General features: G+C 53.5%; 73 protein-coding genes (1 of these 73 only partly in view). 13 read left to right on the top strand and 60 right to left on the bottom strand.

The window, feature by feature from the left end; genetic code table 11:
- The first annotated feature begins 376 nt into the window (after nt 1–376).
- A complete protein-coding gene (locus tag FHC49_RS15840; RefSeq protein ID WP_185668938.1) occupies nt 377–931 on the top strand; it encodes a gamma carbonic anhydrase family protein in 555 nt (184 codons plus the stop codon).
- On the opposite strand, the gene FHC49_RS15835 is transcribed toward FHC49_RS15840, so the two are convergent.
- From FHC49_RS15835 to dprA, 6 genes are read right to left on the bottom strand one after another with little or no spacing between them, the layout of a single operon-like run.
- Nucleotides 907–1,164, bottom strand: a complete 258-nt coding sequence (locus FHC49_RS15835; protein WP_220440268.1) for a DUF1488 domain-containing protein — start codon at nt 1,162–1,164, stop codon at nt 907–909. The genes FHC49_RS15840 and FHC49_RS15835 overlap by 25 nt on opposite strands.
- The gene (gene aroE, locus FHC49_RS15830) at nt 1,161–1,979 is read right to left on the bottom strand and encodes a shikimate dehydrogenase (RefSeq protein WP_185668940.1); all 819 of its coding nucleotides are present in this window, start codon (nt 1,977–1,979) and stop codon (nt 1,161–1,163) included. Before aroE ends, FHC49_RS15835 begins: the two co-directional genes overlap by 4 nt.
- 3 nt (nt 1,980–1,982) lie before the next feature.
- Nucleotides 1,983–2,555 (bottom strand): L-threonylcarbamoyladenylate synthase type 1 TsaC, encoded by a 573-nt coding sequence (tsaC, locus tag FHC49_RS15825; RefSeq protein WP_185668941.1) that lies wholly within the window; start codon nt 2,553–2,555, stop codon nt 1,983–1,985.
- Nucleotides 2,548–3,102, bottom strand: coding sequence for a type I DNA topoisomerase (locus tag FHC49_RS15820; protein ID WP_220440267.1), 555 nt, complete (start codon nt 3,100–3,102; stop codon nt 2,548–2,550). The genes tsaC and FHC49_RS15820 overlap by 8 nt, the downstream gene beginning before the upstream one ends.
- 26 nt (nt 3,103–3,128) lie before the next feature.
- A complete protein-coding gene (gene smg / locus FHC49_RS15815) occupies nt 3,129–3,602 on the bottom strand; it encodes a DUF494 family protein Smg (RefSeq protein ID WP_123650834.1) in 474 nt (157 codons plus the stop codon).
- Nucleotides 3,574–4,698, bottom strand: coding sequence for a DNA-protecting protein DprA (gene dprA, locus FHC49_RS15810; protein ID WP_220440266.1), 1,125 nt, complete (start codon nt 4,696–4,698; stop codon nt 3,574–3,576). The genes smg and dprA overlap by 29 nt, the downstream gene beginning before the upstream one ends.
- 129 nt (nt 4,699–4,827) lie before the next feature.
- Here dprA and def point away from each other — a divergent pair, with 129 nt between their 5' ends.
- From def to mscL, 5 genes are all read left to right on the top strand, one after another.
- The gene (gene def / locus FHC49_RS15805) at nt 4,828–5,337 is read left to right on the top strand and encodes a peptide deformylase (protein WP_185668944.1); all 510 of its coding nucleotides are present in this window, start codon (nt 4,828–4,830) and stop codon (nt 5,335–5,337) included.
- A gap of 14 nt (nt 5,338–5,351) precedes the next feature.
- On the top strand, nt 5,352–6,299 hold the full coding sequence (fmt, locus tag FHC49_RS15800; protein WP_220440265.1) for a methionyl-tRNA formyltransferase: 948 nt from the start codon (nt 5,352–5,354) through the stop codon (nt 6,297–6,299).
- A gap of 53 nt (nt 6,300–6,352) precedes the next feature.
- Nucleotides 6,353–7,642, top strand: a complete 1,290-nt coding sequence (gene rsmB, locus FHC49_RS15795; RefSeq protein ID WP_220440264.1) for a 16S rRNA (cytosine(967)-C(5))-methyltransferase RsmB — start codon at nt 6,353–6,355, stop codon at nt 7,640–7,642.
- Between the two features lie 21 nt (nt 7,643–7,663).
- A complete protein-coding gene (gene trkA / locus FHC49_RS15790) occupies nt 7,664–9,040 on the top strand; it encodes a Trk system potassium transporter TrkA (RefSeq protein WP_035895001.1) in 1,377 nt (458 codons plus the stop codon).
- 148 nt (nt 9,041–9,188) lie between these two features.
- Nucleotides 9,189–9,599, top strand: a complete 411-nt coding sequence (mscL, locus tag FHC49_RS15785; protein ID WP_185668947.1) for a large-conductance mechanosensitive channel protein MscL — start codon at nt 9,189–9,191, stop codon at nt 9,597–9,599.
- Here mscL and FHC49_RS15780 read toward each other — a convergent pair whose 3' ends face one another.
- From FHC49_RS15780 to rpsJ, 31 genes are all read right to left on the bottom strand, one after another.
- The gene (locus FHC49_RS15780; RefSeq protein ID WP_185668948.1) at nt 9,600–9,815 is read right to left on the bottom strand and encodes an alternative ribosome-rescue factor A; all 216 of its coding nucleotides are present in this window, start codon (nt 9,813–9,815) and stop codon (nt 9,600–9,602) included. It lies immediately after the preceding gene.
- Between the two features lie 70 nt (nt 9,816–9,885).
- Nucleotides 9,886–10,299: a Zn(2+)-responsive transcriptional regulator gene (gene zntR / locus FHC49_RS15775; protein WP_035894995.1), complete on the bottom strand. Its 414-nt coding sequence runs from the start codon at nt 10,297–10,299 to the stop codon at nt 9,886–9,888.
- Between the two features lie 2 nt (nt 10,300–10,301).
- Complete coding sequence (locus FHC49_RS15770; protein ID WP_185668949.1) at nt 10,302–10,670, bottom strand: DUF1992 domain-containing protein; 369 nt, start codon at nt 10,668–10,670, stop codon at nt 10,302–10,304.
- A gap of 109 nt (nt 10,671–10,779) precedes the next feature.
- On the bottom strand, nt 10,780–11,166 hold the full coding sequence (rplQ, locus tag FHC49_RS15765) for a 50S ribosomal protein L17 (protein WP_035894993.1): 387 nt from the start codon (nt 11,164–11,166) through the stop codon (nt 10,780–10,782).
- Nucleotides 11,167–11,206: 40 nt separating this feature from the next.
- Nucleotides 11,207–12,196 carry a DNA-directed RNA polymerase subunit alpha gene (gene rpoA, locus FHC49_RS15760; protein ID WP_002919219.1) on the bottom strand — a complete coding sequence of 330 codons (990 nt, stop codon included), beginning with the start codon at nt 12,194–12,196 and terminating at the stop codon, nt 11,207–11,209.
- A 25-nt stretch (nt 12,197–12,221) separates the two neighbouring features.
- Entirely contained in the window at nt 12,222–12,842 is a 621-nt protein-coding gene (gene rpsD, locus FHC49_RS15755) for a 30S ribosomal protein S4 (protein WP_185668950.1), read from the bottom strand.
- Between the two features lie 33 nt (nt 12,843–12,875).
- Nucleotides 12,876–13,265 carry a 30S ribosomal protein S11 gene (gene rpsK, locus FHC49_RS15750; protein WP_001029758.1) on the bottom strand — a complete coding sequence of 130 codons (390 nt, stop codon included), beginning with the start codon at nt 13,263–13,265 and terminating at the stop codon, nt 12,876–12,878.
- Nucleotides 13,266–13,281: 16 nt separating this feature from the next.
- Nucleotides 13,282–13,638, bottom strand: a complete 357-nt coding sequence (rpsM, locus tag FHC49_RS15745; protein WP_013364454.1) for a 30S ribosomal protein S13 — start codon at nt 13,636–13,638, stop codon at nt 13,282–13,284.
- 146 nt (nt 13,639–13,784) lie between these two features.
- Nucleotides 13,785–13,901 carry a 50S ribosomal protein L36 gene (gene rpmJ, locus FHC49_RS15740; protein WP_000868187.1) on the bottom strand — a complete coding sequence of 39 codons (117 nt, stop codon included), beginning with the start codon at nt 13,899–13,901 and terminating at the stop codon, nt 13,785–13,787.
- A 31-nt stretch (nt 13,902–13,932) separates the two neighbouring features.
- Entirely contained in the window at nt 13,933–15,264 is a 1,332-nt protein-coding gene (gene secY / locus FHC49_RS15735) for a preprotein translocase subunit SecY (protein WP_035894987.1), read from the bottom strand.
- Nucleotides 15,265–15,271: 7 nt separating this feature from the next.
- Nucleotides 15,272–15,706: a 50S ribosomal protein L15 gene (gene rplO, locus FHC49_RS15730; protein WP_035894986.1), complete on the bottom strand. Its 435-nt coding sequence runs from the start codon at nt 15,704–15,706 to the stop codon at nt 15,272–15,274.
- 3 nt (nt 15,707–15,709) lie between these two features.
- Nucleotides 15,710–15,889 (bottom strand): 50S ribosomal protein L30, encoded by a 180-nt coding sequence (rpmD, locus tag FHC49_RS15725; protein ID WP_003863301.1) that lies wholly within the window; start codon nt 15,887–15,889, stop codon nt 15,710–15,712.
- A gap of 3 nt (nt 15,890–15,892) precedes the next feature.
- Nucleotides 15,893–16,396 (bottom strand): 30S ribosomal protein S5, encoded by a 504-nt coding sequence (gene rpsE / locus FHC49_RS15720; RefSeq protein ID WP_015962744.1) that lies wholly within the window; start codon nt 16,394–16,396, stop codon nt 15,893–15,895.
- Between the two features lie 14 nt (nt 16,397–16,410).
- Nucleotides 16,411–16,764 carry a 50S ribosomal protein L18 gene (gene rplR, locus FHC49_RS15715; protein ID WP_000358960.1) on the bottom strand — a complete coding sequence of 118 codons (354 nt, stop codon included), beginning with the start codon at nt 16,762–16,764 and terminating at the stop codon, nt 16,411–16,413.
- Nucleotides 16,765–16,773: 9 nt separating this feature from the next.
- On the bottom strand, nt 16,774–17,307 hold the full coding sequence (rplF, locus tag FHC49_RS15710; RefSeq protein WP_220440263.1) for a 50S ribosomal protein L6: 534 nt from the start codon (nt 17,305–17,307) through the stop codon (nt 16,774–16,776).
- Between the two features lie 12 nt (nt 17,308–17,319).
- Nucleotides 17,320–17,712: a 30S ribosomal protein S8 gene (gene rpsH / locus FHC49_RS15705; protein WP_003031127.1), complete on the bottom strand. Its 393-nt coding sequence runs from the start codon at nt 17,710–17,712 to the stop codon at nt 17,320–17,322.
- Nucleotides 17,713–17,742: 30 nt separating this feature from the next.
- On the bottom strand, nt 17,743–18,048 hold the full coding sequence (gene rpsN / locus FHC49_RS15700) for a 30S ribosomal protein S14 (RefSeq protein WP_035894983.1): 306 nt from the start codon (nt 18,046–18,048) through the stop codon (nt 17,743–17,745).
- A gap of 14 nt (nt 18,049–18,062) precedes the next feature.
- Nucleotides 18,063–18,602 carry a 50S ribosomal protein L5 gene (gene rplE / locus FHC49_RS15695; protein ID WP_064541635.1) on the bottom strand — a complete coding sequence of 180 codons (540 nt, stop codon included), beginning with the start codon at nt 18,600–18,602 and terminating at the stop codon, nt 18,063–18,065.
- A gap of 14 nt (nt 18,603–18,616) precedes the next feature.
- On the bottom strand, nt 18,617–18,931 hold the full coding sequence (rplX, locus tag FHC49_RS15690; RefSeq protein ID WP_035894981.1) for a 50S ribosomal protein L24: 315 nt from the start codon (nt 18,929–18,931) through the stop codon (nt 18,617–18,619).
- Between the two features lie 10 nt (nt 18,932–18,941).
- Complete coding sequence (gene rplN / locus FHC49_RS15685; RefSeq protein ID WP_000613954.1) at nt 18,942–19,313, bottom strand: 50S ribosomal protein L14; 372 nt, start codon at nt 19,311–19,313, stop codon at nt 18,942–18,944.
- A 163-nt stretch (nt 19,314–19,476) separates the two neighbouring features.
- Nucleotides 19,477–19,731: a 30S ribosomal protein S17 gene (rpsQ, locus tag FHC49_RS15680; RefSeq protein WP_185668952.1), complete on the bottom strand. Its 255-nt coding sequence runs from the start codon at nt 19,729–19,731 to the stop codon at nt 19,477–19,479.
- A complete protein-coding gene (gene rpmC / locus FHC49_RS15675) occupies nt 19,731–19,922 on the bottom strand; it encodes a 50S ribosomal protein L29 (RefSeq protein ID WP_002919754.1) in 192 nt (63 codons plus the stop codon). The genes rpsQ and rpmC overlap by 1 nt, the downstream gene beginning before the upstream one ends.
- Nucleotides 19,922–20,332, bottom strand: coding sequence for a 50S ribosomal protein L16 (gene rplP, locus FHC49_RS15670; RefSeq protein WP_035894979.1), 411 nt, complete (start codon nt 20,330–20,332; stop codon nt 19,922–19,924). The genes rpmC and rplP overlap by 1 nt, the downstream gene beginning before the upstream one ends.
- Nucleotides 20,333–20,344: 12 nt before the next feature.
- On the bottom strand, nt 20,345–21,043 hold the full coding sequence (rpsC, locus tag FHC49_RS15665) for a 30S ribosomal protein S3 (protein WP_006817277.1): 699 nt from the start codon (nt 21,041–21,043) through the stop codon (nt 20,345–20,347).
- A 17-nt stretch (nt 21,044–21,060) separates the two neighbouring features.
- On the bottom strand, nt 21,061–21,393 hold the full coding sequence (gene rplV, locus FHC49_RS15660) for a 50S ribosomal protein L22 (RefSeq protein WP_035894978.1): 333 nt from the start codon (nt 21,391–21,393) through the stop codon (nt 21,061–21,063).
- Between the two features lie 14 nt (nt 21,394–21,407).
- Nucleotides 21,408–21,686: a 30S ribosomal protein S19 gene (gene rpsS / locus FHC49_RS15655; RefSeq protein WP_001138117.1), complete on the bottom strand. Its 279-nt coding sequence runs from the start codon at nt 21,684–21,686 to the stop codon at nt 21,408–21,410.
- A 16-nt stretch (nt 21,687–21,702) separates the two neighbouring features.
- Nucleotides 21,703–22,524, bottom strand: coding sequence for a 50S ribosomal protein L2 (gene rplB, locus FHC49_RS15650; RefSeq protein ID WP_035894977.1), 822 nt, complete (start codon nt 22,522–22,524; stop codon nt 21,703–21,705).
- Nucleotides 22,525–22,541: 17 nt separating this feature from the next.
- Complete coding sequence (rplW, locus tag FHC49_RS15645) at nt 22,542–22,844, bottom strand: 50S ribosomal protein L23 (protein ID WP_000617546.1); 303 nt, start codon at nt 22,842–22,844, stop codon at nt 22,542–22,544.
- On the bottom strand, nt 22,841–23,446 hold the full coding sequence (gene rplD / locus FHC49_RS15640) for a 50S ribosomal protein L4 (RefSeq protein WP_003031119.1): 606 nt from the start codon (nt 23,444–23,446) through the stop codon (nt 22,841–22,843). The genes rplW and rplD overlap by 4 nt, the downstream gene beginning before the upstream one ends.
- Nucleotides 23,447–23,456: 10 nt before the next feature.
- Nucleotides 23,457–24,086, bottom strand: coding sequence for a 50S ribosomal protein L3 (gene rplC, locus FHC49_RS15635; protein WP_035894971.1), 630 nt, complete (start codon nt 24,084–24,086; stop codon nt 23,457–23,459).
- Between the two features lie 32 nt (nt 24,087–24,118).
- Entirely contained in the window at nt 24,119–24,430 is a 312-nt protein-coding gene (gene rpsJ / locus FHC49_RS15630) for a 30S ribosomal protein S10 (protein WP_001181005.1), read from the bottom strand.
- Nucleotides 24,431–24,809: 379 nt separating this feature from the next.
- On the opposite strand from rpsJ, the gene FHC49_RS15625 reads away from it, so the two are divergent.
- A complete protein-coding gene (locus FHC49_RS15625; RefSeq protein ID WP_220440273.1) occupies nt 24,810–25,283 on the top strand; it encodes an A24 family peptidase in 474 nt (157 codons plus the stop codon).
- Here FHC49_RS15625 and bfr read toward each other — a convergent pair.
- From bfr to fkpA, 11 genes are all read right to left on the bottom strand, one after another.
- Nucleotides 25,267–25,743 carry a bacterioferritin gene (gene bfr / locus FHC49_RS15620; RefSeq protein ID WP_185668953.1) on the bottom strand — a complete coding sequence of 159 codons (477 nt, stop codon included), beginning with the start codon at nt 25,741–25,743 and terminating at the stop codon, nt 25,267–25,269. The genes FHC49_RS15625 and bfr overlap by 17 nt on opposite strands.
- Nucleotides 25,744–25,815: 72 nt before the next feature.
- Complete coding sequence (gene bfd, locus FHC49_RS15615) at nt 25,816–26,010, bottom strand: bacterioferritin-associated ferredoxin (RefSeq protein WP_035894970.1); 195 nt, start codon at nt 26,008–26,010, stop codon at nt 25,816–25,818.
- Between the two features lie 184 nt (nt 26,011–26,194).
- The gene (gene tuf, locus FHC49_RS15610; protein ID WP_046491013.1) at nt 26,195–27,379 is read right to left on the bottom strand and encodes an elongation factor Tu; all 1,185 of its coding nucleotides are present in this window, start codon (nt 27,377–27,379) and stop codon (nt 26,195–26,197) included.
- A gap of 69 nt (nt 27,380–27,448) precedes the next feature.
- Nucleotides 27,449–29,563 carry an elongation factor G gene (fusA, locus tag FHC49_RS15605; protein WP_123650843.1) on the bottom strand — a complete coding sequence of 705 codons (2,115 nt, stop codon included), beginning with the start codon at nt 29,561–29,563 and terminating at the stop codon, nt 27,449–27,451.
- A gap of 96 nt (nt 29,564–29,659) precedes the next feature.
- Entirely contained in the window at nt 29,660–30,130 is a 471-nt protein-coding gene (gene rpsG, locus FHC49_RS15600) for a 30S ribosomal protein S7 (protein WP_035894363.1), read from the bottom strand.
- 90 nt (nt 30,131–30,220) lie between these two features.
- Nucleotides 30,221–30,595 (bottom strand): 30S ribosomal protein S12, encoded by a 375-nt coding sequence (gene rpsL / locus FHC49_RS15595; protein WP_000246815.1) that lies wholly within the window; start codon nt 30,593–30,595, stop codon nt 30,221–30,223.
- A gap of 124 nt (nt 30,596–30,719) precedes the next feature.
- Nucleotides 30,720–31,007, bottom strand: coding sequence for a sulfurtransferase complex subunit TusB (gene tusB / locus FHC49_RS15590; protein ID WP_185668954.1), 288 nt, complete (start codon nt 31,005–31,007; stop codon nt 30,720–30,722).
- A 7-nt stretch (nt 31,008–31,014) separates the two neighbouring features.
- Complete coding sequence (tusC, locus tag FHC49_RS15585) at nt 31,015–31,374, bottom strand: sulfurtransferase complex subunit TusC (protein ID WP_220440262.1); 360 nt, start codon at nt 31,372–31,374, stop codon at nt 31,015–31,017.
- Nucleotides 31,374–31,760, bottom strand: a complete 387-nt coding sequence (tusD, locus tag FHC49_RS15580) for a sulfurtransferase complex subunit TusD (protein ID WP_220440261.1) — start codon at nt 31,758–31,760, stop codon at nt 31,374–31,376. The genes tusC and tusD overlap by 1 nt, the downstream gene beginning before the upstream one ends.
- Nucleotides 31,760–32,482: a transcriptional regulator gene (locus FHC49_RS15575; RefSeq protein ID WP_035894367.1), complete on the bottom strand. Its 723-nt coding sequence runs from the start codon at nt 32,480–32,482 to the stop codon at nt 31,760–31,762. Before FHC49_RS15575 ends, tusD begins: the two co-directional genes overlap by 1 nt.
- A gap of 165 nt (nt 32,483–32,647) precedes the next feature.
- Nucleotides 32,648–33,493: an FKBP-type peptidyl-prolyl cis-trans isomerase gene (gene fkpA, locus FHC49_RS15570; RefSeq protein WP_220440260.1), complete on the bottom strand. Its 846-nt coding sequence runs from the start codon at nt 33,491–33,493 to the stop codon at nt 32,648–32,650.
- Nucleotides 33,494–33,715: 222 nt separating this feature from the next.
- On the opposite strand from fkpA, the gene FHC49_RS15565 reads away from it, so the two are divergent.
- On the top strand, nt 33,716–33,934 hold the full coding sequence (locus tag FHC49_RS15565; RefSeq protein ID WP_185668957.1) for a protein SlyX: 219 nt from the start codon (nt 33,716–33,718) through the stop codon (nt 33,932–33,934).
- 63 nt (nt 33,935–33,997) lie between these two features.
- On the opposite strand, the gene slyD is transcribed toward FHC49_RS15565, so the two are convergent.
- From slyD to kefG, 4 genes are all read right to left on the bottom strand, one after another.
- Nucleotides 33,998–34,600: a peptidylprolyl isomerase gene (gene slyD / locus FHC49_RS15560; RefSeq protein ID WP_035894370.1), complete on the bottom strand. Its 603-nt coding sequence runs from the start codon at nt 34,598–34,600 to the stop codon at nt 33,998–34,000.
- A 96-nt stretch (nt 34,601–34,696) separates the two neighbouring features.
- Nucleotides 34,697–34,897, bottom strand: a complete 201-nt coding sequence (locus tag FHC49_RS15555) for a YheV family putative zinc ribbon protein (protein ID WP_035894371.1) — start codon at nt 34,895–34,897, stop codon at nt 34,697–34,699.
- A gap of 9 nt (nt 34,898–34,906) precedes the next feature.
- Nucleotides 34,907–36,712 (bottom strand): glutathione-regulated potassium-efflux system protein KefB, encoded by a 1,806-nt coding sequence (gene kefB, locus FHC49_RS15550; protein ID WP_185669006.1) that lies wholly within the window; start codon nt 36,710–36,712, stop codon nt 34,907–34,909.
- Nucleotides 36,712–37,263: a glutathione-regulated potassium-efflux system ancillary protein KefG gene (gene kefG / locus FHC49_RS15545; protein WP_220440272.1), complete on the bottom strand. Its 552-nt coding sequence runs from the start codon at nt 37,261–37,263 to the stop codon at nt 36,712–36,714. Before kefG ends, kefB begins: the two co-directional genes overlap by 1 nt.
- 172 nt (nt 37,264–37,435) lie before the next feature.
- On the opposite strand from kefG, the gene FHC49_RS15540 reads away from it, so the two are divergent.
- Complete coding sequence (locus FHC49_RS15540) at nt 37,436–39,343, top strand: ABC transporter ATP-binding protein (protein ID WP_220440259.1); 1,908 nt, start codon at nt 37,436–37,438, stop codon at nt 39,341–39,343.
- Nucleotides 39,344–39,359: 16 nt separating this feature from the next.
- Nucleotides 39,360–40,292 (top strand): LysR family transcriptional regulator, encoded by a 933-nt coding sequence (locus FHC49_RS15535; RefSeq protein WP_220440258.1) that lies wholly within the window; start codon nt 39,360–39,362, stop codon nt 40,290–40,292.
- Between the two features lie 108 nt (nt 40,293–40,400).
- Here FHC49_RS15535 and mdcH read toward each other — a convergent pair whose 3' ends face one another.
- The 8 genes from mdcH to mdcA all read right to left on the bottom strand — a co-directional run bounded on the left by mdcH (nt 40,401) and on the right by mdcA (nt 47,460).
- The gene (gene mdcH, locus FHC49_RS15530) at nt 40,401–41,297 is read right to left on the bottom strand and encodes a malonate decarboxylase subunit epsilon (RefSeq protein ID WP_220440257.1); all 897 of its coding nucleotides are present in this window, start codon (nt 41,295–41,297) and stop codon (nt 40,401–40,403) included.
- Nucleotides 41,294–41,914, bottom strand: coding sequence for a malonate decarboxylase holo-ACP synthase (locus tag FHC49_RS15525; protein WP_185668961.1), 621 nt, complete (start codon nt 41,912–41,914; stop codon nt 41,294–41,296). Before FHC49_RS15525 ends, mdcH begins: the two co-directional genes overlap by 4 nt.
- A gap of 3 nt (nt 41,915–41,917) precedes the next feature.
- Nucleotides 41,918–42,877, bottom strand: a complete 960-nt coding sequence (locus FHC49_RS15520; RefSeq protein ID WP_185668962.1) for an AEC family transporter — start codon at nt 42,875–42,877, stop codon at nt 41,918–41,920.
- Between the two features lie 124 nt (nt 42,878–43,001).
- Nucleotides 43,002–43,802: a biotin-independent malonate decarboxylase subunit gamma gene (mdcE, locus tag FHC49_RS15515; RefSeq protein ID WP_220440271.1), complete on the bottom strand. Its 801-nt coding sequence runs from the start codon at nt 43,800–43,802 to the stop codon at nt 43,002–43,004.
- The gene (locus tag FHC49_RS15510) at nt 43,802–44,635 is read right to left on the bottom strand and encodes a biotin-independent malonate decarboxylase subunit beta (RefSeq protein ID WP_220440256.1); all 834 of its coding nucleotides are present in this window, start codon (nt 44,633–44,635) and stop codon (nt 43,802–43,804) included. Before FHC49_RS15510 ends, mdcE begins: the two co-directional genes overlap by 1 nt.
- Complete coding sequence (gene mdcC, locus FHC49_RS15505; RefSeq protein ID WP_185668964.1) at nt 44,628–44,927, bottom strand: malonate decarboxylase acyl carrier protein; 300 nt, start codon at nt 44,925–44,927, stop codon at nt 44,628–44,630. Before mdcC ends, FHC49_RS15510 begins: the two co-directional genes overlap by 8 nt.
- A gap of 17 nt (nt 44,928–44,944) precedes the next feature.
- Nucleotides 44,945–45,805 (bottom strand): triphosphoribosyl-dephospho-CoA synthase, encoded by an 861-nt coding sequence (locus FHC49_RS15500; RefSeq protein WP_220440255.1) that lies wholly within the window; start codon nt 45,803–45,805, stop codon nt 44,945–44,947.
- Nucleotides 45,805–47,460: a malonate decarboxylase subunit alpha gene (mdcA, locus tag FHC49_RS15495; protein WP_185668966.1), complete on the bottom strand. Its 1,656-nt coding sequence runs from the start codon at nt 47,458–47,460 to the stop codon at nt 45,805–45,807. Before mdcA ends, FHC49_RS15500 begins: the two co-directional genes overlap by 1 nt.
- Nucleotides 47,461–47,708: 248 nt before the next feature.
- Between mdcA and FHC49_RS15490 the strand changes: the two genes are divergently transcribed.
- The 3 genes from FHC49_RS15490 to FHC49_RS15480 form a co-directional block, all read left to right on the top strand.
- On the top strand, nt 47,709–48,731 hold the full coding sequence (locus FHC49_RS15490) for a hydrolase (protein ID WP_185668967.1): 1,023 nt from the start codon (nt 47,709–47,711) through the stop codon (nt 48,729–48,731).
- Nucleotides 48,728–48,946, top strand: a complete 219-nt coding sequence (locus FHC49_RS15485) for a YheU family protein (RefSeq protein WP_185668968.1) — start codon at nt 48,728–48,730, stop codon at nt 48,944–48,946. The genes FHC49_RS15490 and FHC49_RS15485 overlap by 4 nt, the downstream gene beginning before the upstream one ends.
- Before the next feature lie 65 nt (nt 48,947–49,011).
- On the top strand, nt 49,012–49,862 hold the 5' portion of the coding sequence (locus tag FHC49_RS15480) for a phosphoribulokinase (protein ID WP_185668969.1). Its footprint extends 13 nt past the window's final position; only the first 851 of its 864 coding nucleotides appear in the window; the start codon lies at nt 49,012–49,014; its stop codon lies off the right edge, out of view.

Below are 49,862 nucleotides of genomic sequence, written 5' to 3'. Positions count from 1 at the left end.
CGTATCTTCGAGTGCCCACACAGATTGTCTGATAAATTGTTAAAGAGCAGTGCAACACGGCTTTCGCTCACTGTTGCGAGGTGGCGTATATTACGCTTTCCTCTTTCAGAGTCAACCCTCATTTTCAGGTTTTTCTCTTCAACCGAACCGGCTAGTTAGTGTGAAGTGATTCACGTTTGCCGTCTCAGTGGGTGCGCATTATAGGGAACTTTGTTTTTCACACAACCCCTTTTCTCACTTTTTTTTCTAAGTGTCGTTTTTTCACGCTTTTTGCGTCGTAAGTGTGCAATTTGCTTAATTTTTGAGATGAGAAACAACCAAACTGGGCCGATAATGGGAAGAAATCTCACCATGACACCGTTTCAAAGAGGTAAACATGTCTGCCGTTTTACGTCGCTATAAAGATTTATTCCCCGTCATCGGCGATCGCGTGATGATCGACGACTCTAGCGTGATCGTTGGCGACGTTCGTCTAGCTGATGATGTCAGCATCTGGCCACTGGTAGCTGCACGCGGTGACGTTAACTACATTCAGGTTGGCGCCCGCAGTAATATCCAGGATGGCAGCGTTCTTCACGTCACGCATAAATCAGCGAAAAACCCAGAAGGCAATCCGCTGATCGTTGGTGAGGATGTGACGGTCGGACATAAGGTCATGTTGCACGGCTGCACGATAGGCAATCGCGTATTGGTTGGTATGGGTTCTATATTACTGGACGGTGTCGTCGTAGAAGACGATGTGATGATTGGTGCCGGTAGCCTGGTCCCGCAACATAAGCGTCTGGAAAGCGGTTATCTTTATCTTGGCAGCCCGGTGAAACAGGTTCGTCCGTTGAAAGAGGCCGAACTGGAAGGGTTACGCTATTCGGCCAATAACTATGTGAAGTGGAAAAACGACTATCTGGATCAGGACAACCAAACCCAACCCTGATTATCTTCCTGCTGTTCACGAATAAGATCGCTGGCTTCCTCTTCCAGATCCCAGCGATTTTCGCAAAACAGCGAGAGCCACTGTTGAGGCGTCTCGCCACCAAAGCGGCGCGCTATGACCTCAGCCCTGAGCGCGCACGTTAGCTGCATACCGTTCACCAGCGCAGGGAAACAAACGGCCTCCACGTCCTCACGCCACTCTTCACGCTCGGGAAACTGGATCGCCTGGTTCATACACCCAGCTCGCGTTTTAGGGATGCAATCACCGGTTCGACATCCGGCAAAATCCCATGCCACAGTAATACCGCATGAGCAGCCTGGCCCACCAGCATACCGAGCCCATCAGCATAGCGTTTAGCGCCGTGCTCGGCACACCATGCGAGAAATGCGGTATCACCTTTCTGATAGAACATGTCATAGCAGCAAACATGATGGTTAATCAGCGACTCGGGGATAGGCGGCGTCTCTCCGGCAATACCGCTGGAGGTTGCATTAATGATGAGATCGAATTCGTGTCCGGAAAGCTCGGACATTGGGATGGCGTTGACGCTTCCAGTATGGTGGAACAATTCCGCTAATGTCTGGGCACGAGCATGGGTACGGTTGGTCAGCGTCACGTTACAATCCAGAGAGAGTAAAGGCAGCAGCACGCCACGAGCCGCTCCACCCGCGCCAATCAACAGCACACGATAGCCAGGCTTAATCAGCCCCAGACGTTCCAGGTCGCTCAGCAGGCCAATGCCATCGGTGTTATCACCGAGAATTCGCCCATCATCAAGACGCTTAAGCGTGTTGACCGCCCCCGCCAGCGCAGCGCGTTCCGTCAGTTCATCTGCCCGGGCGAATGCCTCTTCTTTAAAGGGCACCGTGACATTGGCCCCCTTTCCACCCTGTTGGAAGAAGGTGTTTAGCGTATCGACGAAACCATCCAGCGGCGCCAGCATACGCCCATAGGGGTGGGCGATACTCAACTGTTCGGCAAACTGCTGATGAATGAACGGTGATTTGCTGTGCGCAATCGGGTTACCAAAAACAACGTAGCTTTCCACGGTTTACCCCTGGCGAAAACGTTCGCCCGTCAGGGCATCAAGAATTTCAGATGGATTCAGTCGTCCCCCGGTCGGCGCATCAACCACCGGGAAATCATCACCAAACTGCGCAAGCACTTCGGCGGTGGTCCGGCACGGCGGCAGACCGGTCAGGTTTGCGCTGGTAGAAACCAACGGTTTACCGTAGGCCTCACAGAGTGCAATCACCACTGGGTGATCCGTGACACGAACGGCCAACGAGCTAAAACGACCGGTTAACCAACCTGGCGTGGTTGATTTCGCCGGGAAGACGAAAGTCACCGGGCCCGGCCAACGCGCAAACACGGTGGCGCGCTGCGCTTCGGTCAGCATGCTGTCGTCAATATAAGGTTTAAGCTGATCAAAGCTTGCGGCGATCAGGATTAATCCTTTCTCTACCGGGCGCTGTTTCAGCGCCAGCAGGCTCATGACGGCTTCTTCACTGTCGGGATCGCAACCAACGCCAAATACGGCTTCGGTTGGATAAGCGATGACTTCTTTATTGTTCAGAGCGACAACCGCACGCTGTACGGCCTCTGATGGCAGGTTTTTATTCACTGATTTGTTTCGCCGGTACCGGCTTTCCACATTGTTTGCTGGCACAAAAGCGTTTTACGCCCTGCGCCGTTTTCTTTTCGATAAGCAGCGGGTAATGGCACTCGGGGCACTCCCCCGCTACCGGAGTGAAGTTAATGACGAACTGACATTCCGGATAGCGATCGCAGGAATGAAAGTTTTTACCAAAGCGAGAACGGCGCTGCACCAGGTGCCCTTGCTGACACGCGGGACAGACAATTGCCGTTTCATCGGGTTTATCAATAACCTCAGTGTGTTCACATTCAGGATACTGGCTGCATCCAATGAACATGCCAAAGCGCCCCTGGCGCAACACCAGTACGGCACCACACTCTGGACATGGCTGCCCCTCCAGAATTTTAACGATATGTCCGTCCGCCTGACTTTTCAGGGGACGAACGTAATCGCATTCCGGATAATGGGAACAGCCCAGAAACGGCCCGTGTTTACCGGACCGTATAACCAGTTCAGCCCCGCACTGCGGGCAGGGCTCGTTTTTAGACACCGAAAACAGTGCAGATTTGGCCATAACAACTCTTGATGCCACAAAATGAATTAATGCAGCATACCTTCATTCGTCTCGAAGAGTAATTCTTCCATTTGTTGATAGGCGTTTTCGCAGCCCGGAAGATTGAACAGAACCATCAAAATGACCCACTTCAGCTCTTCCAGCTCAAACTCTGCGGTATCCAACGCCATAACGCGTTCAATCACCATTTCCCGCGTTTCGAGGTTCAGCACCTGAATCTGCTCAAGGAATAACAGGAACCCCCGGCAGCTGGCATCCAGTCGTTGACTCTCTTCCTCGGTAAAAATACGCACGGAGAGAGGGTCGGACGCAAGCTGCATCGGTTCTACGAGGCCTTCCTGATAGTCGGCGAGCTTTTCCAGCCATATTAGCGCGTTGAAGATATCTTCACGTTCGAACCCTGCATCGGTAAGATCCCGAGTCAGTTTGTCCTGATCCACGCGCATGTCTGTTTCTGTATGGATGTAGGTCTCAAACAAATACATTAGTACGTCGAACATGGCCTGCCCTCCTTAATCGGACATAGCCGCCGGGTACAGCTGCGATCCACCCTGCTAACTCCAGTTCAAGTAGCTGAGCCACGGTCACTGGCACAGGTTGGCCGGCACGTTCAGCGACGACGTCAACAGGTGTTACCTCATCTCCTACGTTAGCCAGGAGCTCAGGAAATGGCAATGCTACACATTCCTTATCTGCACAATTATTTGTCATTTCGGGCGGTTCGGACAAATGTCTGTTTAATCCGGGAAAAAGCGCCAGAATATCCTCAGGTTCCGTCACCATCATCGCCCCCTGCTTGATAAGCCAGTGCGGCCCTTCCATGCCAGGATTTCCCAGCGGGCCGGGTATTGCAAACACCTCTCGCCCTTGCTCGAGTGCGCACCTCGCTGTCACTAACGAGCCGCTACGCAGCGCGGCCTCCACCACCAGGACGCCACGGCTCAGACCGCTGATGATGCGGTTACGACGGGGGAAGTTATACGCCGCAGGCGCGGCACTTAACGGAAACTCAGAAACCAGCGCCCCGCCATGTTCAACAATCTGCTCAGCTAGCGCTCGGTGTCGATGGGGGTAAATATGAGCCAGGCCGCTACCCAGAATGGCGATAGTGTTCCCCTCCACCTGCAGGGCGCTACGATGCGCCACACCGTCAATACCCAATGCCAGACCGCTGGTGATAGTCACTCCCTGCCTCGCCAACACCTCACAAAAGTACCTCCCCCACCGTTCACCATAGTGTGAGTGATGGCGACTGCCGACAACCGCAAGCTGTGGAGAGCGTAATAATGTGAGATTGCCGTGCACGCACAGCACGGCGGGATAATCGCGGATAGCACGAAGCGGCTCAGGGTAATAAGGAGAGTCGGCGAGTAAGAGGTGGTTTCCTGGTATGTCCAGCCAGCGCTGATTGGCCTCTATCTCGCTCTGCGTTAGGGCGAAAAATCGTTCGGCCTGCTTAATACTAAACCCTAACGCAAAGAGCGTCTGGCGAGTGATATTGCTTTCCCGGCGAAGCGTGCAAAGCGCATACCGCATCTCATCGCCATACAAATCATTTACCTTCATCAGCCGGAAGGCTATATCTTCTGGCGACATCCTTTCCCCCTTGCCACATGCGGCATCAGCAATCCTTGCGATTGGTCACTGATGCTGTCAATTAGAGGGGGTTTTGTCTAGAATAGAGGTAATAATCTTTCCTACTCCTGAACAGAACTCTGGATATTTATGGCAGTTTTGCAAGTATTACATATTCCGGACGAGCGTCTTCGCAAAGTCGCCGCACCGGTAAAAGAAGTGAATGAAGAAATTCAGCGAATTGTCGACGATATGTTCGAGACAATGTACGCCGAGGAAGGTATTGGCCTGGCGGCAACGCAGGTCGATATTCATCAACGCATTATCGTTATCGATGTGTCAGAGGATCGCGCCGACCAACTGGTGCTGATCAACCCTGAGCTGTTGGAAAAAGACGGTGACACCGGTATTGAAGAAGGTTGCCTGTCCATTCCTGAACAGCGCGCGCTGGTTCCTCGCGCTGAACGCGTGAAAATTCGCGCTCTCGACCGTAACGGTAAGCCGTTCGAGCTTGAAGCCGATGGTCTGCTGGCTATCTGCATTCAGCATGAAATGGACCACTTAGTCGGTAAACTGTTTATCGATTATCTTTCTCCGTTAAAACAGCAACGTATTCGCCAGAAAGTTGAGAAACTGGATCGCCTGAACGCGCGTGCCTAAGGATAAGGATTAACGTGTCAGATTCACTACGTATTATTTTTGCGGGTACCCCTGACTTTGCAGCGCGTCATCTTGACGCGCTGTTGTCGTCTGAGCACCAGGTCGTTGGTGTATTTACCCAGCCAGACCGCCCTGCCGGTCGCGGTAAGAAACTGATGCCAAGCCCGGTCAAAGTGCTGGCGGAAGAGAAAGGTATTCCGGTCTTCCAGCCAGTCTCACTGCGCCCTGAAGAAAACCAGAAGCTGGTCGCTGACCTGCAGGCTGACGTGATGGTCGTGGTCGCCTACGGGCTTATCCTGCCGAAAGCCGTGCTGGCTATGCCGCGCCTCGGCTGTATTAACGTTCACGGTTCCTTGCTGCCGCGCTGGCGTGGTGCTGCACCCATTCAGCGTTCGCTCTGGGCAGGTGATAGTGAAACCGGCGTCACCATTATGCAGATGGACGTAGGTCTGGACACGGGCGATATGCTGCATAAGCTCTCCTGCCCGATTACCGCTGAAGATACCAGCGCCAGCCTCTACGACAAACTGGCAGAACTGGGCCCGCAGGGACTGCTGCATACGCTGCATCTGCTGGCGACCGGCGCGGCTAAGCCTGAAGTTCAGGATGAAGCATTGGTCAGCTACGCTGAGAAGCTCAGCAAAGAAGAAGCGCTTGTTGACTGGACGCTCAGCGCAGCACAGCTTGAGCGCTGCATCCGCGCCTTCAACCCGTGGCCGATGAGCTACATCGTCATTGATGAGCAGCCGGTAAAAATCTGGCAGGCGACGGTGATTGATAAACCCGCCGGCGCCGAGCCAGGTACCATCCTGGAAGCGAGTCGCCAGGGAATTCAGGTCGCAACCGGTGACGGTATCCTCAACCTTATTTCGCTACAGCCAGCGGGTAAGAAGGCGATGAGCGCACAGGATCTGCTGAATTCACGTCGGGAGTGGTTCATTCCCGGTAACCGTCTGCTTTGACGGTTCATACCTTTTAAAGCCCGGAGTCTCCGGGCATTTTTATTTTTGCGGTTATGAAAAAACATCTTAATTTACGCAGTATGGCGGCGCAGGCCGTAGAGCAGGTCGTCGAAAAGGGCCAGTCGTTAAGCAACGTGCTGCCTGCATTGCAGCAAAAAGTGGCCGATAAAGATAAAGCACTATTGCAAGAGCTGTGCTTCGGCGTGCTGCGCACACTCTCTCAGCTGGAATGGATGATCCAGCAGCTGATGGAGCGCCCGATGACGGGCAAACAGCGCACCGTCCACTATCTGATTATGGTTGGTTTTTATCAGTTGCTGCATACCCGTATTCCCGCGCACGCCGCGCTGGCCGAAACCGTTGAAGGTGCCGTGGTCATCAAGCGTCCGCAGCTCAAAGGGCTGATCAACGGAGTATTACGCCAGTTTCAACGTCGTCAGGAAGAGCTGCTGTCTGAATTCTCCCAAAGCGAACTGCGTTTTCTGCACCCGTCCTGGCTAGTGAAACGCATCAAGAATGCCTATCCGCAGCAGTGGGAAGCCATTCTTGAGGCCAACAACCAACGCCCGCCAATGTGGCTACGCGTCAACCGTAATCACCATACCCGCGATGCCTGGTTAGACTTACTGACGGAAGCAGGCATGACCGGTTTCCCGCACCCGGATTATCCAGATGCCGTGCGTCTGGAAACACCTGCATCGGTGTTAGCATTACCAGGCTTCGAGCAGGGCTGGGTTACCGTACAGGACGCTTCCGCTCAGGGCTGCATGCGTTATCTACAGCCGGAAAACGGTGAGCAGATCCTGGATCTATGCTGCGCGCCAGGGGGGAAAACCACACATATCCTGGAAGTCGCACCACAGGCTGACGTGCTGGCGGTTGATGTTGATGAAAAGCGCCTGTCACGCGTTTACGACAACCTTAAACGTCTTGGCATGAAGGCAACCGTTAAGCAGGGCGATGGCCGCTATCCAGAGCAATGGTGCGGCGAGCAGTTGTTCGATCGTATCCTGCTGGATGCGCCATGCTCCGCCACCGGGGTTATTCGTCGTCACCCGGACATCAAGTGGCTGCGCCGCGACCGCGATATCCCTGAGCTGGCTCAGCTGCAGGCTGAAATTCTCAATGCTACCTGGGCTCACCTGAAGCCGGGCGGTACGTTAGTTTATGCAACCTGTTCTATCCTGCCAGAAGAGAATCAGCAGCAAATTGCCGCGTTCCTGGCGCGGACACCTGATGCCGTGCTCAGCGATACAGGTACACCTGAACAGCCTGGCCAACAGAATTTACCGGGTGCAGAAGAAGGCGATGGTTTCTTCTACGCTAAGCTAATCAAGAAGTGATGAGATAACGGGTCGCAACTGATGAAAATTATCATTCTGGGTGCCGGACAGGTTGGCGGCACACTGGCGGAAAACCTGGTCGGGGAAAATAACGACATCACGATTGTCGATACTAACGGCGAGCGGCTGCGCAGCCTGCAGGATAAATTCGACCTGCGCGTGGTTCAGGGTCACGCTTCTCATCCCCGGGTACTGCGCGAAGCAGGTGCCGATGATGCCGATATGCTCGTCGCGGTGACCAGTTCAGATGAAACCAACATGGTTGCCTGCCAGGTGGCCTACTCACTGTTCAACACGCCAAACCGTATCGCCCGTATCCGTTCCCCGGACTATGTACGCGATGCGGAGAAACTGTTCCACAGCGATGCCGTACCTATCGATCACCTGATTGCACCAGAACAGCTGGTTATCGATAACATCTACCGCCTGATTGAGTACCCAGGCGCGCTGCAGGTGGTAAACTTTGCCGAAGGTAAGGTGAGCCTGGCTGTCGTTAAAGCCTACTACGGCGGGCCTCTGGTGGGTAATGCGCTTTCGACTATGCGCGAACATATGCCGCATATCGATACCCGCGTAGCCGCTATTTTCCGTCACGACCGACCTATTCGCCCGCAGGGCTCAACTATCGTTGAGGCTGGGGATGAAGTCTTCTTTATTGCCGCATCGCAGCATATTCGAGCGGTAATGAGCGAGCTTCAGCGTCTGGAGAAACCGTACAAGCGCATTATGCTGGTCGGCGGCGGGAACATCGGTGCAGGCCTGGCGCGCCAGCTGGAAAAAGATTACAGCGTGAAGTTGATTGAACGTAATCAACAGCGTGCGGCGGAGCTTGCTGAAAAGCTGCAGAATACGATCGTTTTCTTTGGCGATGCATCGGATCAAGAACTGCTGGCGGAAGAACATATCGATCAAGTTGATCTGTTTATTGCCGTCACCAACGATGATGAAGCCAATATCATGTCAGCGATGCTGGCCAAGCGAATGGGCGCCAAGAAAGTGATGGTGCTGATTCAACGTAAAGCCTACGTTGATTTGGTGCAGGGGAGCGTTATCGATATTGCGATCTCCCCGCAGCAGGCAACGATCTCCGCACTGCTGAGCCACGTGCGTAAAGCGGATATTGTGGGCGTTTCCTCTCTTCGCCGCGGCGTTGCCGAAGCCATTGAAGCCGTCGCGCACGGTGATGAAAGTACTTCGCGCGTAGTGGGCCGCGTTATCGATGAAATCAAACTGCCGCCAGGTACTATTATTGGCGCGGTGGTACGCGGAAATGACGTGATGATTGCTAATGACAATTTACGCATTGAGCAAGGCGACCACGTGATTATGTTCCTGACCGATAAAAAATATATTTCGGACGTGGAACGCTTGTTCCAGCCAAGTCCCTTCTTCCTTTAATTACCCAAAGGCGCTCAATAGAGCGCCTTTTTTATTAACCCGCTATTATTTAAGGGTTAATTGATACTGCCATATTTATTATCACCAATGGAAAATAGATAAACATTTGTTAAACTTATAAACGTCAGCTAGCACAAGGGAGAATAAAATGAGCATTATTAAAGAGTTTCGCGAATTCGCGATGCGAGGAAATGTTGTCGATTTGGCAGTGGGTGTCATTATTGGTGCAGCGTTTGGCAAGATTGTATCGTCATTAGTTGCGGACATCATCATGCCGCCGCTGGGGCTGCTCATTGGTGGGATTGATTTCAAGCAGTTCGCGGTAACGCTGCGCGATGCGCAAGGTGATGTACCAGCAGTCGTCATGCATTATGGCGTGTTCATTCAGAACATCTTCGATTTTGTGATTGTTGCCTTCGCCATCTTTATGGCGATAAAACTTATCAACAAGCTTAACCGTAAGAAAGAGGAGCCAGCTGCTGCTCCTGCACCAACCAAAGAAGAAGTCCTGCTGTCTGAAATTCGTGACCTGCTGAAAGAACAGAACAACCGTTCTTAATCAGGCCGCAGAAAGCAGAAAGCCAGTGGTAAAAAAGCGCATCGCTTGTTTGCCACTGGCCTCCCGCCCGTACCCCTTACCGTGTTTTTCTTTCCGCAGATAGCTGCCTTTACCTTTCTTATTTTTCTCTACGCGCTGACGAAACAGCGGGTCATGTAATAGGGCTTCGATGGCATTGTCTTTAATTTGCCCCTTCGTATGCTGATAGCGGCTCATAACATCTCCTGATTGTGTGTTTATTACGCGGCGAGTGTAGATCTAATTATGTAAACACTCAACTCACATTTTACGATGCCCCCGCCCCCTCTTCCAGAATCCCGAGAATAGAGCAATGTTGGCTGCTATGCGCAGTCCCACAGCAGGCATCATTCAGCTGTTTTAGCGCGCGCTGCATCGCCTGCAGTTCTTCGATTCGAGATTCAACTTCGCTCAAGCGAGCCTGTACGATCCCTTTTGATTCCTGGCAGGTGTGGTGAGCGGGATCCACGCGGATCGAAAGTAATTCGCGGATCGACTCAAGAGTAAACCCCAACTGTCGGGCATAGCGAATAAACTTCAGGCGCTGAAGATCGTCCGCAGTATAAAGGCGAAAGCCGCCTTCAGTGCGAATATCATGGCTCATCATCTGCTGTTTTTCATAATAGCGCACGGTATCCGGCGTCACGCCGGCAAGCTTTGACAGTTCACCAATGCGGTACATAGCTACTCCTCGTTAATTTTACTCATCAGCTTATCGGCATAGTCACCGCGCAGAAAATCAGTACTTAATCCTGCTTGCTGCAATTTCAGTTCCATTAGCGCCAGTCGACGGCTCAGTTCCTGATAGCGCGCATCTTCCCGACGAATACCTTTCAGCAAATCGGCTAATTCAACTGCCTGCTTACGCTGCTCAAGTTCTGGGGGCAAACACCCCGCGTTCTTCAACAACCGATAGCCAGAACGTAACGCTTCGGGTACGGCGGAATCATCGTCAAGCACCAGTGGTTCACCCTGACCTGGCAGGTTATCAAACTCACCTTTGCGCTGCGCATCGGTAATATGGCGTTCGGCCCATTGATCCAGTAACCACATGTACCTACTCCGGAGAAATGAACAGAAAAGATACGACTATTGTAGAAGGGTGGGGGTAACGGGGATATAAAAAAACCCGCCGAGGCGGGTTTTTTTACTTTACTACAGATTACTCTGCAGCTGCTTCTGCTTTCGATTCTGAACGATCAACCAGCTCGATGTAAGCCATCGGCGCGTTGTCGCCTGCACGGAAGCCACACTTCAGAATGCGAGTGTAACCACCGGTACGGCTCGCGAAACGCGGGCCCAGTTCGTTAAACAGTTTTGCCACGATCTCGTTATCACGAGTACGGGCGAATGCCAGACGACGATTAGCAACGCTATCAGTCTTGGCAAGAGTAATCAGCGGCTCAACTACGCGACGCAGTTCTTTCGCTTTAGGCAGGGTCGTCTTGATGATTTCATGACGAACCAGTGAACCTGCCATGTTGCGGAACATAGCCTGGCGATGGCTGCTGTTGCGGTTCAGTTGACGACCACTCTTACGATGGCGCATGACCTTATCCTTCTCAGTAAAACCTTAACCTGTGATCCGGTTACTCGTCAGCAATGCTTGCCGGCGGCCAATTTTCCAGGCGCATGCCCAGAGAAAGACCACGTGAGGCCAGCACGTCTTTAATCTCGGTAAGAGATTTTTTACCCAGGTTAGGCGTCTTAAGAAGCTCAACCTCGGTACGCTGTACCAGATCACCGATATAGTGGATAGCTTCTGCCTTGAGGCAGTTAGCAGAGCGGACAGTCAATTCCAGATCGTCAACAGGGCGCAGCAGGATCGGATCGAATTCTGGTTTCTCTTCTTTCACTTCCGGCTGACGTACATCACGTAAGTCAACGAAAGCTTCCAGTTGTTCTGCCAGGATGGTTGCCGCACGACGAATCGCCTCTTCAGGATCGATTGTGCCGTTGGTTTCCATTTCGATGACCAGCTTGTCCAGGTCGGTACGCTGTTCTACACGCGCTGCTTCAACATTGTAGGCAATACGCTCTACAGGGCTGTAGCATGCGTCGACCAACAGACGGCCGATCGGGCGCTCATCTTCTTCCGAATGAATTCGGGCAGAAGCCGGCACATAACCGCGACCGCGCTGAACTTTGATACGCATGCTGATAGCTGCGTTCTCATCGGTCAGGTGGCAGATCACGTGCTGCGGCTTGACGATTTCGACATCACCATCATGGGTGATATCGGCTGCGGTCACAGGGCCAATGCCAGATTTATTCAAGGTAAGAATAACTTCATCTTTACCCTGAACTCTCACCGCCAGCCCTTTCAGGTTGAGCAGGATTTCAAGGATATCTTCCTGAACGCCTTCTTTGGTGCTGTACTCATGAAGTACACCATCAATCTCAACCTCGGTCACCGCGCAACCCGGCATCGATGAGAGCAGAATACGGCGCAGTGCGTTACCCAGAGTATGGCCAAAGCCACGCTCTAAAGGCTCAAGGGTCACCTTGGCGTGCGTCGAACTCACTTGCTCGATATCTACCAGGCGCGGTTTTAGAAACTCTGTCACAGAACCCTGCATTGTGTCCTCTCTTTGGTACTAAGCTTTACTTGGAGTAAAGCTCGACGATCAGGTGTTCGTTAATGTCCGCAGACAGATCAGAACGCTCAGGCTGACGCTTGAACGTGCCTTCCATCTTGCCAGCATCAACTTCCAGCCAGGTTGGCTTTTCACGCTGTTCAGCCAGCTCCAGAGCGGCTTTAACGCGAGATTGCTTTTTCGCTTTCTCACGGATGCTAACAACGTCATTCGCTTTAACCTGATAAGAAGCGATGTTAACAACACGACCGTTTACCATGACTGCTTTATGGCTAACCAGCTGACGTGCTTCTGCACGAGTGGCGCCAAAGCCCATACGGTATACTACGTTGTCCAGACGACCTTCCAGCAGAGCCAACAGGTTTTCACCGGTGTTGCCTTTCAGACGTGCTGCTTCTTTGTAATAGTTACGGAACTGACGCTCCAGCACGCCGTAGGTACGACGAACTTTTTGCTTTTCACGCAACTGCACACCATAGTCAGACAGACGCGGTTTACGCGCACCGTGCTGGCCAGGAGCTTGTTCAATTTTACACTTGGTATCGATCGCGCGAACGCCAGACTTAAGGAATAAGTCGGTGCCCTCACGACGGCTCAGCTTGAGCTTAGGACCCAAATATCTTGCCATTTTCTTTCTCCAACAAACCTGGAAAACGAAGCGTTATACGCGACGTTTCTTCGGCGGACGACAACCGTTATGAGGGATCGGAGTCACATCAGTAATATTAGTGATGCGGAAACCAGCGGCGTTCAGAGCACGAATAGTAGATTCGCGGCCTGGACCCGGACCTTTAACCATAACTTCCAGATTCTTGATGCCGTATTCTTTAACGGCGTCAGCGCAACGCTCTGCTGCAACCTGAGCTGCAAACGGAGTGGATTTACGCGAACCACGGAAACCGGAACCACCGGCTGTTGCCCAACCCAGCGCATTACCCTGACGATCGGTAATAGTTACGATGGTGTTGTTAAAAGAAGCATGGATATGAGCCACGCCATCAGAGACTTGTTTTCTTACACGCTTACGTGCACGAACTGGTGCCTTTGCCATTATTCAATCACCCCGATTATTTCTTGATCGGTTTGCGCGGACCCTTACGGGTACGTGCGTTGGTCTTGGTACGCTGGCCGCGAACCGGGAGACCACGACGATGACGCAAACCGCGATAGCAACCAAGATCCATCAGGCGCTTGATGCTCATGCTAATTTCACGGCGCAGATCACCTTCAACGACAAATTTGGCAACTTCGTCACGCAGCGTGTCGATTTGTCCTTCAGACAGCTCACTGATCTTAACATTTTCAGCGATACCCGCAGCAGCCAGGATGGCTTTAGAACGGGTCTTGCCGACGCCATAGATCGAGGTTAACGCGATCACAGCATGTTTCTGATCAGGAATGTTAATGCCTGCTATACGGGCCACTATGCACTCCTACTATTTAATATGTACGCACCATGCTGAAAAGCCCGTTTTCAGGATACTCAAATGGAAACGTACAGACATACAAAAGATTGGCTGGCTAATCTAGCCAGCTCAACCCAACTTTGCAAGAAAAATATGCGAATAAATCAGCCTTGGCGCTGTTTATGCTTCGGCTCGGCGCTGCAAATCACACGGATGACACCATCACGCTTAACGATTTTGCAGTTACGGCATAATTTCTTGACGGAAGCACGAACTTTCATTTTTACTCTCCGTAACTTCTCGGGCGACCTTTTAGCGGCTATAGCCTTTGAGGTTCGCCTTCTTCAATGCAGACTCGTACTGACTTGACATCATCAGAGTTTGCACTTGAGCCATAAAGTCCATAATCACGACAACAACGATCAGTAGCGATGTCCCACCGAAGTAGAACGGCACTTTCATTGCATCACGCATGAACTCCGGGATCAGGCAGATAAAAGTAATATACAACGCACCAACGAGAGTCAGGCGAGTCATTACTTTATCGATATACTTCGCCGTTTGCTCTCCCGGACGAATTCCTGGTACAAATGCACCGGACTTCTTCAGGTTATCTGCTGTTTCACGCGGGTTGAAGACCAACGCCGTGTAGAAGAAACAGAAGAAGATGATTGCAGACGCATAGAGTAACACATAAAGCGGTTGCCCAGGCTGCAAATACAGCGAAATTGTTGTCAGCCAGTTCCAACCGGTACCGCCCCCGAACCATGACGCGATGGTCGCAGGGAACAGAATAATACTGGAAGCGAAGATTGCTGGGATTACCCCGGCCATATTCACTTTCAGCGGTAAATGTGTGCTCTGTGCAGCATAGACACGACGACCTTGCTGACGTTTCGCGTAGTTTACCACAATGCGGCGTTGACCACGTTCAACAAATACAACAAAGAACGTCACTGCAAACACTAATACTGCAACCAACAGCAACAGGAGGAAGTGCAGGTCGCCTTGACGCGCTTGCTCGATAGTATGGGCAATGGCTGGCGGGAGTCCCGCAACGATACCAGCGAAGATAATGATTGAGATACCGTTGCCGATACCACGCTCAGTAATCTGTTCGCCGAGCCACATCAGGAACATAGTCCCTGTAACCAGACTCACAACAGCGGTGAAATAGAATGCAAAGCCTGGATTGATTACCAGGCCCTGCATACCAGGCATATTCGGTAAACCGGTAGCAATACCGATTGACTGGAATATTGCCAGCACCAGAGTGCCGTAACGGGTGTACTGGCTGATCTTACGACGACCAGACTCCCCTTCTTTCTTGATTTCTGCCAGCGTTGGATGAACCACCGTCAGCAGCTGGATAATAATCGATGCCGAAATATACGGCATGATACCCAGGGCAAAGATAGAAGCACGGCTGAGAGCACCACCAGAGAACATGTTGAACATTTCAATGATAGTGCCTCGCTGTTGCTCAAGCAGTTTGGCAAGTACAGCGGCATCAATACCAGGGATCGGAATAAAAGAGCCAATACGGAACACAATAAGCGCACCGATTACAAACAACAGTCTGCGTTTCAGCTCGCCTAAGCCACCTTTGGCACTTTGAAAATCTAATCCCGGTTGTTTAGCCATCTGCTACTTATTCCTCGATTTTACCGCCAGCAGCTTCGATAGCAGCACGAGCGCCTTTAGTAACACGCAGGCCACGAACAGTTACCGGGGTAGAAACCTCACCAGACAGGATCACTTTCGCGAACTCGATCTGAATACCGATAATGTTAGCTGCTTTCAGCGTGTTCAGGTCAACAATACCGCCTTCCACTTTCGCCAGGTCAGACAGACGGACTTCCGCTGTAATCGCTGATTTGCGAGAAGTGAAGCCGAACTTCGGCAGACGACGGTACAGTGGCATCTGGCCACCCTCGAAACCACGACGTACGCCACCGCCAGAACGAGACTTCTGACCTTTGTGACCACGACCGCCGGTTTTGCCGAGGCCAGAACCGATACCACGACCCAGACGGCGACCCGCCTTTTTAGAGCCTTCGGCCGGAGACAGAGTATTTAAACGCATCTCTTACTCCTCAACTTTAACCATGAAGTAAACCGCGTTGACCATACCACGAACAGCAGGAGTATCCTCGCGTTCTACGGTGTGACCAATACGACGCAGACCCAGGCCAAGCAGCGTTGCCTTGTGTTTCGGCAGACGACCGATTGCACTGCGGGTTTGAGTAATTTTAATAGTCTTTGCCATGGTTTATTTCCCCAGAATTTCTTCAACGGATTTACCACGCTTGGCAGCGACCATTTCCGGAGATTTCATATTTTCCAGACCGTCGATAGTTGCACGAACCACGTTAATCGGGTTGGTGGAACCATACGCTTTAGCCAGAACGTTACGAACCCCAGCGACTTCCAGGACGGCGCGCATTGCACCACCGGCGATGATACCGGTACCTTCAGAAGCCGGCTGCATGAATACACGAGAACCCGTGTGAGTACCCTTAACTGGGTGCTGCAGGGTGCCGGTATTCAGCGCGACGTTAATCATATTGCGACGGGCTTTTTCCATCGCTTTCTGGATCGCTGCTGGAACTTCACGCGCTTTACCGTAACCAAAACCAACGCGACCGTTACCATCACCAACTACAGTCAGAGCTGTGAAGGAGAAAATACGACCACCTTTAACGGTTTTAGATACGCGGTTTACCGCGATCAGCTTTTCCTGCAGTTCGCCAGCTTGTTTTTCGATGTGAGCCATCTTACACCTCTACCTTAGAACTGAAGGCCAGCTTCACGGGCAGCATCTGCCAGTGCCTGGACGCGACCATGATATTGGAACCCGGAACGGTCAAAGGACACATCTTTGATGCCTTTTTCCAGAGCGCGTTCAGCGACAGCTTTACCCACAGCTGCTGCAGCGTCTTTGTTACCGGTGTACTTCAGTTGTTCAGCGATAGCTTTTTCTACAGTAGAAGCAGCTACCAGAACTTCGGAACCGTTTGGTGCAATGACCTGTGCGTAAATATGACGCGGGGTACGATGTACCACCAGGCGAGTTGCACCCAGCTCCTGGAGCTTGCGGCGTGCGCGGGTCGCACGACGGATACGAGCAGATTTCTTATCCATAGTGTTACCTTACTTCTTCTTAGCCTCTTTGGTACGCACGACTTCGTCGGCGTAACGAACACCCTTGCCTTTATAAGGCTCAGGACGACGGTAGGCGCGCAGATCAGCTGCTACCTGACCGATCACCTGCTTATCAGCGCCTTTCAGCACGATTTCAGTTTGAGTCGGACATTCAGCAGTAATACCTGCAGGCAGCTGATGCTCAACAGGGTGAGAGAAGCCTAAAGACAGGCTTACTGAATTCCCTTTGATCGCTGCACGATAACCTACACCAACCAGCTGAAGCTTTTTAGTGAAGCCTTCGGTAACACCGATAACCATTGAGTTCAGCAGGGCACGCGCGGTACCAGCCTGAGCCCAGCCGTCTACGTAACCATCACGTGGACCGAAGGTCAGGGCATTATCTGCCTGTTTAACTTCAACAGCATCGTTGAGAGTACGAGTCAGCTCGCCGTTCTTACCTTTGATCGTAATAACCTGACCGTTGATTTTTACATCAACGCCGGCAGGAACAACGACCGGTGCTTTAGCAACACGAGACATTTTTTCCTCCGATTAGGCTACGTAGCAGATAATTTCGCCACCAAGACCAGCCTGGCGCGCTGCACGATCAGTCATAACACCTTTAGAGGTAGAAACAACCGCGATACCCATGCCAGCCATAACTTTTGGCAGCTCGTCTTTGCGCTTATAAATACGCAGACCTGGGCGACTAACACGCTGAATGCTTTCTACAACAGCTTTACCCTGGAAATACTTAAGAGTAAGTTCCAGTTCCGGCTTGGTGTCGCCTTCAACTTTAAAATCTTCAATAAAACCTTCTTCCTTCAGCACGTTGGCAATTGCCACTTTCAGCTTGGAGGAAGGCATGGTGACCGCAGCTTTATTCGCGGCCTGACCGTTACGGATACGGGTCAGCATATCCGCGATCGGATCTTGCATGCTCATCTGTCTTTACTCCCGTGATTCAATTGGTAATTACCAGCTAGCCTTTTTCAAGCCTGGTACTTCACCGCGCATAGCGGCTTCACGAAGCTTGATACGGCTCAACCCGAACTTGCCCACATAGCCATGCGGACGACCAGTTTGACGGCAGCGTTTACGCTGACGAGACGGGCTGGAATCACGCGGCAGAGACTGCAGCTTCAGAACAGCATTCCAACGATCTTCGTCGGTTGCGTTCACATCAGAGATGATAGCTTTGAGTTCAGCGCGTTTAGCGAAGAATTTATCAGCTAAAGCTACGCGCTTTACTTCGCGTGCTTTCATTGATTGCTTAGCCATTCAGTAACCCTACCTTACTTGCGGAACGGGAAGTCAAAGGCAGCCAGCAGAGCACGGCCTTCTTCGTCAGATTTCGCAGTAGTGGTGATGGTAATATCCAAACCACGTACGCGGTCGACTTTATCGTAGTCGATTTCTGGGAAGATGATCTGCTCACGGACACCCATGCTGTAGTTACCACGGCCGTCGAATGACTTAGCGGACAAGCCACGGAAGTCACGGATACGTGGTACAGCAATAGTGATCAGGCGCTCAAAGAACTCCCACATGCGTTCGCCACGCAGAGTTACTTTACAGCCGATCGGATAGCCCTGACGGATTTTGAAGCCTGCAACTGATTTGCGTGCTTTGGTGATCAACGGCTTTTGACCGGAGATTGCTGTCAGATCAGCTGCTGCGTTATCCAGCAGTTTCTTGTCAGCGATCGCTTCACCAACACCCATGTTCAGGGTGATCTTCTCGACCCGAGGGACTTGCATGACAGAATTGTAGTTAAACTCAGACATGAGTTTAGCGACTACTTCGTCTTTGTAGTAATCATGCAGTTTCGCCATCGTACTACTCCAAATTACTTGATAGTTTCGCTGTTAGACTTGAAGAAACGGACTTTTTTGCCGTCTTCGAATCTAAAGCCTACACGGTCAGCCTTGCCGGTAGCCGCGTTGAACAGTGCAATGTTAGAGATCTGAATAGCTGCTTCTTTCTCTACAATGCCACCTGGTTGGTTCAGAGCCGGAACCGGCTTCTGGTGTTTCTTAACCAGGTTGATACCTTCAACGATAACCTTGCCGGAAGACAAGACATTCTTAACTTTACCGCGTTTACCTTTATCTTTACCGGTTAACACGATAACTTCGTCATCACGACGGATTTTCGCTGCCATGATTCGCTCCTTAGAGTACTTCTGGTGCCAGAGAGATAATTTTCATGAACTTCTCGTTACGAAGTTCACGAGTTACCGGCCCAAAAATACGCGTACCGATAGGTTGCTCGCTGTTATTGTTTAAAATAACGCATGCATTACCATCGAAGCGAATGACAGAACCGTCCGGGCGACGAACACCCTTCTTGGTGCGCACCACTACCGCCTTCAGCACATCACCTTTTTTGACCTTACCACGTGGAATTGCTTCCTTGATGGTGATCTTGATGATGTCGCCTACGCCTGCGTAGCGACGGTGCGAGCCACCCAGAACCTTGATACACATTACGCGACGTGCACCGGAGTTGTCGGCGACGTTCAGCATAGTCTGTTCTTGGATCATTTTAGTGCTCCGCTAATGTCAACTACTACTGAGACCCGAATTCAGGTCGTTAAAAAGCCCCATATCGAGGGCGCGGCATTATAACACCGCTTCAACGATAAGGGTAGAAAAAATAAACGGCTCATCGCTGAGCCGTTTATTCGTATCGAGAACGAGTACTGTATTACAGAACCGCTTTCTCTACAACGCGAACCAGCGTCCAGGACTTAGTCTTGGACAGTGGACGGCATTCACGGATTTCAACCTTGTCGCCGATACCACATTCGTTGTTCTCGTCATGTACGTGCAGTTTGGTCGTACGTTTGATGAATTTGCCGTATACCGGGTGTTTCACCATACGTTCGATAGCAACAACAATGGATTTCTCCATTTTTGCGCTAACTACGCGACCTTGCAGAGTACGGATTTTATCGGTCATTACGCACCCGCCTTCTGAGTCAGTAAAGTCTTAACGCGTGCAACATCACGACGAACCTGCTTCAGCAGGTGAGTCTGTTGCAGCTGGCCACTGGCAGCCTGCATGCGCAGGTTGAACTGCTCACGCAGCAGGTTCAGCAGCTCAGCGTTCAGCTCTTCAACGCTTTTTTCACGCAGCTCTTTTGCTTTCATTACATCACCGTCTTAGTTACAAAGGTGGTTTTGATCGGCAGTTTCGCTGCAGCGAGGCCGAATGCTTCACGGGCCAGCTCTTCCGGGACACCGTCCATTTCATACAGGACTTTACCCGGCTGGATCAAGGCAACCCAATACTCCACGTTACCTTTACCTTTACCCATACGCACTGCCAGCGGTTTCTCGGTGATCGGTTTGTCCGGGAATACACGGATCCAGATCTTACCTTGACGCTTAACTGCACGGGTCATTGCACGACGTGCTGCTTCGATCTGACGTGCAGTCAGACGACCACGGCCAACAGCTTTCAGGCCGAAGCTGCCGAAGCTAACATCCGTACCCTGCGCCAGACCGCGGTTACGGCCTTTGTGCACTTTACGGAATTTTGTACGCTTTGGTTGTAACATCAGCGACGCTCCTTATTTACGGCCTTTACGCTGCTGCTTTTTAGGTTGAGCAGCCGGTTCCGGTTGTTCAACAGCAGCCATACCACCCAGGATCTCACCTTTGAAGATCCATACCTTAACGCCGATTACACCGTAAGTGGTGTGCGCTTCAGAGGTGTTGTAGTCGATGTCAGCACGCAGAGTGTGCAGAGGTACGCGACCTTCGCGGTACCATTCGGTACGTGCGATTTCCGCGCCGCCCAGACGGCCGCTAACTTCAACTTTAATACCCTTCGCGCCCAGACGCATTGCGTTCTGTACAGCACGCTTCATAGCACGACGGAACATAACGCGACGTTCCAGCTGTGAAGTGATGCTGTCAGCAACCAATTTAGCGTCCAGTTCAGGCTTACGAACTTCAGCGATATTGATCTGTGCAGGAACGCCAGCGATATCCGCTACGACCTTGCGCAGTTTTTCTACGTCTTCGCCTTTCTTACCGATAACGATGCCCGGGCGAGCAGTGTGAATGGTCACACGGATGCTCTTAGCCGGACGCTCGATAACGATACGAGATACGGACGCCTTAGCCAGTTCCTTAGTCAGGTACTGACGTACTTTAAAATCGCTGTCCAGGTTGTCAGCGAATTCTTTGGTGTTCGCAAACCAAGTAGAGTTCCATGGTTTTACAATACCCAGGCGAATACCATTAGGATGTACTTTCTGACCCATTGCTAGTCTCCAGAGTCTCAGCGATCGGACACAACCACAGTGATGTGGCTGGTGCGCTTCAGGATGCGATCTGCACGACCTTTAGCACGCGGCATAATGCGCTTCATGCTTGGGCCTTCGTCTACGAAAATTTTCGTAACTTTCAGATCATCAATGTCAGCGCCATCGTTGTGTTCAGCGTTAGCAATGGCAGATTCCAGAACTTTCTTGACCAGTACAGCCGCTTTCTTATTGGTGTAGGTCAGAATTTCCAGCGCCTGCGACACTTTCTTACCGCGAATCAGGTCAGCAACAAGGCGAACCTTCTGAGCAGAAGAACGAGCATGGCGATGTTGAGCTAAAGTTTCCATCTCTTCCTCCTACCTTATTTCTTCTTCGCTTTTTTATCAGCAGCGTGGCCGCGATAAGTACGAGTCGGTGCGAATTCACCCAGTTTGTGACCAACCATTTCGTCGGTTACAAATACCGGAACGTGCTGACGACCATTATGGACAGCGATGGTCAAACCGATCATGTTAGGAAAGATCGTTGAACGACGGGACCAAGTGCGCAGGGGCTTCTTGTCTCCGCTTTCCACCGCTTTCTCTACCTTCTTCAGCAAGTGCAGGTCAATAAAAGGACCTTTCTTGAGAGAACGTGGCATGGCTTATCCTCTAAAATTATTTGCTACGGCGACGTACGATGAATTTATCAGTACGCTTGTTGCTGCGGGTCTTCTTACCTTTGGTCTGCAGGCCCCACGGGGATACCGGGTGCTTACCAAAGTTACGACCTTCACCACCACCATGTGGGTGGTCGACTGGGTTCATCGCGGTACCGCGAACGGTAGGACGAACACCACGCCAGCGTGCAGCACCTGCTTTACCCAGAACGCGCAGCATATGCTCAGCATTGCCAACTTCGCCCAGAGTTGCACGGCATTCTGCTTCGACTTTACGCATTTCACCAGAACGCAGACGCAGGGTGACATAAGCACCATCGCGAGCAACGATCTGAACGTAAGTACCAGCGGAACGTGCCAGCTGACCGCCTTTACCTGGTTTCATTTCTACGTTATGAACGGTAGAACCAACCGGGATATTGCGCATCGGCAGGGTGTTACCTGCTTTGATTGCAGCATCAACGCCAGACTGAATCTGGTCGCCAGCTTTCAGGCCTTTAGGGGCCAGGATGTAACGACGTTCGCCGTCTTTGTACAGAACCAGCGCGATGTTCGCGGAGCGGTTCGGATCGTACTCAAGACGTTCAACAATTGCCGGGATACCGTCTTTGTTGCGTTTGAAGTCAACAATACGGTAAGCCTGCTTGTGACCACCACCGATGTGACGAGTGGTGATGCGGCCATTGTTGTTACGACCACCGGATTTGCTGTTTTTTTCAACCAGCGGAGCAAAAGGTTTGCCCTTGTGCAGCTCTGGGTTGACCACTTTAACGACGTGGCGACGACCCGGAGATGTCGGTTTACATTTAACAACTGCCATTGTATTACTCCTCCGACTTACTCAGCGCCGCCGACGAAGTCCAGATTCTGGCCTTCCTTCAGGGTGACGTAAGCTTTTTTCCAGTCGCTACGACGACCGATACGCTGTCCGTGACGTTTAACTTTCCCTTTAACTACCAGGGTGTTAACGACTTCGACTTCGACTTCAAACAGTTTCTGCACAGCAGCTTTGATTTCTGCTTTGGTCGCGTCTTTGGCAACTTTGAGAACGATGGTATTGGTTTTTTCCATCGCAGTAGACGCTTTTTCAGAAACGTGCGGTGCGCGCAGCACCTTCAGCAGACGTTCTTCACGAATCATGCCAGCATCTCCTCAACTTGCTTAACAGCATCAGCAGTCATTACGACTTTGTCGAAGGCGATCAGGCTAACCGGGTCGATACCAGTTGCATCGCGTACGTCAACCTTGTGCAGGTTGCGCGCAGCCAGGAACAGGTTTTCGTCCAGCTCACCGGTGATGATCAGCACATCTTCCAGAGCCATGTCTTTCAGTTTCTGTGCCAGCAGCTTAGTTTTAGGCGCTTCAACAGAGAATGATTCGACAACGATCAGACGATCCTGACGTACCAGTTCGGACAGGATGCTTTTCAGCGCGCCGCGGTACATCTTTTTGTTAACTTTTTGACTGTGGTCCTGTGGACGAGCAGCGAAGGTCACGCCACCTGAACGCCAGATCGGGCTCTTGATAGAACCTGAACGCGCACGGCCGGTACCTTTCTGGCGCCATGGCTTTTTGCCTGAACCAGTTACTTCAGCACGAGTCTTCTGAGCACGAGTACCCTGACGAGCACCAGCTGCATAAGCAACAACAACCTGGTGAACCAGCGCTTCGTTGAAATCACGACCGAAGGTAGTTTCGGAAACAGTCAGCGCGCTCTGCGCGTCTTTCAATACTAATTCCATTGCTATCCCCTTACGCCTTCACAGCTGGTTTAACGATCAGGTCGCAACCGGTCGCACCCGGAACACCACCTTTAACCAGCAGCAGGTTGCGCTCAGCGTCAACGCGTACTACGTCAAGGCTCTGAACGGTGACACGTTCGTTACCCATCTGACCTGCCATTTTCTTGCCTTTGAACACTTTGCCCGGAGTCTGGTTCTGACCGATAGAACCCGGAACGCGGTGAGACAAGGAGTTACCGTGAGTAGCGTCCTGGGTACGGAAGTTCCAGCGCTTAACGGTACCAGCGAAACCTTTACCTTTAGAGGTACCGGTTACGTCAACTTTTTTAACGTCAGCAAACAGTTCAACGCTAATGTCCTGACCAACGGTGTATTCTTCACCATCTGCCAGACGGAACTCCCACAGGCCGCGGCCAGCTTCTACGCCAGCTTTAGCGAAGTGACCAGCTTCCGGCTTGGTTACACGGTTAGCTTTTTTAGCACCAGTGGTAACCTGAACAGCGCGATAGCCATCGTTAGCCAGATCTTTGATCTGAGTAACGCGGTTTGCTTCAACTTCGATAACGGTTACTGGGATAGAAACGCCATCTTCAGTGAAGATGCGGGTCATACCCACTTTTTTACCGACTAAACCAATCATTGTATCAACCTCTCAATCGCTCGATGACCTGATTAACCCAGGCTGATCTGCACGTCTACACCGGCAGCCAGGTCCAGACGCATCAGAGCATCAACGGTTTTTTCAGTTGGCTCAACGATGTCAACCAGACGCTTGTGAGTGCGAATTTCGTACTGATCACGCGCGTCTTTGTTGACGTGCGGGGAGATCAGAACGGTAAAGCGCTCTTTGCGGGTCGGCAGCGGGATCGGACCACGGACTTGCGCACCAGTGCGCTTAGCAGTCTCGACGATTTCCGCGGTTGATTGATCGATCAGACGATGATCAAACGCTTTCAGGCGGATACGGATTCTTTGGTTCTGCATGAGACCAGAGCTCCAATTATTTTATAGACGAAATAGTTACTCCTCAAACCCATTACGATTGATGGGAGAGTGTAACCGTTCTTACAGAGTTCCCCAATTGGGAACATTGTCTGGTATCGCTTACGCAGTACCGGTGGTTCATATTGAACCGCTGTCTATATTAGACAAGCCCGCGCATTATACACGTATACCCATACTAAGCAAGCCGCGTTTATAAATTAGTCAGTAAAGCCTGGAAGGCGGCTAGCAGAATCGGTGAACAAACTGCAACGATGGGTATGAGTCTGGATAGCCCTTCGTGAAAACGCGCATCGGCCGTTGCCGCCCCTCTCTTCGCCTCGCACACTGTCGGCATGACCTCTTATGGAAACCAATAATGATGCTTCCGGCCCTCCCCTTCTATCTTCTCTATGCCGTACTCAACATCATCCTGTGCTGGCAAGACTTCCGCGCCGGGTTATTGCGTAACAGCTTTACCTGCCCTTTGCTTTGGGGAGGGTTACTAAGTCAGCTCTGTCTGAATCCAACAAGGAGTAACGAGGCACTATGGGGAGCGATTGCAGGCTATTGCGCGATGGCTCTCTTTTACTGGGGATACCGCGCACTGCGACGCTGTGAAGGCTTAGGGTATGGTGACGTAAAGTATGTGGCGGCACTCGGCGCCTGGCACGGCTGGCAATCTCTACCGCTGCTCGTGTTGGTGGCTACGTTGCTGGCGTGTGCCTTTATCGTGGGGAAGGCACTGTGGCTGCATCAGGCGGAGAATATAAAAAACCCGCTGCCTTTTGGACCATTTCTGGGGGCGGCGGGTTTTATTATGGCTGGCTTGTCTGCTTTTAACCTTCAACCTTAATCTGCGACTGCAGGTAATTCTGCAAACCAATTTTGCCGATCAGATCCAGTTCGGTCTCCAGCCAGTCAATGTGATGTTCTTCCTCGGTGAGGATGGTAATCAACATATCACGGCTGACGTAGTCATGTACGCTATCAGCATAGGCAATGGCTTCACGCAGATCCTTCGCGCCGTCCAGTTCAAGCTTTAAGTCGGACTGCAGCATCTCTTCGACATCTTCGCCGATATGCAGCTTGCCAAGGTCTTGTAGATTAGGGATCCCTTCAAGAAACAGAATACGCTCAATGTACTGATCGGCGTGTTTCATTTCATCGATGGATTCGTGGTATTCAATATCGTTGAGGCGCATCAGGCCCCAGTTTTTGAACATTCTCGCATGGAGAAAGTATTGGTTGATTGCGACAAGCTCGTTTCCCAATAATTTATTGAGATAATTTATTATCTTAACATCACCTTTCATTATATAGACCCTCCGCTTCCACTTATTGAAGCGTAGAACGGTCTACCGGGATGTCAAAAAAGAAATCCGGGCTCAGGCAATCTCTTTGAACTCTGGCATTTGCATTAATTCGTCTTCCATCACCTCACGTGCAGCACGAACGCATTTACCGCATTGATTTCCAATAGGAATGCATTTTCTTAATTGCTGGAAAGACTGCGGATGAAACTGGCGTACTGCCTGGCGAATTTTTTTATCGCTGACGCCATTACACAAACAAACGTACATAACCACTCCCGTTCAATTTCTGAACAAAGTGTAAGTGAGAATAATTATGATTACAATAGCCAGACGCGAGAAGTCGCGTGAAATAAGGGATCAAATCGTGCGAAAAATATTGCGGGGATAAATAACAAAAAGCAAAAAGGGCACCGAAGTGCCCTTTTCAAGTGCAAAACTAATTAATAAATAATTAGCTCATTACTTTAGCAACAACGCCCGCACCTACAGTACGGCCGCCTTCACGGATTGCGAAACGCAGACCGTCGTCCATCGCGATTGGGTGGATCAGAGTCACAACCATCTTGATGTTGTCGCCTGGCATTACCATCTCAACGCCTTCTGGCAGTTCGATGGTACCGGTCACGTCAGTAGTACGGAAGTAGAACTGTGGACGGTAGCCTTTGAAGAACGGAGTATGACGGCCGCCTTCGTCTTTGGACAGAATGTACACTTCAGATTCGAACTTGGTGTGCGGCTTGATAGAGCCTGGCTTAGCCAGAACCTGACCACGTTCGATTTCTTCACGTTTGATACCACGCAGCAGAACACCAACGTTCTCACCAGCACGGCCTTCGTCCAGCAGTTTGCGGAACATTTCAACGCCAGTACAGGTAGACTTAGCAGTCTCTTTGATACCAACGATTTCAACTTCTTCACCAACTTTGATGATACCGCGCTCTACACGACCGGTAACAACGGTACCACGACCGGAGATGGAGAATACGTCTTCGATTGGCAGCAGGAACGGCTTGTCGATAGCACGTTCTGGTTCTGGGATGTAAGAATCCAGGAAGCCAGCCAGTTCGATGATTTTCGCTTCCCACTCTGCTTCGCCTTCCAGCGCTTTCAGAGCAGAACCACGGATGATTGGGGTATCATCACCTGGGAAGTCGTACTGGGACAGAAGTTCACGAACTTCCATTTCAACCAGTTCCAGCAGCTCTTCGTCATCAACCATGTCGCATTTGTTCAGGAACACGATGATGTAAGGAACGCCTACCTGACGACCCAGCAGGATGTGCTCACGAGTCTGTGGCATAGGGCCATCAGTCGCAGCAACAACCAGGATCGCGCCGTCCATCTGCGCAGCACCGGTGATCATGTTTTTAACATAGTCGGCGTGGCCTGGGCAGTCTACGTGTGCGTAGTGGCGAGTCGGGGTGTCATATTCAACGTGGGAAGTGTTGATGGTGATACCACGAGCTTTTTCTTCTGGTGCGTTATCGATCTGGTCGAAAGCACGAGCAGCACCGCCGTAGGTTTTAGCCAGTACGGTAGTGATTGCAGCAGTCAGGGTAGTCTTACCGTGGTCAACGTGGCCGATGGTGCCGACGTTAACGTGCGGTTTTGTACGTTCAAATTTTTCTTTAGACACGGCTATATTCCTTACTATAGTGCTCTCCCCTTTGGAGAGAGCACGGGACTTAGGTTTTAATCCTGTGGATTATTTACCACGGGCTTCAATAACGGCCTGAGCAACGTTGTTCGGCGCATCGTCGTACTTCAGGAACTCCATGGAGTAAGAAGCACGGCCTTTGGTCAGTGAACGCAGCTGAGTTGCATAACCGAACATTTCGGACAGCGGAACTTCAGCGTGGATCACAACGCCAGTAACGTTGGATTCCTGACCTTTGAGCATACCACGACGGCGGCTCAAGTCACCGATAACGTCACCAGTGTTCTCTTCAGGAGTCTCTACTTCAACCTTCATGATAGGCTCAAGCAGAACTGGTTTCGCTTTCTTAAAGCCGTCTTTAAACGCCAGAGAAGCTGCCAGTTTAAACGCCAGTTCAGAGGAGTCAACGTCATGGTAAGAACCGAAGTGCAGACGAACACCCATGTCAACAACCGGGTAACCAGCCAGCGGGCCAGATTTCAGCTGTTCCTGGATACCTTTATCAACGGCAGGGATGTATTCGCCAGGGATTACACCACCCTTGATGTCGTTGATGAATTCGTAGCCTTTCGGGTTAGAACCCGGCTCCAGTGGGTACATGTCGATAACAACATGACCGTACTGACCGCGACCACCAGACTGCTTAGCGTGCTTACCTTCGATATCGGTAACTTTCGCGCGAATCGCTTCGCGGTAAGCAACCTGAGGTTTACCGACGTTCGCTTCAACGTTGAATTCACGCTTCATGCGGTCAACGATGATGTCGAGGTGCAGTTCACCCATACCGGCGATAATGGTCTGGTTAGATTCTTCATCAGTCCATACGCGGAATGATGGGTCTTCTTTAGCCAGACGGCCCAGAGCCAGACCCATTTTTTCCTGGTCAGCTTTGGTTTTTGGTTCTACTGCGATGGAGATTACCGGCTCTGGGAATTCCATACGTTCCAGAATGATAGGCGCATCTGGGTCACACAGAGTGTCACCGGTAGTTACGTCTTTCAGACCGATTGCAGCAGCGATGTCGCCCGCGCGAACTTCTTTGATCTCTTCACGTTTGTTAGCGTGCATCTGTACGATACGGCCGAAACGCTCACGTGCAGTTTTCACGGAGTTCAGTACGGTATCACCAGAGTTAACCACACCGGAATACACACGGAAGAAGGTCAAGTTACCAACAAACGGGTCGGTAGCAATTTTGAACGCCAGTGCAGAGAACGGCTCATCGTCGCTTGCGTGACGTTCTGCCGGAGTGTCTTTACCGTCGTCAAGGATACCGTTGATCGCAGGTACGTCGATTGGGGATGGCAGGTAATCAATTACCGCATCCAGCATCGCCTGAACACCTTTGTTCTTGAACGCAGAACCACAGGTTACCAGGATGATTTCGTTGTTCAGAACGCGCTGACGCAGAGCTTTTTTGATCTCTTCTTCAGTCAGTTCTTCACCACCCAGGTATTTCTCCATCAGCTCTTCTGAAGCTTCTGCAGCGGACTCGATCAGGTTCTGGTGCCATTCGTCAGCCAGGTCCTGCATGTCTGCTGGGATATCTTCATAAGTGAAGGTAACGCCTGCGTCTTCTTCGTTCCAGTTGATGGCTTTCATTTTCACCAGGTCAACAACACCGGTGAAACCTTCTTCAGCACCAATTGCCAGCTGCAGCGGAACAGGGTTCGCGCCCAGACGGGTTTTGATCTGACCAACAACTTTCAGGAAGTTCGCACCCATACGGTCCATTTTGTTAACGAACGCGATACGTGGAACTTTGTATTTGTTAGCCTGACGCCATACGGTTTCAGACTGTGGCTGAACACCACCAACTGCGCAGTAAACCATTACCGCACCGTCAAGAACACGCATGGAACGTTCTACTTCGATGGTGAAGTCAACGTGCCCTGGGGTGTCGATGATGTTTACGCGGTGCGGTTCATACTGCTTAGCCATACCAGACCAGAATGCAGTAGTCGCTGCGGAAGTGATGGTAATACCACGTTCCTGCTCCTGCTCCATCCAGTCCATGGTAGCGGCGCCGTCGTGAACTTCACCGATTTTGTGGTTTACACCGGTGTAGAACAGAATACGTTCGGTAGTAGTGGTTTTACCGGCGTCGATGTGCGCACTGATACCGATGTTACGGTAGCGTGCGATGGGTGTTGTACGAGCCATTTGATTCCTCGTTTATCTTTTTAGGCGTTCAGTTAAGTAACCCAAAGCGGGCTGCTTCGCTGAAGCGCCCGCCTGGTGACTAATACTCCGAAGGGATTACCAACGGTAGTGTGCGAACGCCTTGTTGGCTTCTGCCATACGGTGAACGTCTTCACGTTTCTTAACTGCAGTACCTTTGTTGTCTGCAGCGTCAGAAAGTTCGTTCGCCAGGCGCAGAGCCATGGATTTATCACCGCGTTTACGAGCAGCTTCTACGATCCAACGCATTGCCAGAGCATTACGACGGACCGGACGAACTTCAACTGGAACCTGATAAGTAGAACCACCTACGCGGCGGGACTTAACTTCGACAGTTGGGCGCACGTTTTCGAGCGCAACTTCGAATGCTTCCAGTTCATTTTTACCAGAACGCTGAGCCAGGGTCTCCAGCGCGCTGTATACGATTGATTCTGCAGTAGATTTTTTACCATCTACCATCAGAATGTTGACAAATTTAGCCAGCAGTTCTGATCCGAACTTAGGATCTGGCAGGATTTTACGCTGACCAATGACGCGACGACGTGGCATGGAAATACTCCGTTGTTAATTCAGGATTGTCCAAAACTCAAAGAGTTTGACATTAATATAAAACGTTTGGCCTTACTTAACGGAGAACCATTAAGCCTTAGGACGCTTCACGCCATACTTGGAGCGAGCTTGCTTACGGTCTTTAACGCCGGAGCAGTCAAGCGCACCACGAACGGTGTGGTAACGAACACCCGGAAGGTCTTTTACACGACCGCCACGGATCAGGATCACGGAGTGTTCCTGCAGGTTGTGACCTTCACCACCGATGTAGGAGGTAACTTCAAAACCGTTAGTCAAACGCACACGGCATACTTTACGCAGTGCGGAGTTTGGTTTCTTAGGAGTGGTGGTATATACACGGGTACATACACCACGTTTCTGCGGGCAGGCTTCCAGCGCTGGCACGTTGCTTTTTGCAACTTTGCGAGCACGTGGTTTGCGAACCAGCTGGTTAACTGTTGCCATTAAATAGCTCCTGGTTTTAGCTTTTGCTTCGTAAACACGTAATAAATCGCCTCATATAATATGAGGACGCGAAATTTTAGGGCCATGCCGAAAGGGTGTCAAGAAATATACAACGGCAAAGATGCTACCAGGCGATCTGAGAGGCGTGTTTTACCGTTAACCTGACGAAGTCAGTATAGCTGACCATGATGACATCGCTCGAAATTTGAGCACAAAGACCGCGCGCTTGCACATCTTCATTCAACACGTAGATGGATATGGGGGCCGCGCGGAGAATTTCAAGGAAGCGGCTGTTTTCAACCGCTGCCAGCACGCCATCGGCGATCAATAGCAGGTCATCACCGTCGTCCATCAGGCGGGTAATCCCGCTAATGTCGGCATGCCAGGGTGAGGTGCGTAGCGTATGCAGCATAAGGGCCTCAGAAGTGCAGGATCACATCGTAGTCGTTAAGGCGATGGCGCAGGGCATCCGCTTCCAGCGGCTCGACGTCGGTGACAAACGTCGTCTCTGTCGTTAGCCCGCGTTCGCGCAGGGATGCCGCGCAGATCCAGCAATTTTCGATATCGTAGAGCGAGAGCAGCTTAAAGGTCGCAATGTAGTCGCGAGCGAGAATAACCCCCGGCTGCTGCTGACTGAGTAACTGAAACACACCGTCGCCCACAAAAAACACGCCGAGGTCTTCGCTCAGGGCTGATGTCGCCAGTAATGCATCCAACCCTTCCCTACCGGCGCTACTGCCATGCGGGGCGGAGGAAAAAACAAACGCAACTCGTTTCATCAGAACTGTACCATTCGATCGCAGGTTAGCGCAGCTTCGGCCAACGAGCCTAGTCCGCTCAGCGAAAAGCCGGGCTGGAGATTAAACGTCGGCAGACCAAGCTGTCGAGCCTCGGTTTCATCGGTCACGCCACGGCGCAGCGCGGCGGCCACGCAGATATGCAACGCCACGCCATTGTCGTCATGCAATGATTGCCAGGCGCGGACCAAATCGAATTCATCGCTGGCGGGCGAGGTCAGCTGATTGGCGTTATAGACCCCTTCCCGATAGAAAAATACGCAGGCTATCTCGTGACCCTCCGCCAGTGCAGCTTTCGCAAACTGCAGCGCGCTGCTCGCCTGCTGGGTGCCATACGCGGGGCCGGTCACCATCAGGGCAAAACGCATTACTTATCTTGCCCCAGGAAATCACCGCTCTTGAACTGGCGGATGTAGAGATAGACGGTGTGTTTGGAGATGTTCAGGCGATCGGCAACCTGGTTAATCGCATCCTTGATGTCAAAGATGCCTTTTTCATAAAGATTGAGCACGATCTGGCGATTCTTGGCGTTATTGGAAACGTTGCGATCGGCATTCACCTCTTCGATAGTGAACTCCAGCGTCTGGGTCACCAGGTCCTCAACGGAGGAAGCGAAGTTAACCGCAGAACCGACTTCCGGCGTTTCCGGCGGAATAAAGGTGTTCATGATCTGCGAGAACGGGACATCGAGGTTCATGTTGATGCACAGTAAGCCGATAACCCGGTGGTCACGGTTACGGATGGCGATGGTAACGGACTTCATCAGTACGCCGCTTTTGGCGCGAGTAAAATAGCATTTGGAAACGCTGCTATCTGCCCCGGTCATATCATGCAGCATCCGCAGCGCGAGATCGGTAATCGGAGAACCGATTTTACGCCCGGTATGTTCGCCGTTCGCGATGCGTATTGCCGAGCATTTTAGATCCTGAAGTGAATGCAACACGATTTCGCAGTGGGAACCAATGAGCATCGCCAACCCGTCCACAACCGCTTCGTAGGATTTTAGAATATCGAAGTCAGTTTGATCGAAAGGACGTTGATCCAGTAAATCAAGTTCACTGGTTTCGTTGGTTAAAAGCGACCTGGACATGAAAAAAAGCACTCCTTTTCAGGAGCCTGTCGTTATGTTGTCAGGGCAGGCTCATCACTATTAGGGGCATCTAAAGTAATACAGCGCATAAGGCGCTTTCCAGCATTAATTATATCCTGTAGATAATAAAAAGCCGCCGCCCATTGGGCGGCGGCTTTCGCTATCTTATTTTTTGCTGGCTTCGGCCGCTTTGTCAGCCGGTGCAGCGTCTGGCTGCGCATCGGCTTTCGGTGCCGGTTTGATGTCTAACAGTTCAACATCGAAGACCAGGGTGGAGTTAGCCGGGATACCCGGAACGCCGGTTTTGCCGTAAGCCAGATCCGGTGGGATAACCAGCTGGATTTTACCGCCCTTCTTGATGTTTTTCAGACCTTCGGTCCAGCCAGGGATAACGCCGTCCAGACGGAAGGAGAGAGGTTCACCGCGGGTGTAAGAGTTATCGAACTCTTTACCGTCGATCAGGGTACCTTTGTAGTTAACCACAACGGTGTCGCTGTCTTTCGGCGCCTCGCCAGTACCCGCTTTCTCTACTTTGTACAGCAGGCCAGTAGAAGAGGTTTTCACGCCTTTCTCTTTAGCGAACTTGTCACGGAAAGCCTTACCTTTTGCTTCGTTGTCAGCGGCGTCTTTTTCCATCTTCGCCTGAGCGGAGGTCTTCACGCGAGTTTCAAACGCCTGCAGAGTTTGTTCGATCTCTTGATCGGACAGTTTGCTCTTATCAGCAAACGCGTCCTGAACACCGGCGATCAGCTGGTCTTTGTCCAGTTTGATGCCCAGTTTTTCCTGTTCTTTCAGAGAGTTTTCCATGTAACGACCCAGCGATGCGCCCAGTGCATAGGCAGATTTCTGGTCGTCATTTTTGAATGCAGCTTTGCTGTCTGCTGCCGGAGCCGCTTTCGCGTCCGCAGCTGGTGCAGCTTTAGCAGCAGCGTCAGCTGCGAAGGTCAGAGGTGCATTCAGTGCAACGGCCATTGTGGTTGCCAGAAGCGTTACTTTAAACAGTGATTTCATCCATCTCTCCAGGGCCGGGGCCTCTCGCCCCAATGTTAACTAAATGAGAAGCGTACTATAGAACGTTGTAGAGGAAATCTACATATGAACGCTTCTCATATCGACCCTTTTCAGACTCTTTTTGTTTAAATTAGTTTCCAGCGTCGCAAAGAGAGGCTGCGCGGCCGGGCAAAGTTGCGTAGAATCCGCGGCGATTGCGGTGATAACAGTAGAGAGGACATCATGCAGGAAACGACTATCGAAGCGCGTCTGGCTGAGCTTGAAAGCCGTCTGGCCTTTCAGGAGATCACCATTGATGACCTTAACATGACGGTCACAGCGCACGAGATGGAAATGGCGAAGCTGCGCGAACATCTGCGCCTGCTGACCGAAAAGCTCAAGGCCAGCCAGCCGTCAAACATGGCGTCACCGTCTGAAGAGACGCCACCACCTCATTATTGAGGCGTAAAAAAAGCGGGTATTCCCCGCTTTTTTTGTATCCATCGTTCTACAGAACGAGAGGGATTAGTGGCAACCGCAGCCGCCGTGACCTTTACCGCCACCGCCGCAGCAGCCTTCGCCGCCGTGGTCGTGACCGTGGTCATGGCCGTGACCGCCGCAGCAACCGTCGTGGTCGTGGTCATGATCGTGGTCGTGACCGTTCGCACCGTGAACGTGGCCATGAGCCAGTTCTTCTTCGGTTGCTTCGCGGATAGCAACAACTTCAACGTTGAACTTCAGGTTCTGGCCAGCCAGCATGTGGTTGCCGTCAACCACAACGTGGTCGTCTTCAACTTCGGTGATTTCAACCGGTACTGGACCTTGGTCAGTTTCAGCCAGGAAACGCATGCCAACCTGCAGTTCGTCAACGCCCATGAAGACGTCTTTAGGAACGCGCTGCACCAGGTTTTCGTCGTACTGACCGTAAGCGTCGTTAGCTTGAACAGCAACGTCGAATTTATCACCAACTTCGTGACCGTCCAGCGCGTTTTCCAGGCCGGAGATCAGGGAACCGTGACCATGCAGGTAGTCAAGCGGTGCACTTACCGGAGACTCATCAACCAATACACCGTCTTCTGTACGTACCTGATAGGCCAGGCTGACCACCAGGTCTTTTGCTACTTTCATGATATCTCCTGAGCATGGGAATATTTTAGTGGCGCAGATTGTAGCGGAATTCTACACCCGTGTACCCATAAGCTTAAAAAAAGACAGCACGGATCGCTACTCCGGATGAAAAATACCGATCACTTGTTCCTCTTTGCGAACGTGTTCGCGGGCTTCTTTATCCGCCTCACGCATCTGGTGTCCGCACTTAACGCACTCAACCACATCGATATTATTCTCGCGCCACATCGCCATTGAATCCTGGGCCTGACACGACGGGCACTTCGCGCCCGCGATAAAACGTTTACGTACCGCCATACTCACCTTCTATTCAAATTCGTCCCAGCCGTCCAGCTGCCGCCGCTCTTGTTGCATTTCGCGCTGGAAGATCTCCTCCAGCTCTCGTCTCGCTTCCCGCACGCGAGAAATTTGTTGGGTATCGCTGTGTACCGGCATCAGCTCACGCAGCATGCGCATATCCAGCCGCTTGAAGTGCAACTGTGCGCGCTGCGCCTGATGCGGGTGCATACCGGTGGAGATAAGCGCCTTGCGCCCCAGTTCCAGCGCACTGGAAAAGGTCTCACGGGAAAACTGTACCACGCCCGCCTGCAGCAGTTCGTGCGCCTCCACACGTCCTCGCGCACGGGCCATAATCTTCAGATGCGGGAAGTGCTGCTGGCAGATCTCCACCAGCTTCATGGTATCTTCCGGCTCGTTGCAGGTGATAACGATCGACTGCGCCTGCTCAGCGCCTGCCGAACGCAGCAATTCAACCTGGGTTGCATCACCGTAGTAAACCTTATAGCCGTATTTGCGCATCAGGTTAACCGCGCTGATATCGCGCTCTAGGACGGTGATCCGCAATTTGTTGGCCATCAGCAGGCGACCAATCACCTGCCCGAAGCGACCAAATCCCACCACAATCACCTGTGGCTTATCGTCATCCACCCACGGCGCTTCGTCTTCTTCTTCCGGCCCGTTAAAGCGGCGCGACAGCGTAAGGTCGACGAGCTTCATCAACAGCGGCGTGGTCATCATCGACAGCGTCACCACCACCAGCAGCAGCGACATCTGGTCGCCCTTAAAGACTTTAAACGACGAGGCTGCCGAGAAGAGCACAAAGGCGAACTCACCGCCCTGGCTCAGCACACCGGCAAACTGCATCCGCTCCGAACTGCGCATGCCGTGCAGATGCGCCAGCAGATACAGCACCAGCGTTTTCACCGCCACCAGCAATGCCACGCAGCCAATCACCACCAGCAGATGGGTGTAGAGCACGCCGAGGTTGAGCGACATCCCCACTGAGATAAAGAACAGCCCCAGCAGCAGACCTTTAAACGGCTCGATGGCAATTTCCAGCTCGTGGCGGTACTCACTTTCCGCCAGCAGGACGCCAGCGATAAAGGTGCCCAGCGCCATCGAGAGGCCCAGCGCGTCCATGAACAGCGCCGACCCCAGCACCAGCAGCAGCGTGGCGGCGGTAAAGACTTCGCGCACCCCGGAGCTGGCAATAAAACGAAATACCGGGCGTAACAGGTAGCGCCCGCCAATCAGCATGCCGCCGAAGGCCAGCACCTTTAAGCCGACGGTCTGCCAGTCAAAATGTTCGTCACCGGCACCAGCCAGCAGCGGCACCAGCGCCAGCGCGGGGATGACCGCCAGGTCCTGGAACAACAGCACCGAGAAGCCAAGCTGCCCGGATTCGCTGCGGTTCATCCCCTTCTCACGCATCAGTTGCAGCGCCATCGCGGTCGACGACATCGCAAGGCCAATCCCGCCAATCACCGCCGCCTGCCAGGAGAAATGGGTGAGCATCAACAGCCCGCCGAGGATCGTCGCGCTGAAAATCACCTGCGCCGCACCGATGCCAAAGATGGGGCGTCGTAGCTGCCATAGTTTGGCCGGGTTCAGTTCCAGTCCGATGATAAACATCAGGAACACCACGCCCAGCTCAGAGAAGTGAAGAATTTCATCCACATCGCTGATAAAGCCGAGCCCCCACGGGCCGATGGCGATCCCCGCCAGCAGATAACCTAATACCGCACCGATACCCAGCCGCGCTGCCAGTGGCACCGCGGCCACCGCCGCGAAAAGAAACAGCACTCCAGCCAGTAATAAATCAGAACCTTCCATCATCGCCCCCCTGCCGTTATCGGCGCAGCTAGCCAGTCGGCATAGGCTTTCGCATGGTTTGCCAGTTCATTGGGCGGCTGACGTCGCGCCCAGTAGATGATGATAGGGCTCAGCCAGTGCATATGACACATGGCGGCCGTCAGTTCGAACGGACGCAGAATGTCGCTCATCGGGTAGCGATTGAGCCCGTCATGGCGGTAAGCGCTTTCCGGCTCCCCGGTGGTAATCACGCTACGCCAGTACTTTCCTTCCAGCTGATTTCCCCCGATGCCGCTGGCGAAACCACGGCTCAGCACACGGTCCAGCCACTCTTTCAAGAGCGACGGGCAGCTGTAGGTATAAAGAGGATGTTGAAACACGATGACATCATGTTCGCGCAGCAGCGCCTGCTCGCGAGGGATATCGATAAAAAAATCAGGGTAGTGCGCGTAGAGATCGTGCACGGTTACGTTGCTTAACTGCGAAGCCGGTTTAAGCAAAACCCGGTTAGCGACCGAGTCCTGTGATTCCGGATGGGCATAGACAAGCAGTACTTTCGCCGTCTGTGACATCATTCCCCTCCCGGGCGTCAATCACATCCTCTTTCTGGTAGCTGAACGCAACCGGAATGATTTTGTGTATAGTCATCGTTTTGGGCTACCATTGCGGCCCGGTCTAGCGATTCGCTTACCACATTACATTACCACAATGACAATTTAACATATTCAGAACATACGGCGCCTTATGATTGTTTTCTCCTCGTTACAAATTCGTCGCGGCGTGCGCGTCCTGCTGGATAACGCATCGGCCACCATCAACCCAGGGCAGAAAGTCGGTCTGGTGGGGAAAAACGGCTGCGGCAAATCCACACTGCTGGCGCTGCTGAAAAACGAGATAAGCGCCGACGGCGGCAATTTTACCTATCCGAGCAGTTGGCAGTTGGCGTGGGTAAACCAGGAAACGCCTGCGCTGCCGCAGCCTGCTCTGGACTATGTCATTGACGGTGACCGTGAATACCGCCAGCTCGAAGCCCAGTTAAACGATGCCAACGAACGCGATGATGGCCACGCCATTGCAACCGTTCACGGCAAACTGGACGCGATTGATGCGTGGACCATCCGCTCTCGCGCCTCCAGCCTGCTGCACGGCCTCGGCTTCAGCAACGAACAGCTCGACCGCCCGGTCAGCGACTTCTCGGGCGGCTGGCGTATGCGCCTCAACCTGGCGCAAGCGCTGATTTGTCGATCCGACCTGCTGCTGCTCGATGAACCGACCAACCACCTGGACCTCGATGCGGTTATCTGGCTGGAAAGATGGCTCAAAAGCTATCAGGGTACGCTGATCCTGATTTCCCACGACCGCGACTTCCTCGATCCGGTCATCGACAAGATTATTCATATCGAACAGGAAACGATGTTCGAGTACACCGGCAACTACAGCTCGTTTGAGGTGCAGCGCGCGACCCGCCTCGCTCAGCAACAGGCGATGTACGAAAGCCAGCAGGAGCGCGTGGCGCATCTGCAAAGCTATATCGACCGTTTCCGCGCCAAGGCCACCAAGGCTAAGCAGGCGCAGAGCCGTATCAAAATGCTCGAGCGTATGGAGCTGATTGCCCCGGCCCACGTCGATAACCCGTTCCACTTCAGCTTCCGCGCGCCGGAAAGCCTGCCGAACCCACTGCTGAAGATGGAAAAGGTCAGCGCCGGCTACGGTGACCGCACCATTCTGGAATCTATCAAACTGAACCTGGTACCGGGCTCGCGTATCGGCCTGCTGGGCCGCAACGGCGCGGGTAAATCAACGCTGATTAAGCTGCTGGCAGGCGAGCTCGAACCGCTACACGGCGAGATTGGCCTCGCCAAAGGTATTAAGTTAGGTTACTTCGCCCAGCATCAGCTGGAATTCCTGCGCGCGGATGAATCCCCACTGCAGCATCTGGCCCGTATGGCACCGCAGGAGCTGGAGCAGAAGCTGCGTGATTACCTTGGCGGCTTCGGCTTCCAGGGCGATAAAGTCACCGAGCAAACCGCCCGTTTCTCCGGCGGCGAGAAAGCCCGTCTGGTGCTGGCGCTGATCGTCTGGCAGCGCCCGAACCTGCTGCTGCTCGATGAACCGACTAACCACCTTGACCTCGATATGCGTCAGGCGCTGACCGAAGCATTAATCGACTTCGAAGGCGCGCTGGTTGTGGTCTCGCACGACCGTCACCTGATTCGTTCCACTACCGACGATCTCTATCTGGTGCATGATAAGAAGGTCGAACCGTTCGACGGCGACCTGGAAGATTATCAGCAGTGGCTGAGCGACGTGCAGAAGCTGGAAAACCAGGCCGACGACGCGCCGAAAGAGAACAACGCCAACAGCGCTCAGTCGCGTAAAGACCAGAAGCGCCGCGAAGCGGAACTGCGCACCCTAACCCAGCCGCTGCGTAAAGAGATTACCCGTCTGGAAAAAGAGATGGAGAAGCTCAACGCGCAGTTGGCGAAGGCAGAAGAGAAGCTCGGCGACAGCGGTCTGTATGAACCCGGCCGTAAAGCCGAAATGACCGAATGCTTACAGCTGCAGGCCAGCGCCAAGTCCGGGCTGGAAGCGTGTGAAATGGCATGGCTCGAGGCGCAGGAGCAGCTTGAGCAGATGATGCAAAACGACTGATTGCCTGAGGCGGACGATGAACCTGTCACTCACCGACGATATTACCTTCCGCAAGCTGACCATCTTCATGACCTTTATGGAGAAGGGTAACATCGCCCGCACCGCCGAGGCGCTGAACATCAGCGGCGTCAGCGTTCACCGGGCGCTGCACACGCTGGAAGAAAACGTTCGTTGTCCGCTGTTCGTGCACAAAGGGCGTAATCTTATCGCCCAGCCCGCGGCGTGGACGCTGCTGGAGTACTGCCAGGAAGTCACCCAGTTGATGGAGCGCGGTCTGGAAGAGACGCGCAAAACAGCAGGGGTTGGCCAGGGGCGTTTACGCGTCGGTACGCTTTACTCGCTGACGCTGGAGACGGTGCCACACCTGATTATGGGCATGAAGCTGCGCCGCCCGGATCTGGAACTCGATCTCACAATGGGCTCCAACGAAGCGCTGTTGAAGATGCTGGAAGATGGCGTGCTGGACGCCATTCTCATCTCCATCTCCGAAAGCGAAATCGACCGCAACAGCCTCGAAGTCCTCCCTCTGTTCCACGACGATATCTACCTCGCTGCACCCATGTCCGCCACGCTGGACGCCACCATGAAAGCGGATCTGCGCCACTATCGTAACGAGAAGTTTGTCTCGCTAGCGGAAGGGTTTGCGACCTATGCCGGTTTCCAGGAAGCGTTTCATATCGCCGGGTTTGAGCCGGAAATCGTGACCCGCGTAAACGACATATTCTCAATGCTCAGTCTGGTACAGGCTGGGGTGGGGTTCTGTTTGATGCCGGGGCGAATGAAGAAGATGTATGAGAATACCGTGAAGCTGCAAAAGCTCGCTGAGCCCTATCAGATGCAGCAGCTTATCGCGATTGTCTTTGCCCGTAACCGCGAGCGCGACCCAAGCCTGCTGGCGCTGGCCGCCGAAGGGCGCATGTACGCCAGAACGCTGAACCAGAACGCCTGATTTGCCGGATCTGCGTATCACAATGCAGCCCGGACGAGACGTGAAACGTCGACTCCGGGGAAGTCCCGGCGTCGCTTCGTTCGGCCGGGCTACTACGGTAAATGCTGACTACGACCGCAGGCGTTTCGCCAGATGCGCGGCAACATCCACGCCGCTGCGCTCCAGAGAAATAGACTCCCCTTCCCACGCCGCCTGCCGCGTCAAGCAGGTCAGGATGCCGCCGGGTGGCATTTCAATCGCCAGCCGCGCTTCGCGTTCGTTAGCGGAGATAACCGCCTCCTGCCAGCGCACCGTGCGTGCCATATTCATCGCCAGATCGTCAGCAATACGCTCCGGCTGCCACAGCACACGACCGGTACTGCCGCTCAGATAGGCGTAGCGCGGGCGGGAAAGCGTCACATGGCTGAACGCCTCAACCAGCTTTTGCGCAGGCCTGGCGAGCAGTTCACAGTGTGACGGCACGCTCACGGCCAGGCGAGGTGCCTTGCTGGCCCCTTTCGCCATCGCGCGTTTTGCCACATCTGCCATCGCGTCATCAGGGCCGGCAATCACAATCTGCGTTTCGGCATTCAGGTTAGCAATATAGGTGCCGCTGCCTGCCACCAGGCTTTCCACCTGAGCGAGCGTCAGCCCCATAATTGCCGTCAGACCGTAGCCGTGCGGATAGGCCTGCTCCATTAAGTCGCCGCGCAGCGCCACCAGCGTCAACGCGTCGGCAAAATCAAGCGCACCGGCAACCACCGCCGCCGGGTAGGCGCCAATGGAGAGCCCGCTGACGATATCCGGTACCACGCCACGACGCTCCAGCTCACGCGCCCAGGCGACGCCAGCAATCAGCAGAGACAGCTGAACCGCTCGGGTATGTTTCAGCGCTTCAGAGCTATCCAGTGAATCAACTTCAGCGCCCAGCACGTCACGTGCCTGGGCCAGCACCGTCCCCGGTAGGTTTTGCAGCATACCTTCATGCTGCGTCCCCTGCCCCGGGAAGGTAAACAGAATTTTCATGACTCCTCCCTGCCCCACGGATCGCGAACCAGTTGCGGCCCCTGTGAGGTTTTTAACAGCGCTTTTCCATCCCGCAGCCATTCATTGAGGGCAAATCCACCGCGCGGGGTATCCACCTGGGTATCCGCCCGGCATAGCCCGCCCGTCAGCTGCTGCTGCCACTTCTCCAGCGCTTCTCGGGAGAGCGGCTGCGGCGCGCGGATCAGTAGATCCAGATCGCTTGCCGCGTGGATCACCGGGATCCCGGTTGCCAGCGCATAGCCGGTACTGCCAGTAATGCCCCACGTCCACGGCCACGCCTGCTGCGCCAATAACAAAGCCACCTGAAGCGGTGGCTGAGAGATAAAGGGCGAACGCAGGAGCGACAGCGGGTCCACCAGCGATTCCGGCGTGCAGACGCGGACGACCGCCCCTGCTTTCACCCAACCGGCGGCACGCTGGTCGCGCTTCATCCCGCGGACGCCCACGGGAATGCGCCCCTGCGCATCAACATCACGTCGCACCACCACCGGCAGGCCGCTATGCCAGACGGTATCCACCCAGGATTCCGTGACATCTTCAAGCGCGTCGCGCGCGTTCAGCCAGATAAGGTCGTGTGGACGTAATGTTGTGCTCATGATTTAGATTCCTGAAGTCAGCGAGATAAACAGCGGCAGCGACAGGATACACAGTACGGAGCTCAACAGCAGCACGGCTTCTGCATCCGGCGACTGCACGCCAAATCGGTTACCGAATACCACACCGAAGAAACCAGCGGACAGCGCAATCATCAGAATAGCGGTGATCGCCACGGAACCATGCAGGCCAAAAATCAGCACGATACCCCAGGCAATAGCCGGTTGAATCAGCAGTTTGGCGATGGTTGAGGTAATCACCACGGTGTTGATCTGCAGTTTACGCGCAGAGAGGATCACACCGGTCAGGAACAGCGCCGCTGCGGTAGCAGACAGACCCAGCGGTTTGATCGCCGCCAGCACCAGTTCCGGCATTTTGATGCCAATTGCGGAGAGGATAACCCCCAGCAGCGGGCCCATCACGATTGGTTTTTTAATCGAGCGCCACATCAGTACCGGCAGCATGGAGAGCGTAGAGCCGGAGTTACCGCCTTCAGCACGTGCTTTTTCACGTTCGAGGATCAGCAAGCAGAACGGCGTCATCAGCACGGAACCACAGGCAATGGAAACGGCAACGGACAGCGACGTCGAAGACGCTTCACCCAGCACGCTGCCCAGAATCGGCAGACCCAGCGCGGCGTAGTTTGGCAGCGCCACGGTCAGGGTCAGTACGGCGGCATCCTGTGGGGACTTTTTGAAGACGTTGGTCGCCATAAAGTAGATGGCGGCATAGGTAATCCACATCGCCAGGGTCAGTACCAGAATCAGCGGCGACTGGGCGACGATACCCGCCCACGGTGTTTGTACCGTGGCGCTGAACAGCGCGGCTGGCAAGGCAAAGTCCATCACGAAGATATTGAGCAGGGAGACATTTTTGTTATCGACCATTTTGGCCTTACCGGCCCAGAATCCCAGCAGCATGATGACGAAAATCGGAGCAAGAGCATGAACAATTACGTAAGTCATATTTCACCTGTAATGAAAAAAAGTTAGCACTGGCGCGATGATTATTATTTTTCAGATGCAGGAGCCCTCATGGGCGCGGGGAAGCGCCCATGGAGCCGTACATCCGGCAGGTCTCTTTTTTTACTTACCAGCTTGCTCGCATGCGTTCGCGTACGAGGGCAGAGCTGCGGCGGTTGTCAGCGCCCAGACGGCTTTTCAGCGTTGGGTCCTGACGAGCGTCGTTGATGGCCTTTTGCAGGGTGTTTTTCACCAGCGCCAGGTCTTGTGCAGATGGGGCATCCGGATTGCTGATATCCAGCAGGTTTTCCAGCAGCCCCAGGGTGGCGTAGTTACTGATGTCATACGCCATCGGCGGAATGGTTGCCGCCAGTTTTTCCAGCGCCTCAACGGTACGCAGGGTAATGCGTGCCGCGGATTCTTTGCCCATCGCGTGGATCAGTACGCCTTTGTCGTTAAAAGCGATCAGACGGTTTGCCTGATAACCGTGTGCCAGAAACGCACCGGACATCGCTTTACCGACGATAAGGCCAATCACCGGGTGACCTGCCAGACGCGCATTGGCATACGCCGCTGCGGCACCGGCCAGCGCCTGGTGAATACCAAAGCCTTCTTCACGACGACCATAGGCCTGGCTGGCGACGTCAATCACCGCTACAATCGGGCGTTTCACCGCGCTGTTGGCATCGGCGGCGACGGTTTCGCTCACCACTTTTGCCAGCGTCCAGCCTTCCAGCAGACCCACTTCGCCTTTGGTGGCACGCGGGTAGTGGTTGTGGGCATCAGGAACGACGGCGATAAAACGCACGGCTTCACCGTTCAGCTCACCATCAGCGGCCTGCACGGATGGGCACAGCCCTGCAATACGTTTGGCACCTGGAACCAGCGTTTCCAGCCATAATTCGCCACGGCTAATTACGTTACTCATCATTTCACCTCCCGGGCGAAGAGCGCTTTAATCTGTTCTGAATCGGCCTGTTTACGGGTGTCGAAGTGGCTCAGGCGATCGAGATACCAGTCGTAGTTATCGGTGCGATGTTGTGCCGGAACGCCTTTCTCCAGCGCCTCGTTCATGGCGGCTTTCACCGCGTTCACGCCGTCGTTAACCAACGCTTCAACCAGCCCGCTTTGGTAGCGAACTTCACCACCGGTCATGCTCCAGATAAACGGACGGTCGCGGGAGTCGTACTCTTCAATCCCGGCTTCCTGTTCGATAACCTGCGGGCCGTTCAGGCCAAGACGCGCTTCGCGGGTCACAATCAGATAGCTGCACAGCGCCGCGGCGATGGACATCCCACCGAAGCAGCCCACGGTACCGGCCACAATGCCAACGACCGGGGTATAACGACGCAGGTCAACAATCGCCGCATGAATGTCGGCAATCGCCGCCAGACCGAGGTTGGCTTCCTGCAGACGAACGCCGCCGGTTTCCAGGCTCAGTACCGCCTGGGTAGGAATGCCGTTACGGTTATCTTCCGCCGCCAGCTCCAGTGCGGCCGCCATTTTGGCACCAGACACTTCGCCCATGCTGCCGCCCTGGAATGCGCCTTCAATCGCCACCACAACAGCCGGTTTGCCGTTGATAGTGCCTTTGGCTACCACCATGCCGTCATCGGCCTGCGGAACAATGCCCTGCGCCCCCAGCCACGGCGACATCACGCCTTCAAACGGGTCGAGCAGTTCACGGTAGCTGCCTTCATCCAGCAGCGCATGCGCACGCTGGCGCGCTTTTAATTCGATAAAACTGCGATCATCACGCATAGCTCACCTCTTCAAAAACCTGTTCGATACGGATGCGCGCCACGCCCGGCGTCGCGCCGAAGTCGTGAATAGTCAGTTTGCCTGCCGGCAGGCTGCTGACCGTTTGCAGACGGTTGAACAGCGCTTCCCAGCGGCTGGTGCTGTTATCGACAGAAGTGGTGATATCAATGGTTAACGTCTGGCTCTGGTCGGCGGTGAATAACACCTCCATATCCCCGGAGCCCACAACGCCTGCCAGCGCTTTGCCGCTTAAGGTGCGGCTGGCCGGTACGGTTAACGTAATGTGTTCCATAACATCCTCTTAATGCTTTAAATAAGGCGATTCGACGTGATTTCGACGCGATCGAGAAACAGCGTGGCGGCAAGCAGGTCGGCAGCGCCGCCCGGTGAAGCGTTCAGCGCCAGCATCTGGCTATCCAGTTCCGCCAATGCCGCCTGACCTGCCGGATGCGCGCTACCGCCCGCATTCAGCACCGCACGGGCGCCGTCCTGCATGGCATCAAGCCCTTCCAGCCCTGCGCGAGACAGCACGCAGGTATCGGTCAGCGAGGTCATGATGGCCATCAGCGCATCCAGCCTCGCGTGCGTCTCGCTACTACCGTGCAGGCGGCTTAAACGCAGCTGCGGCAGCGCACGCTGCATCACGTGCGGAAACGCCTGCTGAGCTTCTTCGCGAGCGCCCGGTACACGATAACGATGCGTCGCGCGAAGCCCTTTGCTGAAGACCTTCGGCGCAGCGTTATCCGGCAGTTTCGCCAGTTCCGCAGCGGTGGTGGCTATCTGCTGCGCGCCACCGGTACCGCCGTGCATCGCCACGGCGCTCACCAGCAACCCCAGCGCCCAAATCGCGCCGCGGTGGGTATTCACGCCGTTGGTCGCGGCCATCATCTGCTGCTCGCCTTCACGGCCGAGTCGCCCTATGGTTTGTCTGAGCGCGATATCCACTGGACGCTGCCAGCTTTGTTGCGCCAGCGCCTGAAACGTGGAGGTCAGGCTGTGCGCGGAGCGCTCCATCAACGCCAACGATAAATCGTGGTGTGCGCCGTTCCCCCGACTGTCCACCAGACCGGGTTTCGGGCTTAATCGTGCTTCGTCAATCAGACACTGCGTGGCGGTTCGCGCCAGCCATTCGGCACCGCCTTCAACCTGAATCTGGGGCAGAAGTTTCATTACCAGCTCCGGAATTTCGCAGGTGGGTTGTAAAGACCGCCGGACCATTCCACCAGGTCAGCGACGCTACCGGCCGCCAGCAGCGAACGGGTCGCGTCGGTACGACGAATGCCCATATCTTCCGGATAAACCACCTTGCCGCTCTGACGCAGTTCGGCAACGCGCTTAGCGTCAACGCCCAGGCCGATATCGGTGATACCCGCAACCGCAGCGACCATTGCACGGCGCTCTTCAAGGTCTTTGGCACGATAGAGGTAGGCGATACCTTCTTCCGTCAGCACGTGGGTCACGTCGTCGCCGTAGATCATCACCGGAGCCAGCGGCATCCCAGAGGATTTGGCCACTTCTACAGCATCGAGTTTTTCGACGAAGGTTGGCTTCACGCCCGCCTGGAAGGTTTCGACCATCTGCACCACCAGTTTTTTACCGCGCTGCATTGGGTCTGGTTCAGTGATCATGTTCAGCCAGGCTGGCGTCGCATGACGACGGCCGTGCGGGTCATGACCCATGTTTGGCGCGCCACCGAAGCCGGAAAGACGACCGCGGGTCACAGTGGAGGAGTTGGCGTAGCCATCAACCTGCAGGGTGGAGCCGATAAACATATCCACCGCGTACTGACCTGCCAGCTGGCAGAAGGCGCGGTTAGAACGCATCGAGCCGTCGGAACCGGTAAAGAAGATGTCTGGACGGGCGCGGATGTACTCTTCCATCCCCAGCTCGCCGCCGAAGCAGTGCACGCTTTCTACCCAGCCGCTCTCAATCGCTGGAATCAGCGTTGGATGCGGGTTCAGCGTCCAGTGTTTACAGATTTTGCCTTTCAGGCCGAGCTGTTCGCCGTAGGTTGGCAGCAGCAGTTCGATAGCGGCGGTGTTAAAGCCGATACCGTGGTTCAGCGACTGAACCTGATGTTCTGCGTAGATGCCTTTAATCGCCATCATCGCCATCAGGATGTGTTCCTGTTTGATGAGACGCGGGTCGCGGGTAAACAGCGGTTCGATAAAGAACGGCTTGTCGGCTACAACGACGAAGTCAACCCAGGAGCCCGGGATATCAACGCGCGGCAGGTCACATTCGTCGTCCACCAGCTCGTTCACCTGTGCGATGACGATGCCATCGTGGAACGCGGCGGCTTCAACTAACGCAGGGGTATCTTCGGTGCTCGCCCCGGTATAGAGGTTACCTTTGCGGTCGGCTTTAAAACCGGCAATCAGCGCGACGTTCGGCGACAGGTCAACGTACAGACGGGAATAGAGTTCGATGTAGGTATGGATGGCACCGATTTCCAGCAGACCATCTTCCAGCAGCTGCGAAATACGCAGGCTCTGGGTACCGGAGAAGGAGAAGTCCAGCTTGCGGGCGATCCCTTTTTCGAAGATATCCAGATGCTCGCTGCGGCCGACGCTCGGCATAATCATGTGCAGGTCGTGCACAATCTGCGGGTTAACCTCTGCCAGCATGCGAGACAAGAAGTCTGCCTGCTTTTGGTTATTCCCCTCTAATACCACGCGGTCACCCGGCGCGATCAGTTTTTCCAGCATTGCGGTCAGGTCTGCGGTCGGCAGAACCTTGCCCTGCACCGGTACGGAAGCCAGACGTCGCTGCTTTTCGGTGCGACGTGTGTTCCAGACGCGTGCTGGTGTTTGCCCAGATAACATTATTAACCTCCTGATTCAGCTAATCATTTTGATTGCTTAACACTGAAAAGATTGTGCACCCTGGCGAGAAAGTCATCAATTAAGCGTAGGAAAGAATCATTAGCCTGAGAGTAATAATTGAAGTAACAATTTGTGATTAAGATCAGATCCTGGCGGGATAAAAACGACTACCGATGCCTCATTTTCATAAACACGATGGCAAAGTGACGGTATAGTAGGCGCAGATTCCAGGTAAACATCGCCGAGTTATGACTGAAACAACCCACCACGATCTCAGTATCGACACCTCCAGCAGCGCGGACTTCGTCCCCATGCGCGGTATCAGCAACCGTCATCTTCAGACCATGCTGCCGCGGCTGCTTCGTCGAAAACTGCAATTCACCCCGCACTGGCAACGCCTTGAGTTGCCGGACGGCGACTTCGTCGATTTAGCGTGGAGTGAAGACCCGGCGGGTGCGCTGCATAAGCCTCGTCTGGTGGTGTTTCATGGTCTGGAGGGCAGCCTACACAGCCCGTACGCGCATGGCCTGATTAACGCGGCGAAAGAACAGGGCTGGCTGGGCGTGGTGATGCATTTTCGCGGCTGCAGCGGTGAGCCGAACCGCCTGAACCGGATTTATCACTCAGGTGAAACGGAAGACGGTACCTGGTTCCTGAACTGGCTGCAGCGTGAATATGGTAAAGCACCAACGGCGGCGGTCGGGTACTCGCTTGGCGGCAATATGCTGGCCTGCCTGCTGGCCAAAGAAGGTGATGACGTGCCGATAGATGCGGCAGTGATTGTCTCCGCGCCATTTATGCTGGAAGCCTGCAGCTACCATATGGATAAAGGCTTCTCGCGAGTCTATCAGCGCTACCTACTGAACCTGCTGAAAGGCAACGCCGCCCGTAAGCTTAAAGCCTATCCCGGCTCGCTGCCGGTGGATCTGCGTCAGCTGAAAAGCATGCGCCGCATCCGCGAGTTCGACGATTCGATCACCTCGAAGATCCACGGCTTCGCCGACGCGATCGATTACTACCGTCAATGTAGTGCGATGCCGATCCTAAGCAAAATCACCAAGCCGACGCTGATCATCCACTCAAAAGACGATCCGTTTATGGACCATCACTCTATTCCTGCCCAGGAAGAGTTGCCGGATAACGTCGTCTACCAGCTTACTGAGTACGGCGGCCATGTCGGGTTTATCGGCGGCACCCTGCGTCACCCGGAAATGTGGCTGGAAAAACGCATCCCCGACTGGCTGATGCCGTGGTTAGGAGCAAAAGCATGATGATTCCCTGGCAGGATATCGACCCGGAGACGTTGGATAATCTGATTGAAAGCTTTGTCTTGCGCGAAGGCACTGATTATGGTGAATATGAACGTTCACTTGCGCAAAAGGTCGCCGACGTCAAACACCAGCTACAAACAGGCGAAGCGGTGCTGGTCTGGTCTGAGCTTCACGAGACCGTCAACATCATGCCCCGTAACCAATTTCGCGGTTAACTATACTCTAACGATAGGGAGCGTTTTACCCGCTTCCGTTGTCGTCTGTTCAGGGAGTTATTCGCATGTCTGCCAAACATCCGGTCATTGCCGTTACCGGCTCCAGCGGAGCAGGAACCACCACCACCAGCCTCGCGTTTCGTAAAATCTTTGCTCAGCTCAACCTGCGCGCGGCGGAAGTCGAAGGCGACAGCTTTCACCGCTATACCCGTCCGGAAATGGATATGGCTATCCGCAAGGCCCGTGACCTTGGCCGCCATATCAGCTACTTCGGCCCGGATGCCAACGACTTTGGCCTGCTGGAACAGACCTTTCGCGACTACGGCCTGAACGGGCAAGGGAAATCGCGTAAATACCTGCATACCTACGACGAGGCGGTGCCGTGGAACCAGGTGCCCGGTACGTTTACGCCGTGGCAGCCGCTGCCGGAACCGACCGATGTGCTGTTCTATGAAGGACTGCACGGTGGCGTCGTTACCCCGCAGCACGATGTGGCTCGCCATGTTGATCTGTTGGTCGGCGTGGTACCGATTGTTAACCTGGAGTGGATTCAGAAGATGATCCGCGACACCAGCGAGCGCGGTCACTCTCGTGAGGCAGTGATGGATTCGGTGGTGCGGTCGATGGAAGACTACATCAACTTCATTACCCCGCAGTTCTCCCGCACTCATATCAACTTCCAGCGCGTGCCGACGGTCGACACCTCTAACCCATTTGCGGCCAAAAGCATTCCGTCGCTGGACGAGAGTTTCGTGGTGATTCACTTCCGTAATCTCGACCACATCGACTACCCGTGGCTACTGGCCATGTTGCAGGGTTCATTTATCTCGCATATGAATACGCTGGTCGTTCCCGGCGGGAAGATGGGGCTGGCGATGGAATTAATCATGACGCCGCTGGTGCAGCGTCTGATGGA

It is taken from the genome of Kluyvera sp. EC_51 (genome assembly GCF_019584505.1).
Classification (GTDB): Bacteria; Pseudomonadota; Gammaproteobacteria; order Enterobacterales; family Enterobacteriaceae; genus Kluyvera; species Kluyvera sichuanensis.
This window is presented reverse-complemented; position numbering and strand designations above follow the sequence as displayed.

Coding starts and splice junctions, on each gene's coding strand:
- FHC49_RS15840 (WP_185668938.1), top strand. CDS start 377: ATGTCTGCCGTTTTACGTCGCTATAAAGATTTATTCCCCGTCATCGGC.
- FHC49_RS15835 (WP_220440268.1), bottom strand. CDS start 1,164: ATGAACCAGGCGATCCAGTTTCCCGAGCGTGAAGAGTGGCGTGAGGAC.
- FHC49_RS15820 (WP_220440267.1), bottom strand. CDS start 3,102: ATGGCCAAATCTGCACTGTTTTCGGTGTCTAAAAACGAGCCCTGCCCG.
- smg (WP_123650834.1), bottom strand. CDS start 3,602: ATGTTCGACGTACTAATGTATTTGTTTGAGACCTACATCCATACAGAA.
- dprA (WP_220440266.1), bottom strand. CDS start 4,698: ATGTCGCCAGAAGATATAGCCTTCCGGCTGATGAAGGTAAATGATTTG.
- def (WP_185668944.1), top strand. CDS start 4,828: ATGGCAGTTTTGCAAGTATTACATATTCCGGACGAGCGTCTTCGCAAA.
- rsmB (WP_220440264.1), top strand. CDS start 6,353: ATGAAAAAACATCTTAATTTACGCAGTATGGCGGCGCAGGCCGTAGAG.
- trkA (WP_035895001.1), top strand. CDS start 7,664: ATGAAAATTATCATTCTGGGTGCCGGACAGGTTGGCGGCACACTGGCG.
- mscL (WP_185668947.1), top strand. CDS start 9,189: ATGAGCATTATTAAAGAGTTTCGCGAATTCGCGATGCGAGGAAATGTT.
- FHC49_RS15780 (WP_185668948.1), bottom strand. CDS start 9,815: ATGAGCCGCTATCAGCATACGAAGGGGCAAATTAAAGACAATGCCATC.
- zntR (WP_035894995.1), bottom strand. CDS start 10,299: ATGTACCGCATTGGTGAACTGTCAAAGCTTGCCGGCGTGACGCCGGAT.
- FHC49_RS15770 (WP_185668949.1), bottom strand. CDS start 10,670: ATGTGGTTACTGGATCAATGGGCCGAACGCCATATTACCGATGCGCAG.
- rplQ (WP_035894993.1), bottom strand. CDS start 11,166: ATGCGCCATCGTAAGAGTGGTCGTCAACTGAACCGCAACAGCAGCCAT.
- rpoA (WP_002919219.1), bottom strand. CDS start 12,196: ATGCAGGGTTCTGTGACAGAGTTTCTAAAACCGCGCCTGGTAGATATC.
- rpsD (WP_185668950.1), bottom strand. CDS start 12,842: ATGGCAAGATATTTGGGTCCTAAGCTCAAGCTGAGCCGTCGTGAGGGC.
- rpsK (WP_001029758.1), bottom strand. CDS start 13,265: ATGGCAAAGGCACCAGTTCGTGCACGTAAGCGTGTAAGAAAACAAGTC.
- rpmJ (WP_000868187.1), bottom strand. CDS start 13,901: ATGAAAGTTCGTGCTTCCGTCAAGAAATTATGCCGTAACTGCAAAATC.
- secY (WP_035894987.1), bottom strand. CDS start 15,264: ATGGCTAAACAACCGGGATTAGATTTTCAAAGTGCCAAAGGTGGCTTA.
- rplO (WP_035894986.1), bottom strand. CDS start 15,706: ATGCGTTTAAATACTCTGTCTCCGGCCGAAGGCTCTAAAAAGGCGGGT.
- rpmD (WP_003863301.1), bottom strand. CDS start 15,889: ATGGCAAAGACTATTAAAATTACTCAAACCCGCAGTGCAATCGGTCGT.
- rpsE (WP_015962744.1), bottom strand. CDS start 16,396: ATGGCTCACATCGAAAAACAAGCTGGCGAACTGCAGGAAAAGCTGATC.
- rplR (WP_000358960.1), bottom strand. CDS start 16,764: ATGGATAAGAAATCTGCTCGTATCCGTCGTGCGACCCGCGCACGCCGC.
- rplF (WP_220440263.1), bottom strand. CDS start 17,307: ATGTCTCGTGTTGCTAAAGCACCGGTCGTTGTTCCTGCCGGCGTTGAT.
- rpsH (WP_003031127.1), bottom strand. CDS start 17,712: ATGAGCATGCAAGATCCGATCGCGGATATGCTGACCCGTATCCGTAAC.
- rpsN (WP_035894983.1), bottom strand. CDS start 18,048: ATGGCTAAGCAATCAATGAAAGCACGCGAAGTAAAGCGCGTAGCTTTA.
- rplE (WP_064541635.1), bottom strand. CDS start 18,602: ATGGCGAAACTGCATGATTACTACAAAGACGAAGTAGTCGCTAAACTC.
- rplX (WP_035894981.1), bottom strand. CDS start 18,931: ATGGCAGCGAAAATCCGTCGTGATGACGAAGTTATCGTGTTAACCGGT.
- rplN (WP_000613954.1), bottom strand. CDS start 19,313: ATGATCCAAGAACAGACTATGCTGAACGTCGCCGACAACTCCGGTGCA.
- rpsQ (WP_185668952.1), bottom strand. CDS start 19,731: ATGACCGATAAAATCCGTACTCTGCAAGGTCGCGTAGTTAGCGCAAAA.
- rpmC (WP_002919754.1), bottom strand. CDS start 19,922: ATGAAAGCAAAAGAGCTGCGTGAAAAAAGCGTTGAAGAGCTGAACGCT.
- rplP (WP_035894979.1), bottom strand. CDS start 20,332: ATGTTACAACCAAAGCGTACAAAATTCCGTAAAGTGCACAAAGGCCGT.
- rpsC (WP_006817277.1), bottom strand. CDS start 21,043: ATGGGTCAGAAAGTACATCCTAATGGTATTCGCCTGGGTATTGTAAAA.
- rplV (WP_035894978.1), bottom strand. CDS start 21,393: ATGGAAACTTTAGCTCAACATCGCCATGCTCGTTCTTCTGCTCAGAAG.
- rpsS (WP_001138117.1), bottom strand. CDS start 21,686: ATGCCACGTTCTCTCAAGAAAGGTCCTTTTATTGACCTGCACTTGCTG.
- rplB (WP_035894977.1), bottom strand. CDS start 22,524: ATGGCAGTTGTTAAATGTAAACCGACATCTCCGGGTCGTCGCCACGTC.
- rplW (WP_000617546.1), bottom strand. CDS start 22,844: ATGATTCGTGAAGAACGTCTGCTGAAGGTGCTGCGCGCACCGCACGTT.
- rplD (WP_003031119.1), bottom strand. CDS start 23,446: ATGGAATTAGTATTGAAAGACGCGCAGAGCGCGCTGACTGTTTCCGAA.
- rplC (WP_035894971.1), bottom strand. CDS start 24,086: ATGATTGGTTTAGTCGGTAAAAAAGTGGGTATGACCCGCATCTTCACT.
- rpsJ (WP_001181005.1), bottom strand. CDS start 24,430: ATGCAGAACCAAAGAATCCGTATCCGCCTGAAAGCGTTTGATCATCGT.
- FHC49_RS15625 (WP_220440273.1), top strand. CDS start 24,810: ATGCTTCCGGCCCTCCCCTTCTATCTTCTCTATGCCGTACTCAACATC.
- bfr (WP_185668953.1), bottom strand. CDS start 25,743: ATGAAAGGTGATGTTAAGATAATAAATTATCTCAATAAATTATTGGGA.
- bfd (WP_035894970.1), bottom strand. CDS start 26,010: ATGTACGTTTGTTTGTGTAATGGCGTCAGCGATAAAAAAATTCGCCAG.
- fusA (WP_123650843.1), bottom strand. CDS start 29,563: ATGGCTCGTACAACACCCATCGCACGCTACCGTAACATCGGTATCAGT.
- rpsG (WP_035894363.1), bottom strand. CDS start 30,130: ATGCCACGTCGTCGCGTCATTGGTCAGCGTAAAATCCTGCCAGATCCT.
- rpsL (WP_000246815.1), bottom strand. CDS start 30,595: ATGGCAACAGTTAACCAGCTGGTTCGCAAACCACGTGCTCGCAAAGTT.
- tusB (WP_185668954.1), bottom strand. CDS start 31,007: ATGCTGCATACGCTACGCACCTCACCCTGGCATGCCGACATTAGCGGG.
- tusC (WP_220440262.1), bottom strand. CDS start 31,374: ATGAAACGAGTTGCGTTTGTTTTTTCCTCCGCCCCGCATGGCAGTAGC.
- tusD (WP_220440261.1), bottom strand. CDS start 31,760: ATGCGTTTTGCCCTGATGGTGACCGGCCCCGCGTATGGCACCCAGCAG.
- FHC49_RS15575 (WP_035894367.1), bottom strand. CDS start 32,482: ATGTCCAGGTCGCTTTTAACCAACGAAACCAGTGAACTTGATTTACTG.
- fkpA (WP_220440260.1), bottom strand. CDS start 33,493: ATGAAATCACTGTTTAAAGTAACGCTTCTGGCAACCACAATGGCCGTT.
- FHC49_RS15565 (WP_185668957.1), top strand. CDS start 33,716: ATGCAGGAAACGACTATCGAAGCGCGTCTGGCTGAGCTTGAAAGCCGT.
- slyD (WP_035894370.1), bottom strand. CDS start 34,600: ATGAAAGTAGCAAAAGACCTGGTGGTCAGCCTGGCCTATCAGGTACGT.
- FHC49_RS15555 (WP_035894371.1), bottom strand. CDS start 34,897: ATGGCGGTACGTAAACGTTTTATCGCGGGCGCGAAGTGCCCGTCGTGT.
- kefB (WP_185669006.1), bottom strand. CDS start 36,712: ATGGAAGGTTCTGATTTATTACTGGCTGGAGTGCTGTTTCTTTTCGCG.
- kefG (WP_220440272.1), bottom strand. CDS start 37,263: ATGTCACAGACGGCGAAAGTACTGCTTGTCTATGCCCATCCGGAATCA.
- FHC49_RS15540 (WP_220440259.1), top strand. CDS start 37,436: ATGATTGTTTTCTCCTCGTTACAAATTCGTCGCGGCGTGCGCGTCCTG.
- FHC49_RS15535 (WP_220440258.1), top strand. CDS start 39,360: ATGAACCTGTCACTCACCGACGATATTACCTTCCGCAAGCTGACCATC.
- mdcH (WP_220440257.1), bottom strand. CDS start 41,297: ATGAAAATTCTGTTTACCTTCCCGGGGCAGGGGACGCAGCATGAAGGT.
- FHC49_RS15525 (WP_185668961.1), bottom strand. CDS start 41,914: ATGAGCACAACATTACGTCCACACGACCTTATCTGGCTGAACGCGCGC.
- FHC49_RS15520 (WP_185668962.1), bottom strand. CDS start 42,877: ATGACTTACGTAATTGTTCATGCTCTTGCTCCGATTTTCGTCATCATG.
- mdcE (WP_220440271.1), bottom strand. CDS start 43,802: ATGAGTAACGTAATTAGCCGTGGCGAATTATGGCTGGAAACGCTGGTT.
- FHC49_RS15510 (WP_220440256.1), bottom strand. CDS start 44,635: ATGCGTGATGATCGCAGTTTTATCGAATTAAAAGCGCGCCAGCGTGCG.
- mdcC (WP_185668964.1), bottom strand. CDS start 44,927: ATGGAACACATTACGTTAACCGTACCGGCCAGCCGCACCTTAAGCGGC.
- FHC49_RS15500 (WP_220440255.1), bottom strand. CDS start 45,805: ATGAAACTTCTGCCCCAGATTCAGGTTGAAGGCGGTGCCGAATGGCTG.
- mdcA (WP_185668966.1), bottom strand. CDS start 47,460: ATGTTATCTGGGCAAACACCAGCACGCGTCTGGAACACACGTCGCACC.
- FHC49_RS15490 (WP_185668967.1), top strand. CDS start 47,709: ATGACTGAAACAACCCACCACGATCTCAGTATCGACACCTCCAGCAGC.
- FHC49_RS15485 (WP_185668968.1), top strand. CDS start 48,728: ATGATGATTCCCTGGCAGGATATCGACCCGGAGACGTTGGATAATCTG.